The organism is Allosphingosinicella sp. (assembly GCF_036387615.1).
Classification (GTDB): domain Bacteria; phylum Pseudomonadota; class Alphaproteobacteria; order Sphingomonadales; family Sphingomonadaceae; genus Allosphingosinicella.
The window spans coordinates 1-44,488 of the sequence record NZ_DASVTH010000038.1 but is presented as its reverse complement, the minus strand read 5'-3'; the positions used below and the strand labels follow the sequence as shown (position 1 = coordinate 44,488).

The 44,488-nt window shown below is 66.4% G+C and carries 53 protein-coding genes, 2 tRNA genes and 1 pseudogene; 25 read left to right on the top strand and 31 right to left on the bottom strand.

What is annotated here, in order from left to right:
• From VF631_RS08255 to VF631_RS08235, 5 genes are all read left to right on the top strand, one after another.
• Positions 1-560, top strand: a 560-nt coding sequence (locus VF631_RS08255; protein ID WP_431849811.1) for an SDR family NAD(P)-dependent oxidoreductase, incomplete at its 5' end; no start/stop codon positions are given.
• A complete protein-coding gene (locus VF631_RS08250) occupies positions 557-1,372 on the top strand; it encodes an enoyl-CoA hydratase family protein (protein ID WP_431849810.1) in 816 nt (271 codons plus the stop codon). The genes VF631_RS08255 and VF631_RS08250, both read left to right, overlap by 4 nt.
• A 6-nt stretch (positions 1,373-1,378) precedes the next feature.
• Positions 1,379-2,548 carry an acyl-CoA dehydrogenase family protein gene (locus tag VF631_RS08245; RefSeq protein WP_431849809.1) on the top strand — a complete coding sequence of 390 codons (1,170 nt, stop codon included), beginning with the start codon at positions 1,379-1,381 and terminating at the stop codon, positions 2,546-2,548.
• On the top strand, positions 2,545-2,940 hold the full coding sequence (locus VF631_RS08240) for a RidA family protein (protein ID WP_431849808.1): 396 nt from the start codon (positions 2,545-2,547) through the stop codon (positions 2,938-2,940). Before VF631_RS08245 ends, VF631_RS08240 begins: the two co-directional genes overlap by 4 nt.
• A complete protein-coding gene (locus VF631_RS08235; protein ID WP_431849807.1) occupies positions 2,937-4,547 on the top strand; it encodes an AMP-binding protein in 1,611 nt (536 codons plus the stop codon). Before VF631_RS08240 ends, VF631_RS08235 begins: the two co-directional genes overlap by 4 nt.
• Here VF631_RS08235 and VF631_RS08230 read toward each other — a convergent pair.
• The 5 genes from VF631_RS08230 to cpdR form a co-directional block, all read right to left on the bottom strand.
• Entirely contained in the window at positions 4,535-6,004 is a 1,470-nt protein-coding gene (locus tag VF631_RS08230) for a benzaldehyde dehydrogenase (RefSeq protein ID WP_431849806.1), read from the bottom strand. The two genes, VF631_RS08235 and VF631_RS08230, sit on opposite strands and share 13 nt — an antisense overlap.
• Before the next feature lie 361 nt (positions 6,005-6,365).
• Entirely contained in the window at positions 6,366-6,761 is a 396-nt protein-coding gene (locus VF631_RS08225) for a hypothetical protein (protein ID WP_431849805.1), read from the bottom strand.
• A 278-nt stretch (positions 6,762-7,039) separates the two neighbouring features.
• Entirely contained in the window at positions 7,040-7,651 is a 612-nt protein-coding gene (locus VF631_RS08220) for a TetR/AcrR family transcriptional regulator (RefSeq protein ID WP_431849804.1), read from the bottom strand.
• A gap of 131 nt (positions 7,652-7,782) precedes the next feature.
• Positions 7,783-7,857, bottom strand: a tRNA-Val gene (locus VF631_RS08215).
• 44 nt (positions 7,858-7,901) lie between these two features.
• On the bottom strand, positions 7,902-8,279 hold the full coding sequence (gene cpdR / locus VF631_RS08210; RefSeq protein ID WP_431849803.1) for a cell cycle two-component system response regulator CpdR: 378 nt from the start codon (positions 8,277-8,279) through the stop codon (positions 7,902-7,904).
• A gap of 151 nt (positions 8,280-8,430) precedes the next feature.
• On the opposite strand from cpdR, the gene VF631_RS08205 reads away from it, so the two are divergent.
• Positions 8,431-9,303 carry an N-formylglutamate amidohydrolase gene (locus tag VF631_RS08205; RefSeq protein WP_431849802.1) on the top strand — a complete coding sequence of 291 codons (873 nt, stop codon included), beginning with the start codon at positions 8,431-8,433 and terminating at the stop codon, positions 9,301-9,303.
• 181 nt (positions 9,304-9,484) lie between these two features.
• Here the strand turns inward: VF631_RS08205 and VF631_RS08200 are convergent, their stop codons facing one another.
• The 3 genes from VF631_RS08200 to VF631_RS08190 form a co-directional block, all read right to left on the bottom strand.
• Entirely contained in the window at positions 9,485-10,216 is a 732-nt protein-coding gene (locus VF631_RS08200; RefSeq protein ID WP_431849801.1) for a class I SAM-dependent methyltransferase, read from the bottom strand.
• 113 nt (positions 10,217-10,329) lie between these two features.
• Positions 10,330-11,115 (bottom strand): SapC family protein, encoded by a 786-nt coding sequence (locus VF631_RS08195; RefSeq protein ID WP_431849800.1) that lies wholly within the window; start codon positions 11,113-11,115, stop codon positions 10,330-10,332.
• Between the two features lie 61 nt (positions 11,116-11,176).
• Positions 11,177-12,646 (bottom strand): FAD-binding oxidoreductase, encoded by a 1,470-nt coding sequence (locus tag VF631_RS08190; RefSeq protein WP_431849799.1) that lies wholly within the window; start codon positions 12,644-12,646, stop codon positions 11,177-11,179.
• A gap of 95 nt (positions 12,647-12,741) precedes the next feature.
• Between VF631_RS08190 and VF631_RS08185 the strand changes: the two genes are divergently transcribed.
• The 3 genes from VF631_RS08185 to VF631_RS08175 all read left to right on the top strand — a co-directional run bounded on the left by VF631_RS08185 (position 12,742) and on the right by VF631_RS08175 (position 15,431).
• Positions 12,742-13,197 carry a hypothetical protein gene (locus VF631_RS08185; protein WP_431849798.1) on the top strand — a complete coding sequence of 152 codons (456 nt, stop codon included), beginning with the start codon at positions 12,742-12,744 and terminating at the stop codon, positions 13,195-13,197.
• A gap of 72 nt (positions 13,198-13,269) precedes the next feature.
• Entirely contained in the window at positions 13,270-14,613 is a 1,344-nt protein-coding gene (locus VF631_RS08180) for a DEAD/DEAH box helicase (RefSeq protein ID WP_431849797.1), read from the top strand.
• A 65-nt stretch (positions 14,614-14,678) separates the two neighbouring features.
• Positions 14,679-15,431: a glutaminyl-peptide cyclotransferase gene (locus VF631_RS08175; RefSeq protein WP_431849796.1), complete on the top strand. Its 753-nt coding sequence runs from the start codon at positions 14,679-14,681 to the stop codon at positions 15,429-15,431.
• A gap of 2 nt (positions 15,432-15,433) precedes the next feature.
• On the opposite strand, the gene tgt is transcribed toward VF631_RS08175, so the two are convergent.
• From tgt to VF631_RS08145, 6 genes are all read right to left on the bottom strand, one after another.
• On the bottom strand, positions 15,434-16,579 hold the full coding sequence (gene tgt, locus VF631_RS08170; RefSeq protein ID WP_431849795.1) for a tRNA guanosine(34) transglycosylase Tgt: 1,146 nt from the start codon (positions 16,577-16,579) through the stop codon (positions 15,434-15,436).
• A 17-nt stretch (positions 16,580-16,596) separates the two neighbouring features.
• A complete protein-coding gene (queA, locus tag VF631_RS08165) occupies positions 16,597-17,625 on the bottom strand; it encodes a tRNA preQ1(34) S-adenosylmethionine ribosyltransferase-isomerase QueA (protein WP_431849794.1) in 1,029 nt (342 codons plus the stop codon).
• A gap of 13 nt (positions 17,626-17,638) precedes the next feature.
• A complete protein-coding gene (locus VF631_RS08160; RefSeq protein ID WP_431849793.1) occupies positions 17,639-18,358 on the bottom strand; it encodes a peptidylprolyl isomerase in 720 nt (239 codons plus the stop codon).
• A gap of 72 nt (positions 18,359-18,430) precedes the next feature.
• Positions 18,431-18,934, bottom strand: coding sequence for a pantetheine-phosphate adenylyltransferase (gene coaD / locus VF631_RS08155; RefSeq protein WP_431849792.1), 504 nt, complete (start codon positions 18,932-18,934; stop codon positions 18,431-18,433).
• Between the two features lie 14 nt (positions 18,935-18,948).
• Positions 18,949-19,866, bottom strand: coding sequence for a polyprenyl synthetase family protein (locus VF631_RS08150; RefSeq protein WP_431849791.1), 918 nt, complete (start codon positions 19,864-19,866; stop codon positions 18,949-18,951).
• Positions 19,856-20,101, bottom strand: a complete 246-nt coding sequence (locus VF631_RS08145) for an exodeoxyribonuclease VII small subunit (RefSeq protein ID WP_431849790.1) — start codon at positions 20,099-20,101, stop codon at positions 19,856-19,858. Before VF631_RS08145 ends, VF631_RS08150 begins: the two co-directional genes overlap by 11 nt.
• A 110-nt stretch (positions 20,102-20,211) precedes the next feature.
• Here VF631_RS08145 and VF631_RS08140 point away from each other — a divergent pair, with 110 nt between their 5' ends.
• Complete coding sequence (locus tag VF631_RS08140; RefSeq protein WP_431849789.1) at positions 20,212-21,291, top strand: hypothetical protein; 1,080 nt, start codon at positions 20,212-20,214, stop codon at positions 21,289-21,291.
• 133 nt (positions 21,292-21,424) lie between these two features.
• On the opposite strand, the gene VF631_RS08135 is transcribed toward VF631_RS08140, so the two are convergent.
• Together VF631_RS08135 and epsC are read right to left on the bottom strand one after the other, a co-directional pair.
• Complete coding sequence (locus tag VF631_RS08135; protein WP_431849788.1) at positions 21,425-21,763, bottom strand: DUF2794 domain-containing protein; 339 nt, start codon at positions 21,761-21,763, stop codon at positions 21,425-21,427.
• On the bottom strand, positions 21,763-22,455 hold the full coding sequence (gene epsC / locus VF631_RS08130) for a serine O-acetyltransferase EpsC (protein ID WP_431849787.1): 693 nt from the start codon (positions 22,453-22,455) through the stop codon (positions 21,763-21,765). The genes VF631_RS08135 and epsC overlap by 1 nt, the downstream gene beginning before the upstream one ends.
• 179 nt (positions 22,456-22,634) lie before the next feature.
• On the opposite strand from epsC, the gene VF631_RS08125 reads away from it, so the two are divergent.
• Positions 22,635-23,255, top strand: a complete 621-nt coding sequence (locus VF631_RS08125; protein ID WP_431849786.1) for a fasciclin domain-containing protein — start codon at positions 22,635-22,637, stop codon at positions 23,253-23,255.
• Positions 23,256-23,298: 43 nt separating this feature from the next.
• Here VF631_RS08125 and VF631_RS08120 read toward each other — a convergent pair whose 3' ends face one another.
• The 8 genes from VF631_RS08120 to VF631_RS08085 all read right to left on the bottom strand — a co-directional run bounded on the left by VF631_RS08120 (position 23,299) and on the right by VF631_RS08085 (position 29,241).
• Complete coding sequence (locus VF631_RS08120; protein ID WP_431849785.1) at positions 23,299-23,556, bottom strand: glutaredoxin domain-containing protein; 258 nt, start codon at positions 23,554-23,556, stop codon at positions 23,299-23,301.
• 210 nt (positions 23,557-23,766) lie between these two features.
• A complete protein-coding gene (locus tag VF631_RS08115; RefSeq protein ID WP_431849784.1) occupies positions 23,767-23,973 on the bottom strand; it encodes a YegP family protein in 207 nt (68 codons plus the stop codon).
• A 147-nt stretch (positions 23,974-24,120) separates the two neighbouring features.
• Entirely contained in the window at positions 24,121-25,281 is a 1,161-nt protein-coding gene (gene galK, locus VF631_RS08110) for a galactokinase (protein WP_431849783.1), read from the bottom strand.
• A gap of 5 nt (positions 25,282-25,286) precedes the next feature.
• Complete coding sequence (locus tag VF631_RS08105) at positions 25,287-26,330, bottom strand: UDP-glucose--hexose-1-phosphate uridylyltransferase (RefSeq protein ID WP_431849782.1); 1,044 nt, start codon at positions 26,328-26,330, stop codon at positions 25,287-25,289.
• A gap of 53 nt (positions 26,331-26,383) precedes the next feature.
• On the bottom strand, positions 26,384-26,923 hold the full coding sequence (gene nusG, locus VF631_RS08100; protein WP_431849781.1) for a transcription termination/antitermination protein NusG: 540 nt from the start codon (positions 26,921-26,923) through the stop codon (positions 26,384-26,386).
• Positions 26,924-26,931: 8 nt separating this feature from the next.
• Positions 26,932-27,129: a preprotein translocase subunit SecE gene (gene secE, locus VF631_RS08095; protein ID WP_431849780.1), complete on the bottom strand. Its 198-nt coding sequence runs from the start codon at positions 27,127-27,129 to the stop codon at positions 26,932-26,934.
• A gap of 246 nt (positions 27,130-27,375) precedes the next feature.
• Positions 27,376-27,451: transfer RNA gene (locus VF631_RS08090), tRNA-Trp, on the bottom strand.
• A gap of 47 nt (positions 27,452-27,498) precedes the next feature.
• A complete protein-coding gene (locus VF631_RS08085; RefSeq protein ID WP_431849779.1) occupies positions 27,499-29,241 on the bottom strand; it encodes a fatty acyl-AMP ligase in 1,743 nt (580 codons plus the stop codon).
• Positions 29,242-29,381: 140 nt separating this feature from the next.
• Between VF631_RS08085 and VF631_RS08080 the strand changes: the two genes are divergently transcribed.
• From VF631_RS08080 to VF631_RS08060, 5 genes and pseudogenes are all read left to right on the top strand, one after another.
• Positions 29,382-29,918, top strand: coding sequence for a regulatory protein RecX (locus VF631_RS08080; RefSeq protein WP_431849778.1), 537 nt, complete (start codon positions 29,382-29,384; stop codon positions 29,916-29,918).
• Positions 29,919-30,015: 97 nt separating this feature from the next.
• Entirely contained in the window at positions 30,016-30,588 is a 573-nt protein-coding gene (locus tag VF631_RS08075; RefSeq protein ID WP_431849777.1) for a cold-shock protein, read from the top strand.
• A gap of 45 nt (positions 30,589-30,633) precedes the next feature.
• Complete coding sequence (locus tag VF631_RS08070; protein ID WP_431849776.1) at positions 30,634-31,014, top strand: NADH:ubiquinone oxidoreductase subunit NDUFA12; 381 nt, start codon at positions 30,634-30,636, stop codon at positions 31,012-31,014.
• A gap of 3 nt (positions 31,015-31,017) precedes the next feature.
• Positions 31,018-31,533, top strand: a complete 516-nt coding sequence (locus tag VF631_RS08065) for an outer membrane lipid asymmetry maintenance protein MlaD (protein ID WP_431849775.1) — start codon at positions 31,018-31,020, stop codon at positions 31,531-31,533.
• 29 nt (positions 31,534-31,562) lie between these two features.
• Positions 31,563-31,928 (top strand): annotated as a pseudogene (locus VF631_RS08060) (DUF2155 domain-containing protein); the annotation flags it as partial.
• Positions 31,929-31,963: 35 nt separating this feature from the next.
• Here the strand turns inward: VF631_RS08060 and aat are convergent.
• From aat to arsC, 3 genes are read right to left on the bottom strand one after another with little or no spacing between them, the layout of a single operon-like run.
• Positions 31,964-32,647 carry a leucyl/phenylalanyl-tRNA--protein transferase gene (gene aat, locus VF631_RS08055; protein ID WP_431849774.1) on the bottom strand — a complete coding sequence of 228 codons (684 nt, stop codon included), beginning with the start codon at positions 32,645-32,647 and terminating at the stop codon, positions 31,964-31,966.
• 32 nt (positions 32,648-32,679) lie between these two features.
• Entirely contained in the window at positions 32,680-33,432 is a 753-nt protein-coding gene (locus tag VF631_RS08050; protein ID WP_431849773.1) for a ParA family protein, read from the bottom strand.
• Between the two features lie 3 nt (positions 33,433-33,435).
• Entirely contained in the window at positions 33,436-33,783 is a 348-nt protein-coding gene (arsC, locus tag VF631_RS08045; protein ID WP_431849772.1) for an arsenate reductase (glutaredoxin), read from the bottom strand.
• Between the two features lie 213 nt (positions 33,784-33,996).
• On the opposite strand from arsC, the gene VF631_RS08040 reads away from it, so the two are divergent.
• On the top strand, positions 33,997-34,866 hold the full coding sequence (locus VF631_RS08040) for a cold-shock protein (protein WP_431849771.1): 870 nt from the start codon (positions 33,997-33,999) through the stop codon (positions 34,864-34,866).
• A 104-nt stretch (positions 34,867-34,970) separates the two neighbouring features.
• Here VF631_RS08040 and VF631_RS08035 read toward each other — a convergent pair whose 3' ends face one another.
• Entirely contained in the window at positions 34,971-35,375 is a 405-nt protein-coding gene (locus tag VF631_RS08035; protein ID WP_431849770.1) for a hypothetical protein, read from the bottom strand.
• A gap of 11 nt (positions 35,376-35,386) precedes the next feature.
• On the bottom strand, positions 35,387-35,830 hold the full coding sequence (locus VF631_RS08030) for a host attachment family protein (RefSeq protein WP_431849769.1): 444 nt from the start codon (positions 35,828-35,830) through the stop codon (positions 35,387-35,389).
• 103 nt (positions 35,831-35,933) lie between these two features.
• On the opposite strand from VF631_RS08030, the gene surE reads away from it, so the two are divergent.
• On the top strand, positions 35,934-36,698 hold the full coding sequence (gene surE / locus VF631_RS08025) for a 5'/3'-nucleotidase SurE (RefSeq protein WP_431849768.1): 765 nt from the start codon (positions 35,934-35,936) through the stop codon (positions 36,696-36,698).
• Positions 36,695-37,735: a potassium channel family protein gene (locus VF631_RS08020; RefSeq protein WP_431849767.1), complete on the top strand. Its 1,041-nt coding sequence runs from the start codon at positions 36,695-36,697 to the stop codon at positions 37,733-37,735. Before surE ends, VF631_RS08020 begins: the two co-directional genes overlap by 4 nt.
• On the opposite strand, the gene VF631_RS08015 is transcribed toward VF631_RS08020, so the two are convergent.
• Positions 37,736-39,181: an AMP nucleosidase gene (locus VF631_RS08015; RefSeq protein WP_431849766.1), complete on the bottom strand. Its 1,446-nt coding sequence runs from the start codon at positions 39,179-39,181 to the stop codon at positions 37,736-37,738.
• Between the two features lie 120 nt (positions 39,182-39,301).
• Between VF631_RS08015 and rimO the strand changes: the two genes are divergently transcribed.
• The 6 genes from rimO to VF631_RS07985 all read left to right on the top strand — a co-directional run bounded on the left by rimO (position 39,302) and on the right by VF631_RS07985 (position 44,244).
• Positions 39,302-40,645, top strand: a complete 1,344-nt coding sequence (gene rimO / locus VF631_RS08010; RefSeq protein WP_431849765.1) for a 30S ribosomal protein S12 methylthiotransferase RimO — start codon at positions 39,302-39,304, stop codon at positions 40,643-40,645.
• 93 nt (positions 40,646-40,738) lie between these two features.
• Positions 40,739-41,041 (top strand): hypothetical protein, encoded by a 303-nt coding sequence (locus VF631_RS08005; RefSeq protein ID WP_431849764.1) that lies wholly within the window; start codon positions 40,739-40,741, stop codon positions 41,039-41,041.
• A 51-nt stretch (positions 41,042-41,092) separates the two neighbouring features.
• A complete protein-coding gene (locus tag VF631_RS08000; RefSeq protein WP_431849763.1) occupies positions 41,093-41,482 on the top strand; it encodes a PilZ domain-containing protein in 390 nt (129 codons plus the stop codon).
• A 53-nt stretch (positions 41,483-41,535) separates the two neighbouring features.
• On the top strand, positions 41,536-42,924 hold the full coding sequence (locus tag VF631_RS07995) for a leucyl aminopeptidase family protein (RefSeq protein ID WP_431849762.1): 1,389 nt from the start codon (positions 41,536-41,538) through the stop codon (positions 42,922-42,924).
• Positions 42,925-43,061: 137 nt separating this feature from the next.
• Positions 43,062-43,406: a MarR family transcriptional regulator gene (locus VF631_RS07990; protein WP_431849812.1), complete on the top strand. Its 345-nt coding sequence runs from the start codon at positions 43,062-43,064 to the stop codon at positions 43,404-43,406.
• A 79-nt stretch (positions 43,407-43,485) separates the two neighbouring features.
• A complete protein-coding gene (locus tag VF631_RS07985) occupies positions 43,486-44,244 on the top strand; it encodes a C40 family peptidase (protein WP_431849761.1) in 759 nt (252 codons plus the stop codon).
• Between the two features lie 3 nt (positions 44,245-44,247).
• Here VF631_RS07985 and VF631_RS07980 read toward each other — a convergent pair.
• Positions 44,248-44,488 (bottom strand): endolytic transglycosylase MltG (locus VF631_RS07980; RefSeq protein ID WP_431849760.1); only part of this gene is annotated, 241 nt, incomplete at its 5' end.

Here is a 44,488-nt window from a genome sequence, read left to right as displayed (position 1 = left end):
CGTTCGACGAGGCTCGGGGGGTCCACGGCCCGATCGACATCCTGATCGTCAACGCCGGCGCGGGGGACAGCGCGCCATTCGGCCGAATCGCACGCGATGACTGGGACAGGCTTCTCGCGGTCAATCTCACCGCGGCTTTCGACTGTGCTCAGGCGGCGCTTCCGGATCTGCTCGCAAGCTCTCACGGCAGGCTGGTGTTCGTGGCTTCGGTCGCCTCGTTGCGCGGAGTGCCCTATGCCGCACATTATTCCGCCGCCAAACATGGCCTCCTAGGATTGATGCGCTCGCTTGCGGCCGAGTTCGCCAGAACCAGCCTGACCGTGAACGCGGTCTGCCCGGGTTTCGTGGATACGCCGATGACCGACCAGTCGGTCGCGCGCGTGGCCGAGAGAACCGGACGAGCGTGGGAGAGCGCCCGCGATGCGATCGCGCACATGAACGCGAACGGCCGGCTCGTGCATCCCGATGCGGTCGCCACGATGATCCTGAGCTTGTGCCTACCGCAAAGCCAGGATGTGAACGGGGCCGCTGTGACGATTGACGGGGGTACGTCCGCATGAGCCTCGACCCGACAAGCTTCCAGCCGGAGCATTTCCTCTGGGCCTTCAAGGCCGGCGTGGCGACGATCACGCTGAACAGGCCGGAGCGCAAGAACCCGCTCACCTTCGACTCCTATGCCGAGTTGCGCGACGCTTTCCGCGCGCTGGTCTACGCGCCGGAGGTCAAGGCGGTCGTGATCGCCGGCGCTGGCGGAAATTTCAGTTCGGGCGGAGACGTGCACGAGATCATCGGTCCGCTTACCGAGATGAGGATGCCCGGCCTGCTCGCCTTCACGCGCATGACCGGCGATCTCGTCAAGGCGATGCGCGCCTGCCCGCAGCCGATCGTCGCCGCCCTGGATGGCGTCTGCGTCGGCGCAGGTGCGATCGTCGCTATGGCGTCGGACATCCGCCTTGCAACGCCCGCCACAAAGACCGCCTTTCTATTCACCCGCGTTGGGCTTGCCGGCTGCGACATGGGCGCTTGCGCGATCCTGCCGCGGATTATTGGCCAAGGCCGTGCGTCCGAACTCCTCTTCACCGGCCGCGTGATGAGCGCACAAGAAGGCGAGCGCTGGGGATTTCACAACCGGCTCGTTCCGGCCGAGACGCTTATGGATGAGGCGCAGGAGCTGGCCCGTGCCCTCGCCAGCGGCCCCAACTTCGCGCATGGAATCACGAAGACGCAGCTCAACATGGAATGGGCGGTGAGTCTGGACGTCGCGATTGAGATGGAGGCGCAAGCGCAGTCGATCTGCATGGCCACGGAAGACTTCCGCCGCGCGTTCGAAGCTTTCGCCGCCAGGCGAACGCCGGAGTTCCAAGGTGATTGAGCAGCGGTGAGCGATCTCACCTTTCTCGACTGGCCGTTCTTCGATGAGAGCCATCGACAGCTCGCTCTGGAGCTGGAGGCTTGGTGCCGGTCCGAGCTGCCGGAAGGGCATGACGAGCAGGATGTCGATCTCGAATGCCGCACGCTGGTCCGGTCGCTCGGAGCCGGCGGGTGGCTGCGCCACTGCGTGCCCGCGGCTTATGGCGGGGCCCACGAGAAGCTGGACGTACGCTCGCTCGCGCTGATCCGCGAGACGCTTGCCCGACATAGCGGCCTCGCCGACTTCGCCTTCGCCATGCAGGGGCTCGGCTCAGGCACGATCAGCCTGTTCGGGTCGGAAGCGCAGAAGAATCGCTATCTTCCCGCCGTAGCGCGCGGCGAGAAGATCGCGGCTTTCGCCCTTACCGACCCCAGCTCCGGCTCCGATGTCGCCAGCATGGAGACGCACGCGGAGGCCGACAGCGGCGGCTGGCGTGTGAACGGCGCCAAGACTTACGTTTCGAACGGCGGCATTGCCGACTTCTATGTCCTGTTCGCCCGCACCGGGGAGGCGCCTGGCGCGAAGGGCATTTCCGCCTTCCTGGTCGATGCCGACACGCCCGGCCTCCATGTCGCGGCGCGCATCCGGGTGATCGCGCCCCATCCGCTCGCCACCCTGCACTTCACCGACATGGCCCTTCCCGCCTCCACCCTGATCGGCGAGGCCGGCCGCGGCTTTGCCCAGGCGCTGGCGACCTTGGACGTGTTTCGCACCACCGTCGGCGCCGCGGCGCTCGGCTTTGCACGCCGCGCGCTGGACGAGGCCACCCGCCGCGCCGTGTCCCGGCGGCTTGGATCGGGCACGCTCGCCGACAATCCGGTGACGCAAAGCAAGCTTGCCGAGATGGTGCTGGATGTCGAAACGTCCGCCCTGCTCGTCTACCGCGCCGCCTGGCTGCGGGACGTCAAGGACCAGCGCAACAGCCGCGAGGCCGCGCTCGCCAAGCTACACGCCACCGACAGCGCGCAGACCGTGATCGACAAGGCCGTGCAGATTTTCGGTGGCCTCGGGGTCACGCACGGAGTGCCCGTCGAAAGCCTCTATCGAGAAATACGCGCGCTGCGGATCTACGAAGGTGCGTCCGAGGTGCAGAAACTGGTGATCGCCCGCGCGCACCTTGCCGGCTATCGCGGATGAGGGCGCTGCTTCCGCCCGGCTGGCCGCGCCCGAAAGGCTATTCGAACGGCATATCCGCCCGGGGTCGCCTGATCTTCACTGCCGGCATTGTGGGCTGGGATAATGACGAGAGGTTCACCGCGGAGGACATGGCCGGCCAGTTCCGCCAGGTTCTCGTCAACACGCTTGCCGTGCTGGCCCAGGACGGCGCAGGGCCGGAGCATGTCGTGCGCATGACCTGGTATGTCACTGACCGGGACGAATATGTGGCGAGCCTCGCGCAGATCGGGGCGGCCTATCGGGAACTGCTTGGCCGCAACTATCCGGCGATGGCGGTGGTGGAGGTTAGCCGCCTGGTCGAGCCCGCCGCGCGCATCGAGATCGAGACCACCGCCGTGGTGCCGGAACCGTGACCTATGACAGCTTCGTCCGTGATCGCCTGCCGGCTCCAGAGGCGCAGCCGGAGTTTTCGTTCGACCTTCCCGAGCTGCGCTACCCTGAGCGCCTCAACGCCGCGGTCGAGCTGATCGATCGCGCCGTGGCGGAAGGTGACGGCGACCTCCCCGCCGTCATCAACGCGCACGGGCAGTGGAGCTACGCCCAGCTCAAGGACATGTCCGACCGGATCGCTCGACTGCTGGTCGAGGAGGAGGGCTTGCGGCCGGGCAATCGCGTTCTGCTGCGCGGCCCGAACGGAGCAACCTTGTTCGCTGTCTGGCTCGGCGTGCTGAAGGCCGGCGGGATCGTCGTCGCGACCATGCCGATGCTTCGCCCAGCCGAGATCGCCACGGTGCTGGAGCGGGCGCAGATCAGCCACGCCATCGTCGACAGCCGATACATCGGGGACTTCCGCGACGGGGCTGCATTGGCCGGCACCGTTCGCTCGCTGCTCCGCTATGACGGGGATCATGGCCGCGGCGATCTCGAAACGCGGATCAGCGCGCTCGCGCCCAGCTTCCAGCCGGTCGAAACGCGCAGCGACGATCCGGCGCTGATCGCCTTCACGTCAGGCACAACCGGGCGGCCCAAGGGCTGCGTCCAGTTCCACCGCGACATCCTCGCCCCGGCCGACGCATTCGCGCGCCACATCCTGAAGCCCGAGCATGGCCGCCGCTGGGCATGCTCGGCGCCGATCGCCTTTACCTTCGGGCTCGGCATGCTGCTCATCTTCCCGTTCCGCTTTCGCGGCACGGCCGTCACGCTGGAGCAAGCCACACCCGCCAGTCTGCTGGAAGGGATCGAGCGATACGGAGTGAACGTCCTCGGCACCGCGCCGACTGCCTACAAGGCGATGCTGGGCCAGTTGAACGGGCGCAACATCAGCAGCCTCACCACCTGTGTCTCCGCCGGCGAGCATCTGCCAGCCGCGGCTTGGACCGCCTGGCACGAGCGCACCGGCCTCAAGATCGTCGACGGGATTGGCGCCACCGAGATGATGCACATCTTCATCTCCGCGTCGGAGGGCAACGTCCGGCCAGGCGCGACCGGCAAAGCCGTGCCGGGCTATCGCGCCTGCGTGCTGGGGGACGACGGAGTTCCGCTGCCCCACGGCACCGGACGGCTTGCGGTCAAGGGTCCGACCGGCTGCCGTTATCTCGATGACGCACGTCAAGCGAGCTATGTCCAGGGCAGCTGGAACGTCACCGGGGACACTTACCGCCAGGATGAGGACGGCTATTTCTGGTATGTTGCACGCTGCGACGACATGATCGTGTCGTCCGGCTACAATATCGCGGCTCCGGAGGTGGAGAACGCCCTGCTTTCCCATCCTGCCGTCCAGGAATGCGCGGTGATCGGCGCGCCTTGCGAGGAGCGCGGGCAACGCGTGAAAGCCTTCATCGTCGCCTCCCCTGACCATGCGCCTGGCGAGACCCTGGCCGAGCAGCTGAAAGCGCATGTGAAGGCCGCAATCGCGCCCTACAAATATCCGCGCGAGATCGAGTTCGTCAGCGAGTTGCCGAGGACAGCGACCGGCAAGTTGCAGCGGTTCGCGCTGCGCGAGCGCGCTCAGAAGGGATAGGACGGCGCCGCGTGCTTGACCGTCAGCCACTGCCAGCGGGTGAACGCGTCCCAATTGGCGGGCCCGCCGTGGGAAGATCCGTTGCCAGACGCGCCGGTCCCGCCGAACGGGGCATGAGCCTCATCCGCGACGGTCTGGTCGTTGACATGGCACAAGCCGACCTTGAGTTGCGCCGCGAATTCCAGAGCGCGCGCGCTTAAGCCCGAGATGATCCCGGCCGACAGACCATAGTAGGTCATGTTGGCAAGCTCGATCGCCTCCTCGTCAGTGCGATAGACGGTGATCGGCGCGACCGGCGCGAAAATCTCCCGTTCGAAAGCCGGCATTCCAGGCCCGACCTCGTCAAGCACCGTGGGGCGGAAGAACGCGCCGTCGGCCGTCCCGCCCGCGCGTAGCCTGGCACCCGCTCCCACGCTGTCGTTGACGATGCCCAGCGCCCGGTCGACCTGCCCTTGATCGATCAACGGCCCCAGCGCGACCTGCTCACGGAACGGATCGCCGACCGGCAAGCGGTTGGCCGTTTCGGTCAGCTTCTCGATGAAACGGGCGGCAAGGCTTGCGGGGACGAGCACGCGGCCGGTCGCCATGCAGATCTGACCCTGATGCAGGAACGCGCCCCAGGCGGTGTTCGAGACCGCCAGATCGAGGTCGGCATCGTCCAGGATGATGAGTGAGTTCTTGCCCCCAAGCTCGAGGCTCACCTTCTTGAGCCGCTCCCCGGCAAGCGCGCCGATCCGCCGGCCCACTGCGGTCGATCCGGTGAAGGAGATCATCGCCACATCGGGATCGGTGACCAGCGCCTCCCCCGCCTCGGCGCCTCCGGGAAGGACGTGCAGCAATCCATCCGGCAGCCCCGCTTCCTCGAAGGCACGGGCAATGATCATGCCGCCGACGACCGGCGTGCGCGGGTCGGGCTTCAACACCACGGCATTGCCTACCGCGAGCGCGGGAGCGACGGCGCGCATCGATAGGATCATCGGGAAGTTGAATGGCGAGATCACGCCGACCACCCCGTGCGGCAATCGCCGTGCAAGGCTGGTGACTTTGTGCTCGCTGGGCAGCACCAACCCGCGGGGCTGCGTCACCATGGCCGCCGCCTCGTAGATTTCCGCGATCGTGAGCTTGAGTTCGACGGCCGCCTTGGCCGGCACCGAACCGGTCTCGCGGACAATCCACTCCTTCACCTGATCGGCGTTCGCCTCGAGAAATCGGGCGGCCCGGCGAAAAATGGGCGCGCGCTCGGCGAGCGGATACTCAGCCCACTTCGCCTGCGCCGACTTGGCTTGGGCCGCCCCATCCCGCACGTCAGTGGCCGACGCGCTTGCCACCTCGCCGAGGCTGATGCCGGTTGCAGGCTCCTTGACCGGCAAGGTCCCGCTCTGCCCGCTCGTCCAGCCATTGCTGAACAGCTTCCCGCTCCATTTTTCGGGCTCGAGACCGAGCAGCGTTGGAATCATTTCCCGTCACTCCGACGCATCGTCCTGTCTCTGCGAAGCCCGCAGCGATCAAGCTAGCCGAAGCGCCTGCCGGACCGAAGCCGGAAGCGCAATCCAGCTCGTCGGCCGACCTCAACGGGGACGTGGAAACGAGGAACGGGAGCCCTTGTCCGGCAAGGCTGCTTGTCGCCTGCCCTCCTCAACCCGCGCAAGATCGAGCTCCGCCGCACGGACCGCCGCCTCGATCTCATTTGGCGAGGCATCGGGCATCTCGGCCGCGCTGCAGCCGGCCAGCAACAGAGCCGAGACCAGAGACATGCCGGTCGCCGCACGCCCGATGACGGGCGCCGACCCGAGTTTTTGAGACAGCCGGCTCACCACTTCATCGCCGCTGTGTGGCGGTGCGGGCGCCGCTGATGCTCCGGAGCAGGATTTCGAACTGTTCCGTCGTGAAGCCGGCCGTCAGGAAGCGCTTCATCTCGGATTTTGGCAGGACGTATCCACGGTGCCAGGCCAGCACAGCCAGTCTGCGAAGCGCCTCGAGCCGCGGGTCGGCCAGTTGGGGATTGCTGTGGGTTCCGAAAAGCCGTCCCATAGCGGTTGCGATCCGGCTTGGCTGGCCGAGGCTGCTGATCCGGTCGCGGCGGGCCAGCGCGACGACCGACCATTCCAGGGCGGACAAGCCGTCCGCCTGAGCAGAGGCTTGCTGCTGGGGGATCGCAAAGCCGGACTGCCCGAGGGTTGCCGGATAAGCATTCGCCAGATCGAGATAAGCCATGTCGTGTCTCCTGCTGAGCGCTGTCGAGGGCAAGAACCGCCGGTCGGGAAAGCACGACTTTCCCGAGGCGTAAGTTGATGGACGGGTGTCTTTGCCTGGCAGGTCTGCCCGCCAGCACTACTTTTAGGGGCTGAACCTTGGGGTCACGCGCCGTCGGCTGATCATTGTCTTCCCCGTGCTGTTGCCCGGCGGCATGCCAGTCGATCTTCCATACCGATTGGTATAGAAGCAGCAGCTCAGCACGTCAAGAGATATATACCGTCTGGTATCTAAAAAAATCAGCGAGTGGGCCAGACCTGCAGGCTCGTTTCCACCAGCAACCGCAGCTGATCGCATGACGCTCCGGCGCCCGCCTGAAGCGACAGGCCCTGGAGGAGCGCCAGCAGATATCTTGCGAGCCCCTCGGCCTCGAGGCCCTCGGGAAGCTCACCGTCCTGCCGCGCCCGCTCGAAGCGTTGCACCAGCGCTCGCTGCGAAGATGCTCTTCGCGCGATGATGTCGGACCGGAGACCTTCGGCTTCCGCTCCGCACGCGACGCTGCTGATGACCCCGAGACAGCCCTTCGGATCGCACGAACTGCTCTGCATCTCGAGCGCCCCGAACAGCAGGCGCTCCGCAACGCCGCGCGCCGTCGGCGCTTCAAGCGCGGTCCGCATGTAGCCGAGCTTTTCCCGTTCGTAGAGATCGAGCGCCTTGCGGAAGAGCGCCTCCTTGTTGCCGAAGGCCGCGTAAAGGCTGGGCTTCGTGATCCCCATCGCCTCGGTGAGCTCGGCCATTGACGCGCTCTCGAAGCCACGCTGCCAGAAGACGCGCAGCGCGGCCGCCAACGCTTGGTCCACATCGAACTCGCGCGGGCGGCCCTTCGCGGCCGGGGTGGCGACGGTTTCCATAACGCTCGGTATATAAGCGCAGCGTGCGGCGCCGTCCACCTGGACCAAGACTCCAACCGATCCCCTGCTCGGCCGAGCGACGGGGCAGGTCAAAGGGAATCGGTCAGACAGAGCTTAGCGGGGTCTAAAAATGGTGGGCGTGGCAAGGATTGAACTTGCGACCCCTGCGATGTCAACACAGTGCTCTACCACTGAGCTACACGCCCACGGTGCGCGCCTTAGCCGGGGCTCGCCGGGTCCGCAAGACCGCTCAAAGGCGGCCGTGCATGTCCTCGGTCTGGAACAGGCGGTCCACTTCGGCGACCAGATCGCGCAGGTGAAAGGGTTTGGACAGCACCTTGGCCTGCGGCGCCGCCCGGCCGGCCTTGAGCGCGACCGCGGCGAAACCCGTGATGAACATGACGCGCATGTCGGGCGCGATCGCCGCCGCTTTCTGGGCAAGCTCGATCCCGTCCATTTCGGGCATGACGATGTCGGTCAGCAGGAGATCGAAGCTGTCCCGCTCCAGCAAGGGGATCGCCGCCGTGCCGCGATCAACCGCGACTACAAGGTATCCGACCCGTTCGAGCGCTCGGGACAGATAAAGGCGCATCGATTCGTCGTCTTCAGCAAGAAGAATTCTGATCATCGCACCTCTCAGCGCCCGGTGGCGGACTCGCGCGCCGCGGAAGCCCCCTTATGCCGGAACCGCTTAAGATATTCCAGCAAGCCATCCGGGAAAGTTGCCGCCGCCAGGCCGATTGCGGGACATTTTGCGTGGGCGTAACGTTACGCCGCCGATGCCCGACTCCCCAGCCGAACCGCCGTTCCTGCGCGTGGGACCGGAAACGCCGATTTCGCCGGTGGTGCTGTCGGTTCCCCATGCCGGGCGCGCCTACGCGCCCGACCTGCTCGGCGCATCGCGCGTGCCACTGGAAACGCTCGAATTACTGGAGGACCGGCTCGTCGACCGGCTGGTCTGGCGGGCGCTGGCGAACGGCGCCAGCGCGCTGATTGCCCTGCGTCCTCGCGCGGAGATCGACCTCAATCGCGACGAGCGCGAGATCGACCCGGCGATGGTGGCCCCGCCCCCATCCTCGCGCGCGCTGCTCCAGTCGCAGCGGACGCGCGGAGGACTTGGCCTGGTACCGTCGCGAATCAGCGGCGCCGGCGCGATCTGGAACCGGCGCATCTCGGCGGCCGAGCTTTCCCGCCGCATCTCGGAGGTGCACCGCCCCTATCACCGCGCGCTGGGAAATCTGCTCGACGAGACCCGCGCCCGCTTTGGCATCGCGATCCTGCTCGACTGTCATTCCATGCCGCCGCGCGCAGGCGGTACCGCGGCCGAACAGGCCGGCGTAGTTCTGGGCGATCGCTACGGGACCAGCATCGCCCCTGAATATGTGGATGCGGCAACCGCCGCGGCGCGCCGGTTCGGGTTCAAGGTCGCGCGCAACGAGCCCTATGCAGGCGGCTATGTGACCCAGCGCCATGGCCGCCCCGTCGAAGGCGTCCATGCACTGCAGCTGGAAGTGGACCGCTCGCTCTACCTGGACGAGAGCTTGCGCGCGCCCGGCCCCGGGTTCGATACGATCGCCGGCCTGATCGCCGCCATCGCTTCCGCGCTCGCGGCCCGGGCGCTGAATCCGCCCCACGCGCTCGCCGCGGAGTAGCGCAGGCAAAAAAAAGCCACCTCGCAAAACCGCGAGGTGGCCAAGGTTCAGGGAGGAACGCCCCGAAGGGCGTAACGCGCTACGATAAGGGGGGAAACCGCAGCGCGCAGTGATAACTTAAGTGGGACCCTAGTAGTTTCAAGTGCTTGAGGCGGGCGGGGCCTTCCGCACGGCGAGCCGATCAACTGGAGACCACCAGCCGGTAGCCGCAGTCGTAAGCATCCAGCTTGAGGAGTGCTGAATGGCGTTCGGCCCAGGCGCCGCTTCTCAGGTCCTGCTCCAGCAAGTTCAACGCGTTCGAGATATCCCCAATCTTCCAGAACGAGGAAATCGCTGCCCTTATCCGGGGGTCGAGATAAGCCGCCGGCCGCCGCCAATAGGCGCAGAGAAAGCCGTCCGTGCAATCGTGCGGAATAGGCACTGGCGTGACATCCACCACTCCCAGCCACCGCCCGTAATCGTCGATTCTCGGCATCTGCGCTTCATCGAGCGTGACCAGTTCCGGGAAATAGTCTGCAAGCCACAAGCCGCGGAACGAGGGATCGTAGGTCAAGATGACGATCGGGCCTCGCGTCACCCGGCGCATCTCCTGCAGACCTTTCGCCTGGCCGGACCAATGATGAACGGTGAGGATCGCCATCGACGCATCGAAGCTGCCACTTTCGAACGGCAGAGCTTCCGCCCGCCCCTGAACGATTTTTGCAGCGGAAGGCGGACGCTGCCGGATCATCTCCAGCGAGGGTTCCAACGCCGTAACCTGCCGGTCCACAGGCTCATACGAGCCTGCTCCGGCACCGACGTTCAGAACGGTTCTTGCATCACCGAGCGCGTTTCCGATCAAGGCGCCGATGCGGGGATCGGGCTTCCTGAGCTCGGAATAGTTCACTCCGATCAGATCGTAGTAACTGGTCATGGCGCGGCATATCGCGCCCTGACCGGCTCGTCACCCGAACCAAAGCTTGCGCGAAGGAACGTCGCTCCTGGCGAACCTTGAGGAGGAGGAAGAAAGCCGCTCGACTAGCAGCCCTACGCGTCGGCGAGAGCAGGCGCCGCCGCGCCGAGTTGCGGTCCCTTGCCCTGCTGAACCTGCTTGGCGAATATCTCGCGGACATGCGGCATCGAGAAGAGATGCGCCATGACCAGATGCAGGATCCCGTTCTGGTTGATCTTGCGAAGCGTGTCCCCGCGCATGTCGCGCATCTTCTCTTCGCCGACCATTCTGAAGCCGCGATAGATGAAGGGCTGGGCCGCGTCGCCCGGCTGGATCGAAACTTCGCCGTCGATCAGCAAGTCGAGGTCGGTCAGCTCCTTCATGAACTGGTTGGTGCGCTGCGCGGAAAGCTCGAACTCCTCGCAGAACTTCAATATGTTGTTGGTCGTCTCGCTGGTCTGGCCGTTGTCGAACAGCGGCTGGCCTTCCTCGAAATCGCCGACGAGCCCGCTGGTCGGATCGAAGCAGAGCGACAATTCCTCGGCCTCGGGGCGCAGCCGCGCGAGCATGAACGGATAGCGGCGGATATAGGCGGGAATGTAGGTCTCGCCGAGCAGCTTGCCCTGGTCGTCCACGAACACGTTGACGCCCTCGTTGAGCCCCATCAGCGCCAGCGGCACCGGATTGTCGCCGACCGAGAAGACGATTGGGTAGAAACGCTGGGCGGCGACGAACTCGTCCACCGTGATCGGAATTGCATGCGCTTGCGCAAGGAACGGCGCGGCATCCGCGGAGCGGGTCCGGTAATTGGGGTGAGCCGAGCTCGAGAGCGGCTCGAGATTGTTGTAGAAAAGCGGCAGTTGAGGCGCTTGGCTCGCCATGGTTGGCTATCTCCGTTTGGGTGGGGGCGGCCGCGAGCCGGCCCGTTTGTCGCGCGCCCGTCTATGGGCGAAGCGGCGCGGAGGCAAGGCTCCGCTGAGTTGGGCCGGGCGGCGGGACGAGCTTGCCCGGGTTCATGATCCCGTTCGGATCGAGCGCATCCTTGATCGCACGCAACACCTTGAGGCGCGCCGGCTCGCCGAGCCGGCCAAGCTCGGCAAGGCGCATCTGACCGATCCCATGCTCTGCCGAGATCGACCCGCCGGCGGCGACCACCAGATCGTGCACGAACGAGGTGATGATCGGGGCGTCATGCTTCATCCAGTCGGGCCCGGCCCCCTCGGGCGCGCGGACGTTGAAGTGGACATTGCCGTCACCAAGATGGCCGAAGGCGATCACGCGGGTGCCGGTGAAGCGAGCCTCCACCGCCGCCGCCGCCTCCACCATGAAGCCGGGCATCCCCCCGACCTCCACCGACACATCGTGCTTGGCTGCCGGTCCGTCCTTCTGCTCGGCTTCCGATATGCTGTCGCGAAGGCGCCACAAAGCGTCCGCCTGCCCCTCGCTGGACGCGATCACGGCGTCGCGCACCAGCCCGGCTTGCGAAGCTGCGTGGAGGGCTGCGGTGAGCGCCTTTTCGGGCGAGGGCGCGACCATCGGCGCAGTCGCCTCGAGCAGCACGTGCCAAGGGTGGGCGCCAGCGAGCGGCGCCCGTGTGTTCGGCACGTGCGCGAGCACCAGATCGAGCGCGGCACCCGGCACAAGTTCGAAACTCTCCACCGCCTCGCCCATGCTGGCCTCCAGCATCAGCAGCAGCTCCAGCGCCTGCCCCGGCGTGTCGAGCCCGATCCACGCGACGCTGCGCGACCCGATTGCGGGCACGAGCCGCAAGCTCGCCGCGGTGACGACGCCGAGCGTTCCCTCCGCTCCGATCAGCAGCTGCTTGAGATCATAGCCCCGGTTGTCCTTCTTGAGCGCGGACAGCCCCGAATAGAGCGTGCCGTCGGGCAGCACCGCCTCGATCCCCTGGACAAGGCCCCGCATCGTGCCGAAGCGCAGCACCTGCGTGCCGCCGGCGTTGGTGGAGATCAGCCCCCCGATTGTGGCCGATCCCTTGGCGCCCAGCGACAAGGGAAAGCGACGCCCCACGGCGCCGGCCGCCTCGTGCAGCGCGGACAGGATGACGCCGGCTTCGCAAACGGCGCTGTTGCTCGCCGCCGATATGGAGCGGACCTGGTTCATGCGTCTGAGCGAGAGCAGCAGCGCATCGCCGTCTCGGCTCGGCGTCGCCCCCGCCACCATGGAGGTGTTGCCACCCTGAGGGACCAGCGCGACCCGCTCCGCGGCACAGAGCCGCACGATCTGGACCACTTCTTCCGTGGTCGCGGGCGAGAGCAGGGCGGCCGCGCTGCCGCGATAGCGTTTTCGCCAATCTTCCAGCCAGGGGGCCATGGTGGCGGGGTCGCGGGTGAAGCCCTTCGGTCCGAGTCCCGAAGCGAGCCTTTCCAGCATTTGCAGGCGCGAGGAGGTCATGGCAGTCGATCCTAGCAGGGGCTCTTGCTCGGGCCAATTAATCGCTTGTTCAAGCAGCCCGGTGAATTCGCGGGGAAGATGAGGATCGATCGTTGATGGATTGGAGCGCTGCGGCGCTGATGGTGGCGGCGCTGGGCAATGCATCCGGTGAGGCGAGCGCTGCTTCGCCTATGCAGTTCGCGCAGTTGACGATCCGGCGCGAGATCATGATGCGGATCCCGATCCGGACGCGGCCCGACCCTGCAGCTGTCGCCAAGGAGAGCCGGTTCGAGTGGAAGGAGAAACGCGGCCCCAAATGCGTGCCGGCGCGCTCCATCATCGCCGCAACCGCGCTGAGCCAGAAGAGCGTCGACCTTGTTCTTCGGGACCGCACCCGGCTTCGCGCCCGGTTCGGACGGAACTGCCCCGCGCTCGATTATTATTACGGCTTTTACCTGAGTCCGAACCCGGACGGCCTGATCTGCGCCGACCGCGACGCGATTCGCTCCCGGGTCGGGGGCGAATGCGGGATCGACCGGTTTCGGGCGCTGCACGCGTCGTTGCGGGATTGACTTCGCGCCCGCCCGCGGCGCAAGTCACAGGCCTTGCGCCGCTGTTCGGCAAAGGCGTTTTGCGGACCTGACATGACTTTCGCTAATCTCGGCCTTTCAGACGAACTACTCCGCGCCGTCGAGGAATCCGGTTACAACGAGCCAACCCCGATCCAGCGCCAGGCCATTCCGTCGGTGCTGATGGGGCAGGACCTGGTTGGGATCGCCCAGACCGGAACCGGCAAGACCGCCGCCTTCGTGCTCCCGATGATCGACATATTGGGCGAGGGCAGAAGCCGCGCCCGCATGCCGCGTTCGCTCATATTGGAGCCGACGCGCGAGTTGGCCGCGCAGGTAGCCGAGAATTTCGAGAAATACGGCAAGTATCACAAGCTCTCGATGGCCTTGCTGATCGGCGGCGTCAGCATGGGCGATCAGGTCAAGGCGCTGGAGCGCGGTGTCGACGTGCTGATCGCGACTCCGGGCCGACTGATGGACCTGTTCGGCCGGGGCAATATCCTGCTCACCGGCTGTGGGCTGCTCGTCATCGACGAGGCCGACCGGATGCTCGACATGGGCTTCATCCCCGACATTGAACAAATCTGCACGAAGCTCCCGTCCAATCGTCAGACCCTGCTCTTCTCCGCGACCATGCCGGGGCCGATCAAGAAGCTGTCCGAGAAGTTTCTCAACAACCCCAAGCAGGTCGAGGCATCGCGCCCGGCCTCCTCGAACCTGTTGATCGACCAGCGGCTGGTTCGCGTCGACGCGCGCAAGAAGAAGGATGCGCTGGTCGAACTGCTGCGCGGTGACACGGTCAAGACCGCAATCGTCTTTTCCAACCGCAAGACGACGGTGAAGGAGCTCGCAACCAGCCTCAGGCGCTCAGGCTTTGCCGCCGGCCCGATCCATGGCGACATGGAGCAGGCCGACAGGATCAAGGAACTGGATCGCTTCAAGGCCGGCGAGATCAACATCCTTGTCGCTTCCGACGTCGCCGCGCGCGGCCTCGACATCAAGGGTGTCAGCCACGTCTTCAACTTCGACGTTCCCTGGCAGCCCGACGATTACATCCACCGTATTGGCCGCACCGGACGCGCCGGCGCGACCGGCGTCGCGATCACGCTCGCCACGGGCGGCGATGCCGATCAACTCGCCGCCATCGAAAAGCTGCTTGGCGCGCCGATCCCGCCGATGGAGGGGAGCCCCAAGCCGACGGAAAAGCCGGAGCCCGAAGCAAAGCCTCGCGAAGCCAAGCCGCGCGCCACCAAAGAAGAGCCGAAGGCGCGCGAGCCACGCCCCGAACGGGCTCGCCGGGCTGATCCCGTGCCTGAATCCAGGCCCGAGCCTCAACCGCGCCCGCAGCAGGTGGAAGCGGGCGATGAAGGCTGGAATGGTCCCGTCCCGAGCTTCCTCAGCTTCGGCCTGGGCAGCTGAACCCGGCCGCTTGTGCAGAGTTGCCGCGGCTCAAAAGCAGAGACTGGAAAAAGGCTGCCGTGCCGGTGACCCTTCTCTTCGCGCTGCTCATTGGTGCCGCGCTGGTCCAGACACCCGCCTCCGTCCCGGTGCAGGGCGTCGAGATCAAGGCCAGCTACCCGCATGACCCACAGGCCTTTACCCAAGGCCTGTTCTTCGCCGACGGCCACCTCTACGAAAGCACTGGCCTTCCCGGCCGATCGGACGTGCGCAAGGTGCGGCTCAGCGACGGCAAGGTGCTGCAATCGGTCAGCATTCCCGCCGATCAGTTCGGCGAAGGGAGCACGGTGTGGGGCAAGGAAATCATCAGCCTCACTTGGCAGCACGGGATCGCGCATCGCTGGGACCGCGCGAGCCTGCGCCGGACCGGCGCCTTCCGCTACCAGGGCGAAGGCTGGGGCCTCACTCAGGACGGGCGTAGCCTGATCCTCAGCGACGGCACCGCCGCGCTTCGCTTCCTCGATCCCGCCACGTTCAGGGAGCAGCGCCGGATCACGGTCACCGCGGCGGGGGCCCCGATCAGTCAGCTCAACGAACTGGAATGGGTGAACGGAGAAATCTGGGCCAACATCTGGCAGACCAGCCGCATCGCCCGGATCGACCCGGCGAGCGGACGGGTGAAAGGCTGGATCGACCTTTCCGCGCTCACCCGTCTCAACACCAGCGCCGATCCCGACCAGGTCGCGAACGGAATCGCTTACGAGCCGAAGTCGAAGCGGCTTTTCGTCACCGGCAAGCGCTGGCCGAAACTCTACGAAATCAAGCTGAAGCCCGCCTGATCTCAGGCCGCGCGTGCGCTCTCGCGAGCCGCGTAGCGGGCGTTGAACTCCCGAGCAAAGGCGGCAAGCCGTTGCTCAGCGATGGCGCTCCTCAGCCCCGCCATCAATGCCTGGTAAAAGAACAGATTATGCTCCGTCATCAGCATGGCGCCGAGAATTTCGTCCGAGCGGACCAGGTGGTGGAGGTAGGCGCGGGTCCAGGTCGCGCAGATCGGGCAGCCGCAGTCCGGATCGAGCGGCCCCTGGTCCTCGCCGAAGCGCGCGTTGCGGATGTTGAGCGGCCCGCCCCAGGTGAACGCCTGGCCGGTGCGGCCCGAGCGGGTCGGCAGCACGCAATCGAACATGTCGATGCCGCGCTGGACAGCGCCGACGATATCGTCCGGTTTGCCCACCCCCATAAGGTAGCGCGGCCGGTCCACCGGCAGCTGGCCGGGGGCGAAGTCGAGGCAGCCGAACATCGCCTCCTGTCCTTCCCCGACCGCGAGCCCGCCCACCGCATAACCGTCGAAGCCGATCTCCATCAGCGCATCGGCCGACGCCCTGCGCAGATCCTGATCGAGCGCGCCCTGCTGAATTCCGAATAGAGCCGCCCGCGCGGCATGCTCCTCGCCTCGATCGAACTCCTCTCGGGATCGTCGCGCCCAGCGCATCGATCGCTCCATCGCCCCGCCCTGCTCATCCCCGCTCGCGCTGGTCGGCACCAGCTGATCGAACGCCATGACGATGTCGGAGCCGAGCAGCCGCTGAATCTCGATCGAGCGCTCCGGGCTGAGCAGGTGGCGCGAGCCATCGAGGTGGCTCTTGAACGCCACTCCTTCCTCCGTGACCTTGGTCAGATCAGACAGGCTCATCACCTGATAGCCGCCGCTGTCGGTCAGGATCGGGCGCTTCCAGCCCATGAAGCGGTGCAGGCCGCCCAGCCGTGCGACCCGCTCCGCCCCCGGCCTCAGCATCAGGTGATAAGTGTTGCCGAGGATGATGTCGGCGCCGGATGCACGCACGTCGGCCGGCTTCATCGCCTTCACCGTCGCGGCGGTGCCGACCGGCATAAAGGCCGGCGTGCGGATCTCGCCGCGCCGCATGCTGATGTGCCCGGTGCGCGCTGCGCCGTCGGTGGCCGCGATCGAGAATTGGAAGCGGGGAGACACTTGGCGCGCCCTAATCACTAGGCCGGGAGAAGCAAGCTGGCGTCCCCATACGAGTAGAAGCGATATCCGCTCGCGATCGCGTGGGAATAGGCCGCCTGCATGCGCTCGCGGCCCATCAGTGCGGAAACGAGCATGAACAGGGTGGAGCGCGGCAGGTGGAAGTTGGTGAGGAGACCGGAGACGGTACGAAAACGGTAGCCGGGGGTGATGAAGATCGAGGTGTCGCCTTCAAACGCCTGGACGTCGCCCGCCTCATCGGCCGCGCTTTCCAGCAGGCGGAGCACGGTCGTGCCGACCGCGATCACGCGGCCGCCGCTCGCCCGTGCGGCGTTGATGCGCGCCGCCGCCGGCGCGTTGATCCGGCCCCATTCGGCGTGCATGCGGTGCTCGTCCGTGTCCTCCGCCTTGACCGGCAGGAACGTGCCGGCACCGACGTGCAGGGTCAGGGTTTCGGACGCAATCCCGTCGCCCTGCAGAGCAGCGAGCAATCCCGGCGTGAAGTGCAACGCCGCGGTGGGCGCGGCAACAGCTCCTTTCTCCCGCGCAAACATGGTCTGGTAATCGGACGCATCGCGCTCGTCCGCCGCTCGCTTGCCGGCGATGTAGGGCGGGAGCGGCATGCGCCCTGCCCGCTCAAGCAGCAACTCGACCGGCTCGTCGCCCTCGAAGCAAAGCAGCAGGCTTCCATCCTCGGAGCGATCGCTCGCGATCGCGGCGGCGCCGTGACCGAAGTCGATCCGGTCCCCATCCCGCACCCGCCTGGCGTTGCGCACGAAGGCCCGCCACTCGCGCGGCCCCTCCCGCTTGTGAAGGGTCGCTCCGATGCGAGCGTCGCCGCGACGGCCCTCCAGCTGCGCCGGGATCACCCGCGTGTCGTTGAACACCAGCATGTCGCCTGGCCGGAGCAGGCTCGGCAGGTCGCGGACATGGTGGTCGGCCATTCGTTCACCGTCGACCAGCAGCAGGCGCGCACTGTCGCGGGGGACCACCGGCCGAAGCGCAATCCGCTCTGGCGGAAGTTCGAAGTCGAAAAGCTCGACGCGCACGAAGCGCGGCCAATTACGGCTGGGTGGCGGGCGTCTGCGGCTGCGCGGCCGGAGGCGGCGCAGCAGGAGCCGGCGTTGTCGGCGGGACCGGAGCCTGGGCCTGCTCGACCGGAGCCGGCTGGCGCGCCATTGCGGCGGCAACTTCCTGCGGCGTCGGCGGCGGCCGGTTGTCGCTGCCGATAGAGGCCTTCACGATCCGCGACGGGTTGGCGGGCGGCTCCCCGCGCTCAATCGCGTCGACATATTGCATGCCGCTCACCACGCGCCCGAACACGCTATACTTGCCGTCGAGCGACAAGCGTGGCGCAAAGACGATGAAGAACTGGCTGTTGGCGCTGTTCGGATCGTCGGCCCGAGCCGCCGAGACAACGCCGCGCACATGCGGCAAGCCGTTGAATTCTGCCGCCATGTCGGGCAGCGGCGAACCCCCGGTTCCCGTCCCGGTCGGGTCTCCGGTCTGGGCCATGAAGCCCTCGATCACGCGATGGAACAGGAGGCCGTTGTAGAAGCCCTGCCGGGCCAGCGTCTTGACCCGCTCGACATGCCTGGGCGCGACATCCGGACGAAGCTGGATCGACACGCGGCCGCCGGTTGATAGGTCGAGGTGAAGGATATTGTCCGGGGTGAGGGCAGGAACCGCCAGCGGCGCCGATGGCACGGCGTTTTGCGCTGCTGCAGGGGCGCCAAACGAGAGCAGCCCCGCGACGAGGGCGACGACGATTTTCAGACGCATGTTTGTCCCTACCCCGGAAATGACCTGTAAACCTTTAGAGCAACGCCCCGTAAAGCCCAAATCCTGAATGGCTTATGATCCCTTGCGACCAATCCGTTCGACCCGAGCCTCAACATCCTGAGCCACCGCCGGTGTGACGAATTTGGCGATGTCGCCGCCATAAAGGGCGATCTCCTTCACCAGTCGCGAGGCGATCGGCTGGAGCGATACGTCGGCCATCAGGAATACGGTCTCAATCCGGTCGTTGAGCTGCTGGTTCATTCCCGCCATCTGATACTCATATTCGAAATCGGCCACCGCGCGCAGGCCGCGCACGATCATGGAGGCGCCCTGCCGCTCGGCGAAGTCCATCAGCAGCGAATCGAAGCTCACCACCTCGATCTCGGCGCCCAACCCGGCGATCTCGCGGCGCACCATACCCATTCGCTCCTCGACGCTGAACATCGGCGACTTGGAGGGGTTCGTCGTCACCCCGATCACCAGCCGGTCGACGAGCTTGGCGCCGCGGCGGATGATATCCATGTGCCCCAGCGTGACCGGATCGAACGTGCCGGGATAAACTCCGGTACGCGTCATTTTGCCCTCGGCGCTCAATGGTCGCGCTCCACCGCGAAGCGTGCAATCGCCCGCAGCAGGTCCGCTTCCGGCCCATAGCTCCCCAGATACTGCACCGCCTGATCGGCCAGCAGCTTGGCCTGCCGGCGCGCACGCTCCGCGCCGAGCAGCGACACGAACGTCTCTTTGCCGCGCGCGCCGTCCTTGCCGACGCGCTTGCCCGTCTTGGCCTCCTCGCCCTCCGCATCGAGCAGATCGTCGGCGATCTGGAACGCAAGCCCGACATCGCGCGCGTAGCCCCGCAAGGGGCCGCGCCCTTCCGCCGGCACCCGCCCCATGATCCCGCCGGCTTCCAGGCAGAAGCCGATCAGTGCGCCGGTCTTGAGCTGCTGCAACCGCGTGACCGCGCCGAGGTCGAGCATCGTCCGTTCGGCGACAAGATCCATCATCTGCCCACCCGCCATTCCCGCCGGGCCCGATGCGCGGCCGAGTTCCGTAACCAGCTCCACCCGGACGAACGGATCTTCATGGGTCGCTTCGTCGGCCAGCAGCTCAAAGGCGAGCGCGTGGAGCGAGTCGCCCGCCAGCACCGCCGTGGCCTCGTCGAACGCCTTGTGCACGGTCGGCTTGCCGCGGCGCAGATCGTCATCGTCCATGCACGGCAGATCGTCGTGGATCAGCGAGTAGACGTGGATGCATTCAACCGCGAGCCCGACGCGGAGCGCGCGCGCCCGATCGACGTGGAAGAGCCCGCAAGCAGCAGTGACGAGCAGCGGCCGCAGTCGCTTGCCGCCGCCGATCGCGGCATGGCGCATCGCCTCGAACAGCCGCGCGCGAGGGTCGGCGGGGATGGACAGCGCGAGGCCGAAAAGCCGGTCGATATCCTCGCCTATCCGGACCAGCGCTGATTCCAGGCTGACCGGCGCGGCAGCCAACGACGGATCAGCCGCCATCGAAGGGGGCCGTTCCCGCGGGCTGGCCATCGCGGCCGAACTGGATGCGCTCGATCCGGGCCTGGGCGGCCTGGAGCCTCGCCTCGCACTGCTGCTTCAGGCGATCGCCCTCGCCATACAGCTCGATCGACTCGTCGAGAGTGGTGTCGCCGCTCTCCAGCCGGCGCACGATCTCCTCCAGCCGCTTCAGCGCCGCTTCGAAGGAGAGTTGATGGATTTCACCCGGTTCCGCCATGCTGGACGCTTTGGCTTCGCGCGCGATGAGGGTCAAGCGGGCCTGATCGCTGGTGTATTGCGCCTGCAATACAGCTGTGTTACATGGCGAGAAACGGCAGGAGCCACGGGATGTACAGCGAAAGCGATCTGGAGAGCGCGGTTGCGGCGGGCGTGATCTCCGCACAACAGGCGGCGGCGCTGCGTACGCATGTTGCGGGGAGCCGGTCGACGCCTGCCGTGGACGAAGAGCATTTCCGATTGCTGACCGGCTTCAACGACATCTTCGTCGGAATCGCGGCGGTGATCCTGCTGGTGGCGGTCGCCTGGATCGGCAACGCGATCCCGCCCAACCTCGGGTTCGACGGACCCTCGCCCTGGTCCGGGGCCGCGGTCGCGCTCACGGCCTGGGGTCTTGCCGAATTCTTCACCCGCCGCCGCCGCATGGCGCTGCCCAGCATCATCCTCCTGCTCGCTTTCGTGGGCGGAGTCATCGCTGCGGCCGGCTTCTCCCTCACCCTCATGATCGGCGAAGCGGCGCTGCGCGACAACAATGTCCTCACCGGCAGCGTGGTGGCGGCGTCGGGGGCGATCGGCGCGGCAGCGGCCTGGCTGCACTGGCGGCGCTTCATGGTGCCGATTACCGTCGCGGCGGGCGCCGCCGCGCTGGTCGGCCTGGGCTTTGGCATGCTGCAGATGCTGCTCGGCAGGACGCAGGGCCTCAGCGACATCATGCTCGGCTTCGGCCTCATGCTCGGGGTCGGGGTGTTCCTGTTCGCAATGTGGTGGGACGCGTCCGATCCCCGCCGCGAGACGCGCCGCTCGGACGTCGCCTTCTGGCTGCACCTGCTGGCCGCGCCGCTGATCGTGCACCCGGTTTTCAGCCTGCTTGGGCTGACGGAAGGGAGTGCGACGGTGCTGGAGGCGACGGTCGTGCTGCTCGTCTACGTGCTTCTCGGGCTGACCGCGCTCGCGATCGATCGCCGCGCTCTGCTCGTCTCGGCGCTCGCTTATGTGCTTTATGCGCTGAACAGCCTGTTCCGCACCTATGGATCCGTCGAGCTCAGCGTCGCCCTCACCGCCCTGGTGATCGGCTCCGCGCTGCTCCTCCTTTCGGCCTTCTGGCACAGCGCCCGCCGCGGCGTCGTGCAACCGCTGCCGGAGGGGCTCCGCTCCAAGCTCCCGGTGGTGGAGCGCGTCGCGACGGCTTGATCGATCCTCCCCGGGACGGGGAGGTGGCACGCGCAGCGTGGCGGAGGGGGTTGGTCACCCGGTGTTGCGGCCGAGAAGCTCCCGCCACGACCGCCTGCGGCGGCGGTCCCCCTCCCCGTCCGGGGGGAGGAATCTATTCGTTGACCACCTTGAGCAGCCGGCGCTCAATCGGGGCGAGCACCGGGCCGAGCTCGTGGCCGCGCTTCAGCACCGCGCCGTTCTCGCCGATCAGCGCCCACATGCCTTGCCGCCCGCGCAGCGCCGGGCGCTTCTCGATCCGCACCTCGGGTTGCTCAGCGGCGCGTCGGAACGCCCAGAAGGACGCCGCGTCTTTGCCGAACTGGATCGCATAATCCTTCCACAGGCCGGCCGCGACCATGCGGCCGTAAAGATCGACGATACGGCTCAGTTCTGCTCGCTCGAAGCCGATCTGGGTCGGCTTCGAACCCGGAAAAGGGTGCACCGTCCCCATCAGGCGCGATCCCGCTCCCGTTCCTGAGCCTGGTCGCGTTCGTCGATCAACTCGGCCAGGCGCTTCCTCAGTTGCTCGACCTCGCAGCGCAGTATCTCCAGCTTCTGTGTCGCCGGATCGTAAATCTCACTGCATGGCGTACCGTAGGGCATGAAGCCCGGGACATACTGGCCGGCATCGACCAGAGTGGAGCGCGCGGGAATGCCGGTCATGGTCGCTCCTCCCGGCACGTCCCTGGTCACCACCGCATTGGCGCCGATCCGAGCATTGGGCCCGACGGTGATCGGGCCAAGCACTTGCGCTCCCGATCCGATGACGACCCCGTCCATGATCGTCGGATGGCGCTTGCCGGGCACGCCGTTGGTCGGGTTTGTGCCTCCCAGCGTCACGTGCTGGTAGATGGTGACACCGTCTCCGATTATGGCGCTCTCGCCGATCACGACGAAGCCGTGATCGATGAAGAAGTTTCGCCCGATCCGCGCGCCGGGGTGGATGTCGATCGCAGTCAGGAAGCGGGCGATGTGGTTGACCAGCCGCGCCAGGAAGAACAGCTCGCCCACGAACAGCCAGTGCGCGATCCGGTGCAGGCCCAGTGCCCAGACGCCCGGATAGAGCATGACCTCCCAGCGCGATCTCGGCGCCGGATCGCGCGCCTTGACGCTGTCTAGGTAAGCAACCAGCCCTTGCGACATTCACCCACATCCGCTGCGACGCCCATCAGATAAGCCGCGCCGCGGCAGATTGCCAGCCACCGTACAGAGCGCCGGATCGTGCTTCCCTCGGGCGGCGCGGCTCTCTACGGCCTCGGCAGGGGCGCAAAGCTCGTGCAAGCGCCCGCCTGTTCCTGATTCAAGAGACGGAGACTGCCTCGATGTCCAAGCTCCTCAACACCGCGCTCGCCTGCTGCCTCCTCGCCACCGCCGGCTGCGTGCCCTCGACCAGCACTAAGGTCAGCACCGCGGCCACGGGCGGCAACGCGGGCGCGTCCGCCTCCACCAGCGCGACGGCCGCCTACCCGACCGTCGGCGGCGCGACCATGTTTCCCAACCGGACCATCGTCCAGAATGCCGCGAATTCGAAGGACCACACCACCCTCGTCGCGGCGGTGCGCGCCGCCGGCCTGGTCGAGACCCTGTCAGGGGCCGGCCCCTTCACGGTGTTCGCGCCGACCAACGCGGCCTTCGGCAAGCTCCCCCCCGGCACGGTCGAAACGCTGCTCCAGCCCGCCAACAAGGGCACACTGACCAACGTCCTCACCTACCATGTCGTCCCCGGCAGCAAGACCGCCGCGCAGATCATGGCCGACATCAGGGCAGGCGGCGGCGCGGCGACCTACCCGACGGCCGCGGGCGGCACCGTGCGCGCGACCATGCAGGGCAATGCCGTGATCGTGACCGACGGCAAGGGCGGCCAGGCGCGGGTCACGCAGACCGACGTCATGCAGTCGAATGGCGTTATTCACGTCGTCGACACGGTCCTGCTACCGGGCTGAGCGAGGCGAGCCGGCCGGAAGTCTCCGTGCGCAGGGCCGGTCTTCAGTCGGCGGTCGCCTGCGCCAGATAGCGCTCCAGATCGTCGCTGCCGCCGATCCGCTCGCCGGCGATGAACACCTGCGGCGTGGTCATCACGCCCTGCTCGCTCTTGAAGGCATCCACCTCATCGCGGCTGCCGAGGACATGCTCCTCGATTTCAAAGCCTTGCCGCTCAAGCATCTGCTTGGCACGAACCCCGAACGGGCATTCATGATCGGGCAGCACCATCCGATACAGCGTCGCGCTCCGCTCCTGCGCCATGTCGTTATCCTTCCCTTTGCGGGCGCCGCCATCTGCGCCGCCTCCAGAGCCTAAGCGCACCCCGCCGCCGAGCGTTCCCGGCCTCATGCTGGCCGGCAGCGGACCGTCTTCTTCTAAGCTTGTGCAGCGGGAAGGCGGACGCTCGGCCGATCAGCCGATGTCCGTTCAGGATCTCAATCGCAGCCGGAAGCTGGCAGTGGTGAGCTTCGGTTAGACGTCGCGGATAGGAGTATGGCTGGAGGTGCGGCGGACCAGGTAAACCGCGCGCAGACAATCAGCGTGATCCGCGTAGCTCTCACCGCCCGTGATGGTTTCGTCGTTCGCGCCCTTCAGCCTCCACCGCCAAGCACCGCCGGTGAGGTCGCTTTGCGTGTCACTGCCCATCGCGCTGCCCTGCTGATAGATCTCGAAATACACGCCCCGTCTTCCCTGTTTCTGCTGCTCCACCCACGCTTCTTACACGAATCACCAGAGCAGCTCAGCAGCTTATCACGAGGCCATCGGCGGCGCCGCCGCCCAGCTCCGGATCGAGGATGCACGCGACACCGCTTCGCTGGAGAGCGATCATGAACCCACAATCTCGACGGAGGCGCCGGAGCATGCGCGCTCGACCCGGACGTCCGGGAGCTCTCCCGAGGGCGTGCGGTAGTCGGAGAGCACCCGCTCGCGCACAGCCTCCACGCGATCGTTCCTCATCAAGCCGACGACGGCGCCCCCGAAGCCGCCGCCCGTCTGTCGCGCGCCGCCATGCTCGCCAATCGCCTCAGACATGAGTTCAGCCAGCCGATCGGTCAGCGGCACCGTGATCTCGAAGTCGTCGCGTTGAGAGGCGTGGCTTTCCCGCATGAGAACTCCAACTGCCTGGAGGTCACCAAGCGCGAGCGCCTCGGCCGCCGCGAGCGTGCGGTCGTTCTCCGTGATCACGTGGCGCGCGCGTCGGACCACCAGTGGATCGACATCAGCCGCGACCGCCTCAAGCATCGCGAGATCGGCATCGCGCAGCGCAGGCACCCCGAGGATCGCGGCAGCCGCCTCGCACTGGCGTCGGCGCTCATTATAGTGGCCTTCGACAAGGCCCCGGACGACGCCGGATTGGACAATCATCACGGCAGCATCGGACGGCATTCTAATCGGGCGCAGATCCAGGGACCGGCAGTCGATGAGCAGCGCGGCGCCCTCAACCGTTGCGGCGGAGGCGAGCTGGTCGAGATTGCCGCAGCGCATCCCGACGAAGTCGTTCTCGGCGGCCTGCGCCCAGAGCGCGACCTGCTTGGGGTTCTCCTGCCTCCCGGCCAGAGCCAGGACGGCGGTCGCCACGGCGACCTCCAGCGAGGCGGAGGAGGATAGGCCGGTTCCCATCGGGACGTCCCCCATCACCGCTATGTCCAGCCCGCCGATATCGACGCCTTCCCTGGCCAGGATCGCCACGGTTCCGCGTATGTAGTCGCGCCAGCCGCCCTGCGCCGCCTTTTGAAGATCGGCGGACGGCACGAAGGCATCCTCCTCCCCGAAATTGAGAGCCGTGACGCGGATTTCGCCCTCGCCGCGGCGGCGCACCGCCACGCGGGTTTCGGGGCCGATCGCAACCGGCATGGCAAAGCCGTCATTATAGTCTGTGTGCTCACCGATCAGGTTCACACGCCCGGGCGCGCGCACCACCAGGTCTGGCGCGCCGCCAAAGCGCTGAGCAAAGCCTTCGGCAAGTCTGGTCTGTAGGATCGGCAATCAATTCACTCCTGTGGAAAGGGCTCGATCGCCCGCAGCCGCTCCGCCGCTTGCTCAGGCGTCAGGTCGCGCTGCGGCTCCGCCAGCATCTCATAGCCGACCATAAATTTGCGGACGCTCGCGGACCTGAGGAGGGGCGGATAGAAGTGCGCGTGCAGCCGCCAGGCTTCCGGACGGCTGGAAGTGGCAGGCGCCTGGTGCCAGCCCATCGAATAGGGGAAGCTGGTCGCGAACAGGCGGTCGTAGCGGGCCGTGATCCGCGGCAATATCTGCGCGAGCGCCTCTCGCGCTTCGTCCTGCAGTTCAGGCAATGTGCCGACGTCGTCGCGCGCGACCAGCAGGATCTCGAACGGCCAGGCGGCCCACCACGGCACGATCGCAAGCCAATGCTCGTTGCGGTCCACGATCCGGACCTCTTCCCGCTCCTCGCGCTCGACCACCTCTGCCAGAAGCTTCGACCCGCGGGCGCCAAGCCACTCCGCCTGGCGCGCGTCTTCGGTGGCAACCTGCGTCGGCACGAAGTCGCTTGCCCAGATCTGGCCGTGCGGATGCGGGCTGGAGCAGCCCATCATCGCGCCCTTGTTCTCGAACACCTGGACGTAGGTGTAGCGACGGCTCAGTTCCGCTGCTTCGGAGCACCAGACGTCGACGACTTGCCTGACCTGGTGCTGGCTGAGCTCCGGCAGGGTTTGCGAATGATGCGGGGAGAAGCAGACGACCCGCGCCTCGCCCGCAGCCGGCATCGCCCGCAAGATGTCATCCTGCGCATCCAGGCTATGGCGCATCGCGGTCAGCGCCGGAAAATCGTTGGCGAAGACATAGCTGCCCGAATAGGCGGGGTTGCGCATGCCGTTCGCCCGGACATTTCCGGGGCAGAGGTGACATTGTGGGTCGTGCGCCGCCGATTCGCTGGGCAGCGGCGGCGTCTCGTCTCCCTGCCACGGGCGCTTGGCCCGATGCGGAGACACCAGCAGCCACTCCCCCGTCAACAGGTTCAGCCTGCGGTGCGGATGGTCCGATAGGTCCAGAACAGTGGGAGAGTCGGTCATCGATCGATCGCCTCCGCCTGCCCTACCCGGCTGGAAGTACCACTTTCAGCCGGTTACTTGATGCGTTCGACATCCTCGAACCCCAGCTCCAGCGGGGTTGCGCGGCCGAAGATGGAGATGGAGACCTTGACGCGGCTGCGGTCGAAATCCAGCTCTTCGACGACGCCGGTGAAGCTGGCGAAGTTGCCGCTGGTGACCTTGACCTGATCGCCTATGTCGTAATCGACGCTGACCTTGGTCTTGGGCGCGGCGGTGGCGTTTTCCTCCTTGGTGTTGAGGATGCGCGCGGCCTCGGCCTCGCTGATCGCCTGCGGCTTGCCCATCGATCCCAGGAAGCCCGTCACCTTGGGCGTGTTCTTGATGAGGTGGTAGACGTCGTCCGACATGCTGAGCTTGGCGAGCACATAGCCCGGGAAGAACTTGCGGTCCGAAGTGATCTTCTTGCCGCGGCGAACTTCCGTCACCTTCTCGGTCGGCACCTCAACCGCCTCGACCAGCCGGTCGAGCCCCATGCGGGTGGCCTCCGACATGATGGCGTCGCGCACCTTGTTCTCGAAGCCGGAATAAGCGTGGATGATGTACCAGCGGGACATGGTGATCCTTAAGCGAGGAGGCCGAGCAGGGCCTGGACGATCGCGCTGAACGCGGAATCGACGGCGAAGAAGAAGATGCCGAGGATGGCGGTCATGATCACCACCATGACGGCTGTCGTGCCGGTCTCCTTGCGCGTCGGCCAGACCACCTTGGCCGTCTCCGCCTTGACCTGGTTCATGAATTCGCCGGGACTGACCTTCGCCACTTCTGCTTCACCTTCGGTTCTTCGGACAGCCGCCCGGGACCGGAGGGCCGGTCAGCCGAGTAGAATGCCGATGTAAGCGAAACATGGCAGATAGCGGGGCGGAGGGCGGAGCGCAAGGTGGCGTCGCGATGGGCGAGCGCGGTCGCGTCTCGGCTGAAGGCCATCGAACGCGGCGAACCGCGCCGGCCGGCCTTTCGCGTCGCTGCGCGACCGGAGCGCTGGTTCGCTACGCTCCTCGCTTCGGCTTGGCAGGAGTGGAGGGACTCGAACCCACGGCCCTCGGTTTTGGAGACCGATGCTCTACCAACTGAGCTACACTCCTAGGCCGGTGGTGGCCCTATCGCGCGGGGCCGCAGCACGCAAGGCTGGTCAGGCGGCGATGTCGTAAGGCTGGATATCGCCGTCCAGGTAAAGCTTGCGGGCCTTTGCGCGGCTGAGCTTTCCCGAGCTGGTGCGCGGCAGCGTGCGCGGCGGCACCAGTTCGATGACGCAGTTCATGCCCGTGATGGAGCGGACCCGGTCCCGGATCTCGTCGCGCAGCCGTCCGCGTTCCTCCACATCGGAAGTCCGGCACTGGACCAGCACGGCCGGCGTTTCCTCCCCGCCCGGCATCGTGATCGAGAAGGCGGCGATGTCGCCAGCTTTGAAGCCCGGCAGCTGCTCCACCGCCCACTCAATGTCTTGCGGCCAGTGATTTTTCCCGTTGATGATGATCATGTCCTTGGCGCGGCCGACCACGTAGATATAGCCGTCGGACATGTACCCCATGTCGCCCGTGTCGAGCCAACCCTCGCGGTCCAGGCAAGCGGCGGTCGCTTCCTCGTCCCGGAAATAGCCGACCATGATCGAGGGGCCGCGCGCGAATACCTTGCCGATCGCGCGGTCGGGCAGCGGACGGCCTTCCTCGTCGCGGATCAACACTTCCATATCCTTGACCGGCCGGCCGCAATTGACGATCGCGCGGAAACGCTGCGGCCGATCACGCTGCGCATCTCCGCCGGACAGCAAAGTCTCCTCGACCAGTTCGACCATGATCCCTTCGCCGGGCGGCATGATCGATACCGCGAGGGTCGCCTCGGCCAGGCCGTAGCTCGGCAGGAAGCTGCGCGCGTCGAACCCTGCTTCCGCGAACGCATCGACAAAGGCCTGCATCACGTCCGGCCGGATCATGTCCGCGCCATTGCCCGCCACGCGCCAGCGCGACAGGTCGAAGCGCTCGGCGACATGGGTTTGGCTGGATACGCGTCGCGAACAGATGTCGTAGCCGAACGTCGGCGAATAGCTAAGAGTGGTGCCTTCGTTCCGGCTGATGAGATCGAGCCAGGCGAGCGGCCGACGTGCGAAATCCTCGGTCTTGAGGTAATCGGCCGAGACTTGGTTCGCGACCGGAGAGAGCAGGCAGCCGACCAGCCCCATGTCATGGTACCAGGGCAGCCAGGAAACGCAGCGATCGGTGTCGACCACCGCCATGCCGTGGCTATGCGCGGACAGGTTGTTGAGCAGCGCCCGGTGCGTCACCGCGACACCATGCGGGAAACGGGTCGAGCCGCTCGAATATTGAAGATAGGCGATGTCGTCCGGGTCGGCGTTGGGCAGCGCCGCCGGTGCGACGACTCCTTGCGCGAACACCTCCCAGATGATGCCCTCGACCCCGGCCCTCTTGGCCGCCGCGCCCGCTATGGCGGCAAGCTCGGCGGGATAGAAGAAGACCTTCGGGTCGGCGCTCCGCATCTGGACGCCTAATTGATCGATGTAGGAGTCGCGCCCGCCAAAGGAGGTCGGGAGCGGCAGCGGCACCGGCCAGGCGCCGGCATATACCGCGCCGAAGAAGAGGGCGGCGAATTCGGGCCCGGTCTCTGCGACCATGGCGATCCGGTCACCGGGGCTCACCCCATGCCCGATCAGCCGGTAAGCGGCCGCAAGCGCGTCTTCGCGCAGCTCCGAATAAGGATAAGCGCGGGCGATCCTGCCGCGCGGGTCATGGAAATTCAGGCCGCGCGAACCCGTCGCCGCATAGTCGAGCGCGTCGCCGAGTGTGCGGAAATCGGCAAAACGGCGGGGCAGGGCGTCCTTGGTCGGCGTGTAGCCGTCCGGCGCCGAATGCTCGAACATCCGAGCTACCTGACCCTCACCTTTGCCGAGCACGTCGAGCTTCGTCCTTTAGCTATCGGCAGGCGCGGCGCTGCTGAGCCGGCTTTGCACCCTCGTCCAGCGTTTCTATTCCGGTCCGACTATGGCACAATCATGGCGCGTTGAAATCGGACCGCCATCGAAAGGCCAGGCCGCCCCTCGACCGCGGCGGTCTCGAGCGCCTGGCCCTCCACTATGCCGGGCGCTACGCCACCACCCGGGCGAAGCTCACCGCCTATCTCGTTAGAAAGCTTCGGGAAAGGGGATGGACGGAAGAGCGTGAGCCACCACTCGACTCGCTGGTCGAGCGGTTCACCGAACTCGGCTATGTTGACGATCAGGCATTTGCCTCGGCCCGGGCCGCCTCGCTCCAGCGCCGCGGCTATGGCGGTCGGCGGATCGACCAGGCGCTCAAGGCTGCCGGTATCGACGAGGAGGATAGCGCCCCCATCAGGGCCGCGGCCGAAGACGGCGCGTGGGCCGCCGCACTGCGCTTCGCCGAGCGCAAGCGGATCGGCCCATACGCTGCGGAGCCTCTGGACCGCCCTGCCCGCGAGCGCGCATTCGCGGCGATGGTCCGCGCCGGGCACCAAATGGACACTATTCGTCGCGTGCTCGATGCGGCTCCCGGTGAAATCCCGAATCCAGACAATATGTAAAAAGTCCGGACAGACGGTTCACAAGGGCGCAAAAGCCATGATAGGCCATGCGTTCTTGGACTTGGTAGATCTTGCGTTAATGAATTCACGCGGTGAAATGCTTGCCGAAGATGGCGCCCCTGAACAGGGCGGAGCTCATGCGCGTCCTGAAGATGAGACGCTTATTAAGCTGACCGGCACGATGAAATGGTTCGACGCCACCCGCGGCTTCGGTTTCCTGATCAGCGAGCAGGCCAAGGGCGACGTTCTGGTTCACTTCAGCGTGCTCAAGGAACATGATCGGCGTAGCCTGCCCGAAGGCGCGATCGTCGAATGCCTGGTGGCCGAGCAGGAGCGCGGGCTCCAGGCGCGCAAAGTGCTCTCGATCGACCTCAGCCAGGCGATCGTGCCCGAGCAGCCCCGCCCCAGGACCGGCGATGGCGAGCGGGTCGATCCAGCCGCATTGATCGACGAGGCCGGGGAATTCGAGCCGGTACACGTCAAGTGGTTCAACCGGCTGAAGGGATACGGCTTCCTGGTCCGCGACGATGGTCCGGAGGAGGACATCTTCGTTCACATGGAGACGGTCCGCCGCGGTGGCCTTCCCGATCTCACGCCCGACGAGTCGCTGCGCGCCCGCATCGCGGTCGGCCGCAAGGGCCCGCTCGCCGTCGAGGTCTCCGCGCGTTAGCCGACCCTTGCGCAGCCTTCGCCGAACCGGCTAGGCGGAGCGCCGATGGGAATGTTCAAGAACATGTTCACCTGGTGGGAAGGCGCCGGGTTCAGCACGATGCTGTTCACCCGGCGCAACGGCCGCCAGGTCGGCAAGGATGCGCACGGCAACCTCTACTATGTCTCAAAGCAAGGCGATCGGCGCTGGGTCATCTATAACGGCCCCAACGATACAAGCCGGATCCCGGCCGACTGGTATGCCTGGATGCACCGCCAGATCGATGGCGTCCCGGATGACGCGCTGCCGCCCGTGCGCAAGTTCGAGAAGCCGCGTGAGCCGAATCTTACTGGTACCGTCCAGGCTTATCGTCCGTCGGGCGCGCTCGAGCGTGGCGGGCAGCGCGCCGCGGCGAGCGGTGACTATGAAGCCTGGGTTCCCGAATAAACCATGAAAGCTGCGGTCCGCGAGCATCTCGTCGAGGCTGGGGTCGGCCTGCTGGTCGTCCTCGCGGCGCTCTGGTTCGTGACCTTCGCGGTCGCTCGAACCGGCGGCGGCGCGGCCGACTCGATCAGGGTCAAGGCCCTGTTCCCGGCCGCGAACGGAGTTTCGGTCGGCACTGATGTGCGGATCGCCGGGCTCAAGGTCGGCACCGTCGCCGCCCAGCGGCTGGAGCCGCAAAGCTACCAGGCAGAAGTCACGCTCGCGCTGGACCGGAGCGTCTCTGTTCCCTCGGACAGCAGCGCCGCGATTACGAGCGAGAGCCTGCTCGGCGGCAGCTATGTCGCGCTTCTCCCCGGCGGTTCCGAGACACCGCTCAAGAATGGCGACACGATCCTCGAGACCCAGGGCTCGGTGGACATGATGAGCCTGGTGGGCTCCGTCATAAACCGCTCCAACAGCGATGCTCCTTCCACACCGCCAAGCGAGGGTCTCGGCACGATGGATGAGGCGCCCGCGCAGTGACTCGCACCCTCGCGGCCGCAACCGCTCTCATGCTGCTCGCCGGCTGCGGTGGGCCGGACGTGCCGCAACCGCAGCGCAAGCAGAAAGTGGAGGCCGAGCCGGAGCCGGAAACCGTGGATATTCCCCAGACGGTGGCCACCATCGCGCCCGGCACCACGCCGATGCCGCAGCGTGTCGCCGTGGTAGGCCTGCTCAACAAGCGCAACGGCATCTCCCGCGACCTCGAGATGAAGCCAGGCCAGGCGCTGCGCGTTGGCGACGTGGTGGTCCGTCTGCGCGCTTGCGAGACCACCGCACCTTGGGAAGTCCAGAAGCTGACTGGCGCCTTCGTGCAGCTTGATGTTCGCAATCCGCAAGGACAATTCCGTCGCGTCTTCTCAGGATGGCTCTACAAAGAGACGCCGTCGCTGAACGCAGTCGAGCACCCGATCTACGACGTGTGGCCCAAAAGCTGCGCGATGACGCACCCCGGCGACGTGCCCGGTCCCGATGCGGCAGGGGACGCCAAGAATCGTTCCAAAGCGCCGAATTCCGGAGGGCCCGCCACGCCGCCCGCCAGAGCCGACGACAGCACGGTGACGTAGTCGCTCTGCAGCATCTCGACCGCGCCCAGGCTGCGCAGATGCTCGGTCATGAACTGGCAGTCGAGCAACGAGAAACCCCCGAGGGTCAGGCGCGCAACCAGCCAAGCCAGCGCCACCTTGGAGGCGTCCGCGCGGGCGGAGAACATGCTTTCCCCGAAAAAGGCCCCGCCGAGCTTCACGCCGTATAGGCCGCCGGCGAGTTCGCCATTGTGCCAGCATTCGATCGAGTGGGCATGGCCAAGCCGATGGAGCCGGTTGAAACCCGCTTCGATCTGCGCGTTGATCCACGTCTCCTCGCGTTCGGAACAGCGCCTCAGCACGTCCGCGAAGGCCTGGTCGCGCGTGACCTCGAAGGTCCCGGAGCGGATCGTCTTGCGGAGCGAGCGCGACATTCGGAAGCCGTCCAGGGGCATGATCGCCCGGCGTTTGGGCTCGACCCAGAAGACCTCCCTTGCGTCCCGGCTGTCGGCCATCGGAAACACTCCGATTGCATAAGCGCGGAGCAGCAAGTCCGGATCGATCGAGGACATCGCAGCACGATTGCGAGTTGGCCCCGTCCGGGTCAACCGGCTTTGCCCAAACGCCCCAGCCGTCGCTCGATTGCTGCCCACAGGTCCGACAGGGCTGCTGCGGCAGGCGAGCGGGCGGCGAACTCCCCGACCGGCGCCCGCCTCACGCCCATTTCCTCGACCGCGCTCGCCATCGGCACCACCGGCCAGTCGGGCTGCTCTTCCAGCGCCTGGCGGTGCAGCGTCCTGCGCCGATCCACCATGTTGTAGACCGGCAGAACCGCGCCGCGGCGCAGGCCCTTGCGGTCGAGGAATTCGATCACCTCATCGAGCGCACGTCGCGACAGAGCCGAGGGAATGACAGGCACGATCACCAGGTCGGCCGCACGCAGCACCTGCTCGCTTGTCTCGGTCAGCCCCGGCGGGCAATCGAGCAGCACGCGCTCATGCTCGCGGCCGACCTCGCCAAGCAGCCTCTCGAGCCGCCGTTTCTTGCCGAGGCCGAAGAAGAAGCTGTCCAGTCCCCGGAGCGAACGATCGGCTGGAAGCACGTCCAGCCCCGCGATCGCACTCGGGCGAATCAGGCGCTCGGGGGCGATTTCCCGGGCGAAGACCGCCTGGGCCTGCTCGCTTGCAGCATTGCCGGCACGGAGCAGAAACGTGGCCGCTGCCTGCGCGTCCAGGTCCCAGAGCAACGTGCTTCGCCCGGACTGCGCCGCGGCAGCCCAGGCGAGATTGACTGCGAAAGTGGTTTTCCCAACCCCGCCCTTCAGGCTGTAGATGGCGACGGAGCGCGACCGCGCCATGGGTCAGAGGATCTCGTGAACCCGGTCCTGCGGCCGCGCGAGCCGGACGCCCTTCTCGGTCTCCACCAGCGGTCGTTCGATCAGGACCGGGTTTGCGACCATCGCGTCCAAGATCGCATCATCGCTGACCCGACCGCTGAGTAGGTCAAGGTCTTGCGCGAGCGGCTCCTTCGCGCGCAGCCCGTCCCGCGCACTGATACCGGCGCGCTCCAAGAGCCGCTTGAGCTCGGTCTTTGACGGCGGGTGGCTGAGATACTCGACGACAGCGACGTCGGCGCCCGCAGATCGCAGGATCTCGAGGGTTTTGCGCGAAGTCCCGCAACGGGGATTGTGATAGATCGTGGCTTTCACGCCCGCCCTCTCCTTGGTTCCGCGGTCTTGTCGCACCTAGGCTTCGCGCTGGCCAGCCCGGGTCCTGCAGCAATGACCAAAAGCGCTCGCCGGGCCGTACAAAATCAGTTATGGGCCGCTCAAGGTGCGCCATGAATCCGCGCCGAAGCCGTTGCGCATGGCCCAGCGTGTCGGTTGAAACAGGGTTTCGGGCGCGGGAAAGATTTGAACGGAATGACTTTCGATAAAGGACGTCGCGGGGATCGCGGCGGGCGCGGCAGAGACAAGCGCGACGGTTTTGGCGGCGATGAAAGCTTCGGCGGCGGAGGCGGGTTCGAGGATCGGAGCAGCTACGGCGGCGGTGGCGGCCGCAGCGGCGGCTACAGCGGCGGCGGCAGCAGTTACGGTGGAGGCGGCGACCGCTTCGGCGGTGGTGGCGGCGGCTACGGCGGCGGCGGCGGTGGCTTTCGCGGCGGTGGCGGCGGCTTCAGCGGCGGCGGCGGCGGCGGATTTCGCGGCGGCGGCGGTGGTGGTGGCGGCGGCATGCCCCCCCAGGTCGTCGGGGAAGGCAAAGGCGTCGTCAAGTTTTTCAACGGACAGAAGGGCTTCGGCTTCATCGTGCGCGATGATGGTGGCGAAGACGTGTTCGTCCACATTTCGGCGGTTGAGCAAGCCGGCTTGACAGGGCTTGCCGATGGACAGCCGCTTGGCTTCACACTCGTCGATCGCGGTGGCCGGATTTCCGCTACCGATCTCAAGATCGAGGGAGAGCCGATGGCAGTGCAGGAGCGCGCGCCTCGCGAGGATCGCGGCGGCGGCGGCTTCGGCGGGGGAGCCGGCGGCGGCTTCGGCGGCGGCGGCGGCGGAGCTCCGCAGCGCCAGTTGACCGGCGAAAAGGCTTCGGGAACCGTTAAGTTCTTCAACGCAATGAAGGGCTTTGGCTTCATCAGCCGCGACGACGGACAACCGGACGCCTTTGTCCACATCTCGGCAGTCGAGCGCGCCGGTATGGCCAGCCTCAACGAGGGCGACCGCCTCGAATTCGAACTGGAAGTCGATCGTCGCGGCAAGACCGCCGCGGTGAACCTCGCGCCGATCCAGTAATCGACGCACCACTCCAACGAAGCCCGGCCGCTCGCTCGAGCGCGCCGGGCTTTGCTGTTTCCGAGTAGCGTCCCAGCCTCCTCAATGCCTCGCTGCGAGGCGCCTTATTGAGGCGGAGCGCCATAGCTGCGGCCGTCCGCCAGCTGAACAGTGACCGGGCCGCGCGGCTTGGCCGGAAGCAGCGAGCGGATGCGATCGAAGAGGCGTTTGGCCTCGCTCGGCCGCGCAATCCGGGCACACAGGTCGAATTCGCCTTCCCGGCCCCATGGCCTGCGTTCCACCGCTTGCACGGCCCGGTCCGCCCTCAGCAGCTTCTCGACGGATTGAGCCGCCGCGCCGTCTATCCCCATCGCATAGCTGCCGAAACGCACGGTCAAGGCGCACGCTGTGCCAGGAGCGCCACCAGCATTCTCGCCCTCGGACTCGGCCTTGGCCGTCATGCAACCACCGGCCGTTGCGGTGAGAAGAAGCAGAAGCGCATTGCTTGCCGCGGTCCCGGGCGCACCCATCCTCGAGCCGCTCATTGCGCCTGAATGATCCGTTCGATCTCCTCGACGGGATGCCCCGTCAGATCCTTCGCGATCTCGCCCGTGAGCCTTTTCTGCACTTCCTTGTGGTAGTGCTTGCGCAGTTCCCCGAGCGTGCGCGGCGGGGCGACGATGATGAGCGACTCGAATTCCTTGCGAAGCGCGCGCTGCTTCAGGATTTCAGCCGTCTCCGCGGCGAATTTGTCTTCCTCCAACTGGTGGAAATCGGTCTCCTCATAAGCGCTGCGCCCTGCTCCGCCTGATGCATCGAAGGTGCGGCCCGGTTCGGATCGTCCCAGCTCCTGGCGCGACAGATTCTCCTGCTCGCGCTTGCGCTCCACTTCCAGCTTCAGGAATTCGGCATCGCCCTCGTTGCGGAAGAACAGCATCTTCGCGCCGTCCGCGACCACCACGCAGCTGCCATGTGGAACCTCCATCTCATTCTCCTCGTGAACCTTGCCCGATCAACCCGCGACCGCGCCGATGGTTTCGGCTGCGCCCTTGCCAGACGGGCCGGGGCGACAGCATAGCGCGCCCGATATGCGCATCCTTCTCACCAACGACGACGGCGTGAATGCCGCGGGCCTCAAGGTCCTGGAGCGGATCGCCGCGACCTTGTCGGACGATGTCTGGATCGTGGCCCCGACGGAGGAGCAGTCGGGCGCAGGCCATTCGCTGACCCTCACCAAGCCCGTCCGCCTCCGCCACCTCGGCGAGCGGCGCTTCTGCGTCTCCGGCACGCCGACCGACTCGGTCATGATGGCGATCGCCCACATCATGAAGGATCAGCCGCCCGATCTGGTCCTGTCCGGCGTCAACCGCGGCGCCAATCTCGGCGAGGACGTCACCTATTCCGGCACGGTTTCGGCCGCGATGGAGGGCGCGCTCGCCGGCATACCCTCGATCGCGCTGAGCCAGAGCTACGCCCGCGAAGGCATGGGCGACACCGTCCCGTTCGCCGCCGCCGAGGCCTGGGCACAGCGCGTTCTGCGCCCCATCGTCGAAAGCCCGATGGAGCCCCGCACCTTGGTCAACATCAACTTCCCCGCGCTTCCGCCCGATGAGGTGAAGGGCGTCCGCGTCACCCAGCAGGGGCTGCGGGACTATGGTCGCCTTCGCATCGTCCAGCGCACCGACCCGCGCGGCTACGATTATTTCTGGTTCGGTCTCGGCCCCATGATGGAGACCCCGGGTCATTCCACCGACCTCGAGGCGATCGCCGACGGCTATGTCTCGGTGACGCCGCTCCACCTCGACCTCACCCACGGCCCGTCGATGGGAAGGCTGCTCGAGCTGTACCCATGACGCGCGCTCGCCGCCCCGATCGCGTGACGCTGAGGCGGCCCAGCCCGCTTCCCGTCTGGGCGCAGATCGCCTGGCGCGTGGCCTTCGTGCTGTTCCTGCTTGGCCTTGCCCTTGGCGTCCACTGGCTGGAGCGCAAGGGCCTCAAGGACACACATGACGGCGTCGTCGACTTCTACGACATCCTCTATTTCACCTCCATCAGCATCACCACCACCGGCTACGGCGATATCGTGCCGATCAGCCGCGAGGCGCGGATGTTCGACGCCTTTGTCGTGACGCCGATCCGCATCTTCTTCGTCCTCATCTTCATCGGCACCGCCTACAGCCTTGTATTCCGCCGATCCTGGGAGAAATGGCGCATGGAGCGCATCCAACGGGCCCTGTCCGGCCATGTCATCATCGCCGGCTTCGGCATTAGCGGCGCCGAGGCGCTGGACGAGCTGCTCGCCCGCGGTCAGAAGGCGAGCGAGGTCGTGGTGGTCGATCCCGATCCCGAAGCGCTCGAACGGCCGCTCTCGCTCGGCTGCGCGGTGGTCGAGGCCGACGCCACTCGGGACAAGGCGCTTACGGAAGTGCGGGTCGCCGAAGCCCGGGCGATGATCGTCGCTCCCGGCCGCGACGATACCGCGATCCTGATCACCCTCACCGCCCGCCACCTCGCACCCAAGCTCAAGATCAGCGTCGCCGTGCGCAATGCGGACAATGAGCTGCTCGCCCGCCAGGCCGGCGCCACCACCGTCATCAACCCGGTCAGCTTCGCCGGACTGCTACTCGCCGGCTCCACTCATGGCGCGCACATTTCGGACTACATCGCCGACCTCGCCTCATCCAGCGGCCGCGTCCGACTCGCGGAACGCGAAGTCGAACCGCAAGAATGCGGTAAGGCGTTGCAGGAGGTCACCCACGGCCTCGGTGTGCGTGTCTACCGCAACGGCATCCCGCACGGCTTCTGGGAACCCGAGGCTCGCTCGCTCCTTCCCGGCGACTGCATCGTGGAGATCCTGCCGACGTTGAAAGCAGAGCGGGATCTGGGCTGATCAGCGGAACGGCGGCTCGTTGAACGCACGCAACTTGCGGCTGTGGAGCCGACGGCTGTTTGCCCGCATCAGCTCGCAGGCCACGATGCCGATCCGCAGATGCTCGTCGATTGCGCGCTCGTAAAAGCGGTTGGCCTGGCCCGGCAGCTTGATCTCGCCGTGGATCGGCTTGTCGGACACACACAGCAAGGTGCCGTATGGCACGCGGAACCGATAACCCTGGGCCGCAATCGTCGCCGATTCCATGTCGATCGCCACTGCCCGCGACTTGTTGAACAGCAAGGCCGAGGACGAATAGCGCAATTCCCAGTTGCGATCGTCGGTGGTCACCACCGTGCCCGTCCGCAGCCGCTGGCGCAGCGCGATCTCGTCCTCGCCGCTGACCGTCAGCGCCGCTTCCTGCAACGCCTGCTGCACCTCGGCGATCGGCGGGATCGGCACGGTCGGCGAAAGCACCGCGTCCAGCACATGGTCGTCGCGAAGATAAGCGTGGGCGAGTACATAGTCGCCGATCTTCTGGCTTTCGCGCAGGCCCCCGCAATGGCCGATCATCAGCCACGCCTCCGGCCTCAGCACCGCGAGGTGATCGGTGATCGTCTTCGCGTTCGAAGGCCCCACGCCGATATTGGCGAGGGTGATGCCGCAGCGACCTTCGGCGATCAGGTGATAGGCCGGCATCTGGTGACGCCGCCACATGCCGTCTGCGATCATTCGGTCGGGGTCGGCGTCGGCGGCCGTCACCATCAAGCCCCCTGCCCCTGCCAGCGCGGTGTAGCCGCTCGCCGGGTCGCGCACCTGCTCGATCGCCCAGCGAACGAACGCGTCGACGTAGCGATGATAGTTGGTGAACAGCATATAGCGCTGGAAATGCTCGGGCTCGGTGCCTGAATAATGGCGCAGCCGCGCCAGCGAAAAGTCCACCCTCAGCGCGTCGAACAATGCGAGCGGCTGCGGATCTCCCGGAGCCGACCACCATTCCCCGTCGGCAATCTCGTCCCCGATATGGGCAAGCTCCGTGCCCGGAAAACAGCGCGCCAGGTCCGACGCGGCGACAGCGGCGAAGGCGATGCCGTCGCCGATCACATAGGCGTAGGGAATCTCCTGGCTCGATCGCCCAACTTCGATGTCGATGTCATAATTGCCGAGCAGGAAATCGAGCTGCTCGGTCAGATAGTCGGCGAACAGCTCCGGCCGAGTGACGCTCTGCGCATACAGACCGGGCGTCGTCAGCCGCCCATAAGCCCGGCCGGCCGGGGACTTTGCCGGATCGCCATGGTAGCGGATGCGCAGCTCCGGATAGGCGAACGCGCCCGACTTGCGCCACTCAGGGTCGGGCACCTCCCCGGCTTCAATGAAGCGCTGCAGCGCCCCTTTCAGGTTCTGAACGGATTCGGAAAAAATCGCCTGCAACTGCTGTAGGTAGGGCGCGGAACGGGACTCTGTCATCACTTCGGCCTTAGCGGCGCGCTACGGCTCACGCCAGCCGTGCGACCGGCCGCCGTTTGATACCCCCGCCGACGTAACGCCTAGAAACCGCCGCACTCGGCGCCTACATGAGCGCATCCCATGGCTACTGTTCTTCCTTCACCGCCCAAGGTCGGCATGGTTTCGCTCGGCTGTCCGAAAAACCTCGTCGATTCAGAGCGGATCCTGACCAAGCTGCGCTCGGACGGCTACGCCATGTCCGCGGATTATGCCGGGGCCGATGTGGTGCTGGTTAACACCTGCGGCTTCCTCGATTCCGCGAAGGAAGAGAGCCTGGAGGCGATCGGGGAGGCCGTGGCCGAGAATGGCCGCGTCATCGTCACCGGCTGCATGGGCAAGGAGGCCGAGACCATCCGCGCCCGCTTCCCCCAGGTGCTCGCGGTCACCGGCGCGCACCAATATGAGCAGGTGGTCGGCGCGGTTCACGAAGCGGCTCCGATGCCGCCGAGCGCGTTCCTAAACCTCGTGCCCGACGGCGGGCTGAAGCTTACGCCGCGCCACTACAGCTATCTCAAGATCTCCGAGGGCTGCAATCACCGCTGCAGCTTCTGTATCATTCCGTCGCTGCGCGGCGATCTCGTAAGCCGCCGCCCCGACGCGATCCTGCGCGAAGCCGAGAAGCTGATCGCCGCCGGCACGAGGGAATTGCTGGTCATCAGCCAGGACACCTCGGCCTATGGCGTCGACATGCGCCACCGCGCCTGGCCGTGGAAGGGCGGAGAAGTGCGCGCCCACATGACCGGTCTCGCTCGCGAGTTGGGTAAGCTCGGGGCCTGGGTGCGGCTCCACTATGTCTACCCCTACCCTCACGTCGACCAGGTCATTCCGCTAATGGCCGAGGGGCTGGTGCTCCCGTATCTCGACATCCCCTTCCAGCACGCCTCCCCGTCCGTGCTTCGGGCCATGAAGCGCCCGGCCAACCAGGTGAAGGTGCTGGAGCGGCTGCGCGTCTGGCGCGACATCTGCCCGGACATCGCGATCCGCTCCTCCTTCGTGGTCGGCTTCCCCGGCGAGACCGAGGCCGATTTCGAGTATCTGCTTGAATGGCTGGACGAGGCCCAGCTCGACCGCGTCGGCGCCTTCCGCTTCGAGCCCGTCGCCGGGGCGGCCGCCAACGACTTGCCCGGCGCGGTGCCGGAGGAAGTCAAGGAAGAGCGCTACGCCCGCATCATGGAGAAGACGGCCGCCATCTCCGCGGCCAAGCTCCAGGCCAAGGTCGGCCGGACGCTCAGCGTCATCATCGACCTCGCGGACGGTGAAGGCGGGGCCACCGGCCGCTCCACCGCCGACGCTCCGGAGATCGACGGCGAAGTCCACCTGCGCGATGCTACGCACCTCAAGTCGGGCGACATCGTCCCGGTCCGCATCGAAGACGCCGACGAACACGATTTATACGGGGTGTCGGTCAGCGCCGGTCATCCCTGAGGAAAATTGGCCCAGCGAGATGTCGACGTTGCACTCCGGTTTCCAAAATCGTTAACCACGCCTAGGCTCTCCGCTCTTCATTGGGGGGAGTCGATGCCTTCTCAGCCAAAGCGCCTTCAACTCGCCCTGATCGCCTCCGCCGTCTTCCTGGTGGCGGCAGCGCCGGCCGAGCGCCTTTCCTACGACCTGGGCGTGTTCCTGGCCGGCGAGTGCCTCTCGCCAAGTCTGACCGGTTGCGGGACCGCCGACGGGGTCGCGATTGCCAAACGTTCCGCATCCGAGGCGTTGCTCGACGCCGGGCGCGAGCCGCGCCTGGAACTCGATATCGCCGTGCTGAGCGACATCGGGCCGGAAGTGTCCGGGGGCGGAGGGCCAGAGTCTCCTCTGGCGCGCTGAGACCGCCCGCCATTCACTCTTTATTGCGACTTGCCGGCTAGGGTTCTTGCCATGCAGCACCAGACCCTGCCTGATCCGGCCTATCACCGCGTCCGCTCCGCCGACCGCAGCGACGTTGCCATTCCCTGCACGGTCGTGCGTATCGAGCAGCCGGATTGCCAGGGCGAAGTTCGCAATCTCTCTCCTGGCGGCGCGTTGCTCATCGCTTCGGAGGCGCTGCCCGCCAACAGCTTCGTGTCGCTGCGTTTCGGTGAGTGGGAGCCGGTCTCGGCGCAGGTCAAATGGTCCGATGGCGAGCAATGCGGCTGCCGATTCGTCCGCTCGCTGACGGTGCGCCAATATCTTCGGCTTCGTCAGGGCGAGGCCTTCGAAGCCACGCCGCCGGAGAAGACCAGCCTGTTCGACAAAGTCCGCAAGCTGCTCCCCCGCAAGGCCGCGTAAATCCGCACGCTCGCGGCGCTTGCCTTGCCGCGTCGTCATGTCGATGAGACGGCATGACCGATTTCGCTTCCCTTCTGCAGCCCGACAAGGGTCAATCCGCCACCTCGCTTCATCCCGTGGACAAGGCAGGGCTGGAGCCCTGGCTCGCCGGCCAGCCCGACCGCGTCCGTCAGGCCGTCTCCGCGCAAGGCTTCAAAGGCGAGGCCGCGCAGGTGGCGCTCTTGCCGGGCGAGAAGGCCGAATGGTCGGTTCTGGTCGGGGTGGGCGACTCCGCCAGCCTCGGCTCCTGGTGCCTCGCCAAAGCGGCCGAATGGTTGCCTGAAGGCTCGTACAGGCTTGTCGGCGCAAGCGCGGGAGCGGCGGCCCTCGGCTGGCTGCTCGGCCAGTATCGATTCGATCGCTACAAGAGCGAGCCCTCCCCCAAGGGCCCGCGCATCCTGCTGACCGACGAGCCGGCCCGGATCGAGGAAAGCATTCTCCTCGCAGCGGCGACAGGGTTGGTTCGGGACCTCGTCAACCTGCCGGCCAGCGACCTCGGCCCAGCCGAACTGGAGAGCGCGGTGCGGGAAGTCGCATCCGCCGGCGGCGCAAGCGTGACAGTGACACAGGGCGAGAAGCTCAGGCGGACCTTTCCCATGATTGCGGCGGTGGGCCAGGCAGCGGAGCCCGCGCGCGAACCTCGTCTGATCGAGTTCGAATGGGGCGATCGTGCCCATCCGCGGGTCGCGATCGTCGGCAAGGGCGTCGTGTTCGACACGGGCGGTCTCGATATCAAGAACGCTTCGGGCATGCGCATCATGAAAAAGGACATGGGCGGTGCAGCTCACGCCCTGGCCCTCGCCTCCTTGGTCATGAAGGCGCGCCTTCCGGTGCGCCTTCATCTCCTCATTCCGGCGGTCGAGAACGCGATCTCCGGCAGCGCTTTTCGCCCTGGCGATGTCCTTCGCAGCCGCAAGGGGCTGACGGTGGAGATCGGCAATACTGATGCCGAAGGTCGCCTGATCCTGGCAGACGCGCTCACCAAGGCGGTCGAGGGCGAACCCGAGCTGATCCTCGACTTCGCAACGCTGACCGGCGCCGCGCGCGTGGCGCTGGGCCCCGATCTTCCCGCCTTGTTCGCCAATGATGATGCGCTTGCCGCTGATCTTCTCTCGGCGGCGGAGGCGGCGGGCGATCCGATGTGGCGGATGCCGCTGTGGAAGGGCTATCACGAGCTGTTCGCCTCCGACGTCGCCGACTTCTCCAACGCTTCCGAATCGCCGTTTGCCGGCGCCGTGACGGCTGCCTTGTTCCTGGGCAAGTTCGTGCCCGACGGCGTGCCATGGGCGCATCTCGATACCTTCGCCTGGCGAGCGACTGCTAAGCCAGGACGACCGAAAGGGGGGGAGGCGCTCGGCCTGCGCGCCGCCTGGGGGCTGCTGAAGGCTCGCTACGGGGCCTGAGACGGACGCGCGCTTTCCCGCGTCGAATTCGCATTAACCTACGAAACGAAAGCGATTCTGACTGGTTGTAGCTCCGAAACGTCAACTCGGGGGCGAGACGGAGAAGCCAAGTGTCAGAACGTTCGCTGAAGAGCTGGATGCAGACCCTGATCGGATATGTCCGCTCCGGTCAGCCCGATCTTACAAACCGTCAGATGGCACTCATGCTGCTCGTTTATCTGACGCCGGGGCCGCATACCGTGCGTGGCCTCGCCAATATCCTGGGCGTGTCCAAGCCGGTCATCACGCGCGCCTTGAACACGCTTGGCACGCTCGGCTATCTGCGGCGCGTGCGTGACGAGGCGGACCGCCGCAACGTGTTCGTTGCGAAAACCAGCACGGGACAGGAATTCCTTGAAGGCTTCGAGCAAAATATCGAGCAGCAGGAGCAAGCTCCGCGCCGAGCCGCCAAGGAACGAGCCTTCATCCTCCAGCACGGCTGAGCGGTTCACGCTGACCGGGCCGTCGCTACGGCTCGACCCACGGGTTCACGCCTACCGAACCGACATCGCCGACATCGCCTTGGCCGGGCAGTTGTTCGCACCTCATTACGCCGTGCCGATGATGCGCGGATGCGGCGCGCGGCCGACGTTCGTGCGTCCCACCGCCTCGACCCAGTCAGCGCCGTCGTCCGAGCTTCTCCCGGGCGAAACGTTCGCGGTGCTGGAGCTCTCCTCCCACTGGGCATGGGGCTATTGCGGTCACGATCATTATGTCGGCTACGTGTCGGCCATTGACCTGATCGATGCGTCACCACCTACCCACATCGTCGCAGCCGCCCATGCGCCGATCCACTCCGCGCCGGACAATCGCGCGCCGGTGCTGACAAACCTCCCGATGGGTGCGCGAGTGACGGGCGTGGAACGCTCCGGATTCCTGGGCACGGACGTCGGCTATCTCCCGTTTACCACGGTTCGGCCGCTCGATGCTTACGAACACGACCCGGTGGCTGTCGCGGAGCGGCTGAACGACGCGCCTTATCTCCTGGGCGGGCGGACGGTGAGCGGGATCGACTGTTCGGGGCTGGTGCAGATCTCGCTAGCCTTATGCGGCATCCGTTCGCCGCGAGACAGCGATCAGCAACGCGCGCTCGGTCAGCCGCTGGCCCAGGATGCGGAGCCCAGACGGGGAGACCTGCTTTTCTTTGAAGGTCATGTCGGCTTCATGGCAGACGCCGAACGCCTGATCCACGCGACGGGCCATCATGGGCGGGTGGTTGTGGAGCCGCTGGAGGAGGTCACCGCCCGAACCGCTGTCGTGGACCGCAGGCGCCTTCCCTAGCCGCTACATCTCGCCCTTGGCTTTCCGTAGCGCGTACCACTTGGCGACATTGGCATTGTGCTCGGCAAGCGTCTCCGCGAAGACGTGCCCGCCACTGCCATCGGCGACGAAATAAAGCGCCTCAGTCTGCGCCGGGTCGAGCACGGCCGCGATCGACTCCCGTCCCGGGTTGGCGATGGGTCCGACCGGCAGGCCAGCCATACGGTAGGTGTTGTACCCGTTGGGGCGGTCCAACTCCGATCGG

Bases quoted from the DNA above. Each gene is read 5' to 3' on its own strand.
- VF631_RS08000 (WP_431849763.1), top strand. From the start codon at position 41,093: ATGCAGCACCAGACCCTGCCTGATCCGGCCTATCACCGCGTCCGCTCC.
- VF631_RS08035 (WP_431849770.1), bottom strand. From the start codon at position 35,375: ATGGGTGCGCCCGGGACCGCGGCAAGCAATGCGCTTCTGCTTCTTCTC.
- VF631_RS08160 (WP_431849793.1), bottom strand. From the start codon at position 18,358: ATGCGTCTGAAAATCGTCGTCGCCCTCGTCGCGGGGCTGCTCTCGTTT.
- VF631_RS08195 (WP_431849800.1), bottom strand. From the start codon at position 11,115: ATGGCGAGCCAAGCGCCTCAACTGCCGCTTTTCTACAACAATCTCGAG.
- VF631_RS08070 (WP_431849776.1), top strand. From the start codon at position 30,634: ATGGGAATGTTCAAGAACATGTTCACCTGGTGGGAAGGCGCCGGGTTC.
- VF631_RS08145 (WP_431849790.1), bottom strand. From the start codon at position 20,101: ATGGCGGAACCGGGTGAAATCCATCAACTCTCCTTCGAAGCGGCGCTG.
- VF631_RS08030 (WP_431849769.1), bottom strand. From the start codon at position 35,830: ATGGAGGTTCCACATGGCAGCTGCGTGGTGGTCGCGGACGGCGCGAAG.
- VF631_RS08205 (WP_431849802.1), top strand. From the start codon at position 8,431: ATGCCCGACTCCCCAGCCGAACCGCCGTTCCTGCGCGTGGGACCGGAA.
- nusG (WP_431849781.1), bottom strand. From the start codon at position 26,923: ATGTCCCGCTGGTACATCATCCACGCTTATTCCGGCTTCGAGAACAAG.
- VF631_RS08225 (WP_431849805.1), bottom strand. From the start codon at position 6,761: ATGGCTTATCTCGATCTGGCGAATGCTTATCCGGCAACCCTCGGGCAG.
- VF631_RS08085 (WP_431849779.1), bottom strand. From the start codon at position 29,241: ATGTTCGAGCATTCGGCGCCGGACGGCTACACGCCGACCAAGGACGCC.
- VF631_RS08050 (WP_431849773.1), bottom strand. From the start codon at position 33,432: ATGGCGCGGTCGCGCTCCGTCGCCATCTACAGCCTGAAGGGCGGGGTT.
- VF631_RS07990 (WP_431849812.1), top strand. From the start codon at position 43,062: ATGCAGACCCTGATCGGATATGTCCGCTCCGGTCAGCCCGATCTTACA.
- VF631_RS08185 (WP_431849798.1), top strand. From the start codon at position 12,742: ATGGATTGGAGCGCTGCGGCGCTGATGGTGGCGGCGCTGGGCAATGCA.
- aat (WP_431849774.1), bottom strand. From the start codon at position 32,647: ATGTCCTCGATCGATCCGGACTTGCTGCTCCGCGCTTATGCAATCGGA.
- epsC (WP_431849787.1), bottom strand. From the start codon at position 22,455: ATGTCGCAAGGGCTGGTTGCTTACCTAGACAGCGTCAAGGCGCGCGAT.
- VF631_RS08150 (WP_431849791.1), bottom strand. From the start codon at position 19,866: ATGGCGGCTGATCCGTCGTTGGCTGCCGCGCCGGTCAGCCTGGAATCA.
- coaD (WP_431849792.1), bottom strand. From the start codon at position 18,934: ATGACGCGTACCGGAGTTTATCCCGGCACGTTCGATCCGGTCACGCTG.
- VF631_RS08040 (WP_431849771.1), top strand. From the start codon at position 33,997: ATGACTTTCGATAAAGGACGTCGCGGGGATCGCGGCGGGCGCGGCAGA.
- VF631_RS08135 (WP_431849788.1), bottom strand. From the start codon at position 21,763: ATGGGGACGGTGCACCCTTTTCCGGGTTCGAAGCCGACCCAGATCGGC.
- VF631_RS08105 (WP_431849782.1), bottom strand. From the start codon at position 26,330: ATGACCGACTCTCCCACTGTTCTGGACCTATCGGACCATCCGCACCGC.
- surE (WP_431849768.1), top strand. From the start codon at position 35,934: ATGCGCATCCTTCTCACCAACGACGACGGCGTGAATGCCGCGGGCCTC.
- VF631_RS08075 (WP_431849777.1), top strand. From the start codon at position 30,016: ATGCTTGCCGAAGATGGCGCCCCTGAACAGGGCGGAGCTCATGCGCGT.
- VF631_RS08220 (WP_431849804.1), bottom strand. From the start codon at position 7,651: ATGGAAACCGTCGCCACCCCGGCCGCGAAGGGCCGCCCGCGCGAGTTC.
- VF631_RS08140 (WP_431849789.1), top strand. From the start codon at position 20,212: ATGTACAGCGAAAGCGATCTGGAGAGCGCGGTTGCGGCGGGCGTGATC.
- VF631_RS08120 (WP_431849785.1), bottom strand. From the start codon at position 23,556: ATGGCGCAGGAGCGGAGCGCGACGCTGTATCGGATGGTGCTGCCCGAT.
- rimO (WP_431849765.1), top strand. From the start codon at position 39,302: ATGGCTACTGTTCTTCCTTCACCGCCCAAGGTCGGCATGGTTTCGCTC.
- VF631_RS08005 (WP_431849764.1), top strand. From the start codon at position 40,739: ATGCCTTCTCAGCCAAAGCGCCTTCAACTCGCCCTGATCGCCTCCGCC.
- VF631_RS08180 (WP_431849797.1), top strand. From the start codon at position 13,270: ATGACTTTCGCTAATCTCGGCCTTTCAGACGAACTACTCCGCGCCGTC.
- VF631_RS07995 (WP_431849762.1), top strand. From the start codon at position 41,536: ATGACCGATTTCGCTTCCCTTCTGCAGCCCGACAAGGGTCAATCCGCC.
- VF631_RS08190 (WP_431849799.1), bottom strand. From the start codon at position 12,646: ATGACCTCCTCGCGCCTGCAAATGCTGGAAAGGCTCGCTTCGGGACTC.
- VF631_RS08020 (WP_431849767.1), top strand. From the start codon at position 36,695: ATGACGCGCGCTCGCCGCCCCGATCGCGTGACGCTGAGGCGGCCCAGC.
- VF631_RS08200 (WP_431849801.1), bottom strand. From the start codon at position 10,216: ATGACCAGTTACTACGATCTGATCGGAGTGAACTATTCCGAGCTCAGG.
- VF631_RS08015 (WP_431849766.1), bottom strand. From the start codon at position 39,181: ATGACAGAGTCCCGTTCCGCGCCCTACCTACAGCAGTTGCAGGCGATT.
- VF631_RS08065 (WP_431849775.1), top strand. From the start codon at position 31,018: ATGAAAGCTGCGGTCCGCGAGCATCTCGTCGAGGCTGGGGTCGGCCTG.
- VF631_RS08250 (WP_431849810.1), top strand. From the start codon at position 557: ATGAGCCTCGACCCGACAAGCTTCCAGCCGGAGCATTTCCTCTGGGCC.
- VF631_RS08125 (WP_431849786.1), top strand. From the start codon at position 22,635: ATGTCCAAGCTCCTCAACACCGCGCTCGCCTGCTGCCTCCTCGCCACC.
- VF631_RS08230 (WP_431849806.1), bottom strand. From the start codon at position 6,004: ATGATTCCAACGCTGCTCGGTCTCGAGCCCGAAAAATGGAGCGGGAAG.
- VF631_RS08240 (WP_431849808.1), top strand. From the start codon at position 2,545: ATGAGGGCGCTGCTTCCGCCCGGCTGGCCGCGCCCGAAAGGCTATTCG.
- cpdR (WP_431849803.1), bottom strand. From the start codon at position 8,279: ATGATCAGAATTCTTCTTGCTGAAGACGACGAATCGATGCGCCTTTAT.